52 protein-coding genes and 3 tRNA genes are annotated in these 56,874 nt (G+C 71.1%); 40 read left to right on the forward strand and 15 right to left on the reverse strand.

Annotation, left to right across the window (positions count from 1 at the left end; genetic code table 11):
- The 3 genes from RR3_RS07525 to RR3_RS07535 form a co-directional block, all read left to right on the forward strand.
- Positions 1-569 (forward strand): cbb3-type cytochrome c oxidase subunit I (locus RR3_RS07525; RefSeq protein ID WP_174557557.1); only part of this gene is annotated, 569 nt, incomplete at its 5' end.
- A 174-nt stretch (positions 570-743) separates the two neighbouring features.
- Positions 744-1,958 (forward strand): phosphoserine phosphatase SerB, encoded by a 1,215-nt coding sequence (gene serB, locus RR3_RS07530; protein WP_017680837.1) that lies wholly within the window; start codon positions 744-746, stop codon positions 1,956-1,958.
- Entirely contained in the window at positions 1,951-2,736 is a 786-nt protein-coding gene (locus tag RR3_RS07535) for a peptidyl-tRNA hydrolase (protein ID WP_174557558.1), read from the forward strand. The genes serB and RR3_RS07535 overlap by 8 nt, the downstream gene beginning before the upstream one ends.
- Here the strand turns inward: RR3_RS07535 and glgX are convergent, their stop codons facing one another.
- Positions 2,737-4,905 (reverse strand): glycogen debranching protein GlgX, encoded by a 2,169-nt coding sequence (glgX, locus tag RR3_RS07540; protein ID WP_371851029.1) that lies wholly within the window; start codon positions 4,903-4,905, stop codon positions 2,737-2,739.
- 42 nt (positions 4,906-4,947) lie between these two features.
- On the opposite strand from glgX, the gene RR3_RS07545 reads away from it, so the two are divergent.
- The 7 genes from RR3_RS07545 (at position 4,948) to RR3_RS07575 (ending at position 10,487) form a co-directional block, all read left to right on the forward strand.
- Positions 4,948-5,781, forward strand: coding sequence for an ABC transporter ATP-binding protein (locus RR3_RS07545; protein WP_026137783.1), 834 nt, complete (start codon positions 4,948-4,950; stop codon positions 5,779-5,781).
- 174 nt (positions 5,782-5,955) lie between these two features.
- A complete protein-coding gene (locus RR3_RS07550; protein WP_010596607.1) occupies positions 5,956-6,783 on the forward strand; it encodes an NUDIX hydrolase in 828 nt (275 codons plus the stop codon).
- A 10-nt stretch (positions 6,784-6,793) separates the two neighbouring features.
- Complete coding sequence (locus tag RR3_RS07555; protein WP_010596606.1) at positions 6,794-7,573, forward strand: enoyl-CoA hydratase/isomerase family protein; 780 nt, start codon at positions 6,794-6,796, stop codon at positions 7,571-7,573.
- A gap of 53 nt (positions 7,574-7,626) precedes the next feature.
- Positions 7,627-8,598 (forward strand): class I SAM-dependent methyltransferase, encoded by a 972-nt coding sequence (locus RR3_RS07560; protein ID WP_026137782.1) that lies wholly within the window; start codon positions 7,627-7,629, stop codon positions 8,596-8,598.
- Between the two features lies 1 nt (position 8,599).
- Positions 8,600-9,757, forward strand: a complete 1,158-nt coding sequence (locus tag RR3_RS07565) for a THUMP-like domain-containing protein (RefSeq protein ID WP_064066108.1) — start codon at positions 8,600-8,602, stop codon at positions 9,755-9,757.
- Between the two features lie 56 nt (positions 9,758-9,813).
- On the forward strand, positions 9,814-10,110 hold the full coding sequence (locus tag RR3_RS07570) for an ArsR/SmtB family transcription factor (RefSeq protein ID WP_017680832.1): 297 nt from the start codon (positions 9,814-9,816) through the stop codon (positions 10,108-10,110).
- Positions 10,107-10,487, forward strand: a complete 381-nt coding sequence (locus RR3_RS07575) for a VOC family protein (RefSeq protein ID WP_010596602.1) — start codon at positions 10,107-10,109, stop codon at positions 10,485-10,487. The genes RR3_RS07570 and RR3_RS07575 overlap by 4 nt, the downstream gene beginning before the upstream one ends.
- 28 nt (positions 10,488-10,515) lie before the next feature.
- Here RR3_RS07575 and RR3_RS07580 read toward each other — a convergent pair whose 3' ends face one another.
- Positions 10,516-11,817, reverse strand: a complete 1,302-nt coding sequence (locus RR3_RS07580; RefSeq protein ID WP_010596601.1) for an outer membrane protein assembly factor BamB family protein — start codon at positions 11,815-11,817, stop codon at positions 10,516-10,518.
- Between the two features lie 97 nt (positions 11,818-11,914).
- Between RR3_RS07580 and RR3_RS07585 the strand changes: the two genes are divergently transcribed.
- Together RR3_RS07585 and RR3_RS07590 are read left to right on the forward strand one after the other, a co-directional pair.
- Complete coding sequence (locus RR3_RS07585; protein ID WP_010596600.1) at positions 11,915-12,676, forward strand: acyltransferase; 762 nt, start codon at positions 11,915-11,917, stop codon at positions 12,674-12,676.
- Between the two features lie 14 nt (positions 12,677-12,690).
- Entirely contained in the window at positions 12,691-14,181 is a 1,491-nt protein-coding gene (locus RR3_RS07590; RefSeq protein WP_040275056.1) for an amidase, read from the forward strand.
- A gap of 12 nt (positions 14,182-14,193) precedes the next feature.
- Here the strand turns inward: RR3_RS07590 and RR3_RS07595 are convergent, their stop codons facing one another.
- Genes RR3_RS07595 through RR3_RS07605 form a run of 3 tightly spaced genes read right to left on the reverse strand, consistent with a single transcriptional unit; the run spans position 14,194 to position 17,761 of the window.
- Entirely contained in the window at positions 14,194-15,438 is a 1,245-nt protein-coding gene (locus RR3_RS07595; RefSeq protein WP_010596598.1) for a glycosyltransferase family 4 protein, read from the reverse strand.
- A complete protein-coding gene (locus RR3_RS07600) occupies positions 15,435-16,985 on the reverse strand; it encodes a 1,4-alpha-glucan branching protein domain-containing protein (protein WP_064066651.1) in 1,551 nt (516 codons plus the stop codon). Before RR3_RS07600 ends, RR3_RS07595 begins: the two co-directional genes overlap by 4 nt.
- Complete coding sequence (locus RR3_RS07605; protein ID WP_228287200.1) at positions 16,982-17,761, reverse strand: class I SAM-dependent methyltransferase; 780 nt, start codon at positions 17,759-17,761, stop codon at positions 16,982-16,984. The genes RR3_RS07600 and RR3_RS07605 overlap by 4 nt, the downstream gene beginning before the upstream one ends.
- 230 nt (positions 17,762-17,991) lie before the next feature.
- Here RR3_RS07605 and RR3_RS07610 point away from each other — a divergent pair, with 230 nt between their 5' ends.
- The 9 genes from RR3_RS07610 (at position 17,992) to RR3_RS07650 (ending at position 27,772) form a co-directional block, all read left to right on the forward strand.
- The gene (locus RR3_RS07610; protein WP_010596595.1) at positions 17,992-18,777 is read left to right on the forward strand and encodes an electron transfer flavoprotein subunit beta/FixA family protein; all 786 of its coding nucleotides are present in this window, start codon (positions 17,992-17,994) and stop codon (positions 18,775-18,777) included.
- A gap of 46 nt (positions 18,778-18,823) precedes the next feature.
- Complete coding sequence (locus RR3_RS07615; RefSeq protein WP_010596594.1) at positions 18,824-19,780, forward strand: electron transfer flavoprotein subunit alpha/FixB family protein; 957 nt, start codon at positions 18,824-18,826, stop codon at positions 19,778-19,780.
- Between the two features lie 137 nt (positions 19,781-19,917).
- Positions 19,918-20,757: a GNAT family N-acetyltransferase gene (locus RR3_RS07620; RefSeq protein ID WP_010596593.1), complete on the forward strand. Its 840-nt coding sequence runs from the start codon at positions 19,918-19,920 to the stop codon at positions 20,755-20,757.
- 43 nt (positions 20,758-20,800) lie between these two features.
- Positions 20,801-21,655, forward strand: coding sequence for a lysophospholipid acyltransferase family protein (locus RR3_RS07625; protein ID WP_234420209.1), 855 nt, complete (start codon positions 20,801-20,803; stop codon positions 21,653-21,655).
- Positions 21,656-21,697: 42 nt separating this feature from the next.
- A complete protein-coding gene (locus RR3_RS07630; protein ID WP_064066650.1) occupies positions 21,698-22,924 on the forward strand; it encodes a cysteine desulfurase family protein in 1,227 nt (408 codons plus the stop codon).
- Between the two features lie 5 nt (positions 22,925-22,929).
- Entirely contained in the window at positions 22,930-24,021 is a 1,092-nt protein-coding gene (gene mnmA, locus RR3_RS07635; RefSeq protein WP_064066649.1) for a tRNA 2-thiouridine(34) synthase MnmA, read from the forward strand.
- Positions 24,018-25,070, forward strand: coding sequence for a methionine synthase (locus tag RR3_RS07640; protein WP_010596589.1), 1,053 nt, complete (start codon positions 24,018-24,020; stop codon positions 25,068-25,070). The genes mnmA and RR3_RS07640 overlap by 4 nt, the downstream gene beginning before the upstream one ends.
- Positions 25,071-25,080: 10 nt before the next feature.
- The gene (ligA, locus tag RR3_RS07645) at positions 25,081-27,204 is read left to right on the forward strand and encodes an NAD-dependent DNA ligase LigA (RefSeq protein WP_026137779.1); all 2,124 of its coding nucleotides are present in this window, start codon (positions 25,081-25,083) and stop codon (positions 27,202-27,204) included.
- A 79-nt stretch (positions 27,205-27,283) separates the two neighbouring features.
- Complete coding sequence (locus RR3_RS07650) at positions 27,284-27,772, forward strand: GNAT family N-acetyltransferase (protein ID WP_010596586.1); 489 nt, start codon at positions 27,284-27,286, stop codon at positions 27,770-27,772.
- A gap of 9 nt (positions 27,773-27,781) precedes the next feature.
- Here the strand turns inward: RR3_RS07650 and RR3_RS07655 are convergent, their stop codons facing one another.
- On the reverse strand, positions 27,782-28,432 hold the full coding sequence (locus RR3_RS07655) for an ACT domain-containing protein (protein WP_010596585.1): 651 nt from the start codon (positions 28,430-28,432) through the stop codon (positions 27,782-27,784).
- A gap of 290 nt (positions 28,433-28,722) precedes the next feature.
- On the opposite strand from RR3_RS07655, the gene gatC reads away from it, so the two are divergent.
- Both gatC and gatA read left to right on the forward strand, forming a co-directional pair.
- The gene (gene gatC, locus RR3_RS07660) at positions 28,723-29,022 is read left to right on the forward strand and encodes an Asp-tRNA(Asn)/Glu-tRNA(Gln) amidotransferase subunit GatC (RefSeq protein ID WP_003936975.1); all 300 of its coding nucleotides are present in this window, start codon (positions 28,723-28,725) and stop codon (positions 29,020-29,022) included.
- On the forward strand, positions 29,019-30,494 hold the full coding sequence (gatA, locus tag RR3_RS07665) for an Asp-tRNA(Asn)/Glu-tRNA(Gln) amidotransferase subunit GatA (protein WP_017680823.1): 1,476 nt from the start codon (positions 29,019-29,021) through the stop codon (positions 30,492-30,494). Before gatC ends, gatA begins: the two co-directional genes overlap by 4 nt.
- 28 nt (positions 30,495-30,522) lie before the next feature.
- On the opposite strand, the gene RR3_RS07670 is transcribed toward gatA, so the two are convergent.
- A complete protein-coding gene (locus tag RR3_RS07670; RefSeq protein WP_010596582.1) occupies positions 30,523-31,848 on the reverse strand; it encodes an alpha/beta-hydrolase family protein in 1,326 nt (441 codons plus the stop codon).
- Positions 31,833-32,411 carry a hypothetical protein gene (locus tag RR3_RS07675; protein ID WP_225222834.1) on the reverse strand — a complete coding sequence of 193 codons (579 nt, stop codon included), beginning with the start codon at positions 32,409-32,411 and terminating at the stop codon, positions 31,833-31,835. The genes RR3_RS07670 and RR3_RS07675 overlap by 16 nt, the downstream gene beginning before the upstream one ends.
- A gap of 104 nt (positions 32,412-32,515) precedes the next feature.
- Here RR3_RS07675 and RR3_RS07680 point away from each other — a divergent pair, with 104 nt between their 5' ends.
- The 4 genes from RR3_RS07680 (at position 32,516) to gatB (ending at position 37,102) form a co-directional block, all read left to right on the forward strand.
- The gene (locus tag RR3_RS07680; RefSeq protein WP_072786368.1) at positions 32,516-33,730 is read left to right on the forward strand and encodes a sensor histidine kinase; all 1,215 of its coding nucleotides are present in this window, start codon (positions 32,516-32,518) and stop codon (positions 33,728-33,730) included.
- A gap of 9 nt (positions 33,731-33,739) precedes the next feature.
- Complete coding sequence (locus tag RR3_RS07685; RefSeq protein ID WP_010596579.1) at positions 33,740-34,414, forward strand: response regulator; 675 nt, start codon at positions 33,740-33,742, stop codon at positions 34,412-34,414.
- A gap of 85 nt (positions 34,415-34,499) precedes the next feature.
- A complete protein-coding gene (locus RR3_RS07690) occupies positions 34,500-35,531 on the forward strand; it encodes a 6-phosphofructokinase (protein WP_010596578.1) in 1,032 nt (343 codons plus the stop codon).
- A gap of 59 nt (positions 35,532-35,590) precedes the next feature.
- A complete protein-coding gene (gene gatB / locus RR3_RS07695) occupies positions 35,591-37,102 on the forward strand; it encodes an Asp-tRNA(Asn)/Glu-tRNA(Gln) amidotransferase subunit GatB (protein ID WP_017682349.1) in 1,512 nt (503 codons plus the stop codon).
- Positions 37,103-37,174: 72 nt separating this feature from the next.
- Here the strand turns inward: gatB and RR3_RS07700 are convergent, their stop codons facing one another.
- Entirely contained in the window at positions 37,175-37,591 is a 417-nt protein-coding gene (locus RR3_RS07700) for a VOC family protein (protein WP_010596576.1), read from the reverse strand.
- Positions 37,592-37,868: 277 nt separating this feature from the next.
- Between RR3_RS07700 and RR3_RS07705 the strand changes: the two genes are divergently transcribed.
- Positions 37,869-38,819, forward strand: coding sequence for a linear amide C-N hydrolase (locus tag RR3_RS07705; protein ID WP_059174574.1), 951 nt, complete (start codon positions 37,869-37,871; stop codon positions 38,817-38,819).
- A 24-nt stretch (positions 38,820-38,843) separates the two neighbouring features.
- Here RR3_RS07705 and RR3_RS07710 read toward each other — a convergent pair whose 3' ends face one another.
- Positions 38,844-39,956, reverse strand: coding sequence for a PQQ-dependent sugar dehydrogenase (locus RR3_RS07710; RefSeq protein WP_082900326.1), 1,113 nt, complete (start codon positions 39,954-39,956; stop codon positions 38,844-38,846).
- A 112-nt stretch (positions 39,957-40,068) separates the two neighbouring features.
- Between RR3_RS07710 and RR3_RS07715 the strand changes: the two genes are divergently transcribed.
- Positions 40,069-40,860 (forward strand): DoxX family protein, encoded by a 792-nt coding sequence (locus RR3_RS07715; protein ID WP_064066647.1) that lies wholly within the window; start codon positions 40,069-40,071, stop codon positions 40,858-40,860.
- A 54-nt stretch (positions 40,861-40,914) separates the two neighbouring features.
- On the opposite strand, the gene ilvD is transcribed toward RR3_RS07715, so the two are convergent.
- Entirely contained in the window at positions 40,915-42,756 is a 1,842-nt protein-coding gene (gene ilvD / locus RR3_RS07720) for a dihydroxy-acid dehydratase (protein ID WP_010596572.1), read from the reverse strand.
- A gap of 121 nt (positions 42,757-42,877) precedes the next feature.
- Positions 42,878-43,351 carry a PH domain-containing protein gene (locus tag RR3_RS07725; RefSeq protein WP_040275068.1) on the reverse strand — a complete coding sequence of 158 codons (474 nt, stop codon included), beginning with the start codon at positions 43,349-43,351 and terminating at the stop codon, positions 42,878-42,880.
- A gap of 266 nt (positions 43,352-43,617) precedes the next feature.
- On the opposite strand from RR3_RS07725, the gene RR3_RS07730 reads away from it, so the two are divergent.
- From RR3_RS07730 to RR3_RS07755, 6 genes are all read left to right on the forward strand, one after another.
- A complete protein-coding gene (locus tag RR3_RS07730; RefSeq protein WP_026137646.1) occupies positions 43,618-45,564 on the forward strand; it encodes an acetolactate synthase large subunit in 1,947 nt (648 codons plus the stop codon).
- A complete protein-coding gene (gene ilvN, locus RR3_RS07735; protein WP_010596569.1) occupies positions 45,561-46,064 on the forward strand; it encodes an acetolactate synthase small subunit in 504 nt (167 codons plus the stop codon). The genes RR3_RS07730 and ilvN overlap by 4 nt, the downstream gene beginning before the upstream one ends.
- A 50-nt stretch (positions 46,065-46,114) precedes the next feature.
- Positions 46,115-47,116 carry a ketol-acid reductoisomerase gene (gene ilvC / locus RR3_RS07740; protein WP_029540232.1) on the forward strand — a complete coding sequence of 334 codons (1,002 nt, stop codon included), beginning with the start codon at positions 46,115-46,117 and terminating at the stop codon, positions 47,114-47,116.
- Between the two features lie 76 nt (positions 47,117-47,192).
- Entirely contained in the window at positions 47,193-48,971 is a 1,779-nt protein-coding gene (locus RR3_RS07745; RefSeq protein ID WP_064066646.1) for a SulP family inorganic anion transporter, read from the forward strand.
- 213 nt (positions 48,972-49,184) lie between these two features.
- Positions 49,185-50,777, forward strand: a complete 1,593-nt coding sequence (gene serA / locus RR3_RS07750; protein WP_010596566.1) for a phosphoglycerate dehydrogenase — start codon at positions 49,185-49,187, stop codon at positions 50,775-50,777.
- Between the two features lie 78 nt (positions 50,778-50,855).
- Positions 50,856-51,866: a 3-isopropylmalate dehydrogenase gene (locus RR3_RS07755; RefSeq protein WP_010596565.1), complete on the forward strand. Its 1,011-nt coding sequence runs from the start codon at positions 50,856-50,858 to the stop codon at positions 51,864-51,866.
- A gap of 45 nt (positions 51,867-51,911) precedes the next feature.
- Here RR3_RS07755 and RR3_RS07760 read toward each other — a convergent pair whose 3' ends face one another.
- Positions 51,912-53,084: an MFS transporter gene (locus RR3_RS07760; RefSeq protein WP_064066645.1), complete on the reverse strand. Its 1,173-nt coding sequence runs from the start codon at positions 53,082-53,084 to the stop codon at positions 51,912-51,914.
- 114 nt (positions 53,085-53,198) lie between these two features.
- Here RR3_RS07760 and RR3_RS07765 point away from each other — a divergent pair, with 114 nt between their 5' ends.
- The 5 genes from RR3_RS07765 (at position 53,199) to RR3_RS07785 (ending at position 56,053) form a co-directional block, all read left to right on the forward strand.
- Positions 53,199-53,975 (forward strand): fumarylacetoacetate hydrolase family protein, encoded by a 777-nt coding sequence (locus RR3_RS07765; protein ID WP_017680301.1) that lies wholly within the window; start codon positions 53,199-53,201, stop codon positions 53,973-53,975.
- A gap of 68 nt (positions 53,976-54,043) precedes the next feature.
- Positions 54,044-55,516 (forward strand): glutamate--tRNA ligase, encoded by a 1,473-nt coding sequence (gene gltX / locus RR3_RS07770; RefSeq protein ID WP_010596560.1) that lies wholly within the window; start codon positions 54,044-54,046, stop codon positions 55,514-55,516.
- A 162-nt stretch (positions 55,517-55,678) separates the two neighbouring features.
- A tRNA-Gln gene (locus RR3_RS07775) sits at positions 55,679-55,750 on the forward strand.
- Positions 55,751-55,842: 92 nt separating this feature from the next.
- Positions 55,843-55,918 (forward strand) — tRNA-Glu (locus tag RR3_RS07780).
- 59 nt (positions 55,919-55,977) lie between these two features.
- A tRNA-Glu gene (locus RR3_RS07785) sits at positions 55,978-56,053 on the forward strand.
- A 56-nt stretch (positions 56,054-56,109) separates the two neighbouring features.
- Here RR3_RS07785 and RR3_RS24855 read toward each other — a convergent pair.
- Both RR3_RS24855 and RR3_RS07790 read right to left on the reverse strand, forming a co-directional pair.
- The gene (locus RR3_RS24855; RefSeq protein WP_010596559.1) at positions 56,110-56,277 is read right to left on the reverse strand and encodes a DUF5302 domain-containing protein; all 168 of its coding nucleotides are present in this window, start codon (positions 56,275-56,277) and stop codon (positions 56,110-56,112) included.
- A gap of 46 nt (positions 56,278-56,323) precedes the next feature.
- The gene (locus RR3_RS07790) at positions 56,324-56,866 is read right to left on the reverse strand and encodes a pyridoxamine 5'-phosphate oxidase family protein (protein ID WP_010596558.1); all 543 of its coding nucleotides are present in this window, start codon (positions 56,864-56,866) and stop codon (positions 56,324-56,326) included.
- Positions 56,867-56,874 lie beyond the last annotated feature (8 nt).

Consider the following 56,874-nt stretch of genomic DNA (forward strand, 5'->3'; position numbering starts at 1 on the left):
TCGCGCACTTCCACTACGTGCTCTTCGGCACCATCGTGTTCGCCACCTACGCCGGCATCTACTTCTGGTTCCCGAAGATGACCGGGCGCATGCTCGACGAGCGCCTCGCCAAGTGGCACTTCTGGCTGACCTTCCTCGGCTTCCACACCACGTTCCTGGTGCAGCACTGGCTGGGCAACGAGGGCATGCCGCGCCGCTACGCCGACTACCTGCCCTCGGACGGGTTCACCACCTTGAACATCGTCTCGACCATCGGTGCCTTCGTCCTCGGCGCCTCGACCCTGCCGTTCCTGTGGAACGTGTTCAAGAGCTACCGGTACGGGCAGGTCGTCACGGTCGACGACCCGTGGGGCTACGGCAACTCCCTCGAGTGGGCGACCACCTGCCCGCCGCCGCGGCACAACTTCTACGAGCTGCCGCGCATCCGCTCCGAGCGCCCCGCGTTCGAGCTGCACTACCCGCACATGGTGGACCGCATGCGTGCCGAGGCCCATGTCGGCCCGGGCAGCAACAAGCACAACCATGTGGCGCTGAGCGAGGGTGCCGAAAGGACCCCCGCCGACCGCTGATCCGTACCCCGGATCGACGCCTCCCGAGGCCCCGCCCGTCCCCGACGGGCGGGGCCTCGCGCGTTCTGCCGAGGGGACCCCTGCTCACTCGGCACCCCGTTCACCTGCCACAATGAGTGGGCAAGTGCCGCGACTGACGAAGGATCGGAGACGTAGGTGGCGTCTGACACCGCGATGCTGGTGACTGTGACGGGGCCGGACCATCCCGGCGTGACCTCGGTGCTCTTCGCGGCGCTCACCCGGCACGACGTCGATCTGCTCGACGTCGAGCAGGTCGTGATCCGCGGCCGGCTCACCCTCGGGGTGCTCGTCTCCTGCCCCGCAGATCCCGACGCGCTGCAGGACGAGATCGAGGCCGCCATGGCGACCATCGGCATGCACGCCCAGGTCCAGACCGGTGTCGAGCCGGGTATCGGCTCGTCCGTGTCCACACACGCCCTCGTGGTCCTCGGCAGCCCCGTCAGCGCCCGGGCCCTGCGCTCGGTGGGCCGCGAACTTGCACGGCAGGGCGCCAACATCGACTCCATCCGGGGAATCGCCGACTACCCGGTGACCGGACTCGAACTCATGGTCACCGCCGCCGACCCCGGTTCCGAGGCCGACGCCCGACTGCGGGCCGGGCTCGCCGAGCTGGCCGCCGGCCTCGAGGTCGACATCGCCGTGGAACGCGCCGGTCTCGCCCGTCGCTCGAAGCGGCTGATCGTGTTCGATGTCGACTCCACCCTCGTCCAGGGCGAGGTGATCGAGATGCTTGCCGCACACGCCGGCGTGGAGGACAAGGTCCGCGCTGTCACCGAGGCAGCCATGCGCGGCGAGATCGACTTCACCGAGTCGCTGAACCAGCGGGTCGCCACCCTTGCCGGCTTGCCCGCATCGGTCATCGACGAGGTCGCCGAGAACCTCGAACTCACCCCCGGTGCCCGGACCACCATCCGCACACTGCGGCGTCTCGGGTTCCGCTGCGGCGTCGTCTCCGGGGGCTTCCGCCAGGTCATCGACGGTCTCGCCCACGAACTCGAACTGGATTTCGTCCGGGCCAACACCCTCGAGATCGTCGACGGCAAGCTCACCGGCCGCGTCGTCGGTGAGGTGGTGGACCGGGCCGCCAAGGCGCGCGCCCTGCGGGAGTTCGCCGCCGAGGCCGGCGTGCCGATCGAGCAGACCGTCGCCGTCGGCGACGGCGCCAACGACATCGACATGCTCGGAGCGGCCGGACTCGGCATCGCGTTCAACGCCAAGCCGGCGCTGCGTGAGGTCGCAGACACGGCTCTGTCCCACCCGTACCTGGACGCGGTGCTGTTCGTCCTCGGCGTCACCCGCGACGAGGTCGAGGCCGCAGACCGGGTCGACGGCACCCTGCGCCGCGTGCCCCTCGACACCGGTGCCTGAAACCACCGCACCGCACGGTGCCGATGTCGTGGCTCGCCACGGTGCCGATTTCGTGGCTCGCCACGGTGTCCTCGCCCGGGGCTACGGGCATCGACCCGACCCGGACGACCCGGGGGCGGTGCTCGCGATGCCGATCGTGCTGCACATCCCCAAGCAGGACCCGCCTGCCCGCAGCGCACTCCTCGAGGCCGCTGCGATGGCGACGGTCGCGTTGTGCCTGGATCCGCGCGTCGGGACCGGACCGGAAGGCGAACCGGGACCGTGGCGCGAGCCCTATCTCGCGTGGACCGACGCGCGAATCCGCAAGGTCAGCCGCCGCGCCCGCGGCGCTCAGTGGCGCGCCGCGCAGGAGGTCGACGGAATCACCGTCGAACACCGCGGTGCGCAGGCCCGGGCGCTGGTCCCCGGACCCGTGGGACACCTGGATCCGCGCATCTCGCGGTTGCAGATCGGGGGCACGGACCTGCCACACGACACTCCGGACGATCCGCCCGCCGGCGTTCCGGTGCTGTGGATCGATGCCGCGCTCGACATGACGGTCGGGAAGGCCGCGGCGCAGGTCGGCCACGCCGCGATGCTGTTCGCCGGCGCCCTCGACGCCGAGCATGCCGGCGCCTGGGCCGAATCCGGTTTCGTGTGTGCCGTGCGTGATGCCGACCCCGTCCGGTGGCGGCACCTGACGAAGCGGGTCGCGGACGGCACGGCCGTGGCGGTGCGCGACGCCGGATTCACCGAAGTGGCTCCGGGGTCGGTGACGGTGATCGCCGTCCCGGGCTGATCACTTCGTGATCCGGAACACGAGCAGGGTCGGCCCCGTCAGGGGCAGCGTCGTGCCGGCGGGCAGCGGTGTGAGCTCCGCCGGTTCGCCGTCGACGGAGCTCGAGTCGAAGACACACACCATGTCGCCGCGATACCACTCGGCCCGGCCGAGTGTGACGGCGGCGGGTCCGCCCGCGTGGAGCACGAGCAGACCGCTGCTGTCCGCCAGCGGAACGCCCGCGCGGGTGACCGTGCCCAGCTGCGAGCCGTCCACCCACGCCTGCAGCGTCCGCCGGTCTTCGTCGAGCCAGTCCGCGTCCTGCAGTTCTCGCCCGTCCGCGCCGAACCACACCAGATCGGGGTAACCGACCTGACGGGCCCGACCGTCGAAGAAGCGGCCCTGCCGCAGCACCGGGACCACCTTGCGCAGACGCAGCGCCTGCCGCACGAACTCCACCAGGTCCCGGTCCGCGTGCTCCCAGTCGAGGGGCCAGGCGTCGCGGACCGGGACGTCGGCAGGCACACAGTAGGCATTGTTGTTGCCACCCTGGGAGTGCCCGAACTCGTCCCCGGCGAGCAGCATCGGGGTACCGGTCGACAGCAGCAGAGTCGCGAGGAGCGCACGCACGTGCCGGGCGCGAGCAGCCACGACGAGGGGGTCGTCCGTGGGTCCTTCGACGCCGTGGTCGACGGATTCGTTGTTGTCACTCCCGTCACGGCCCTGCTCGCCGTTGGCCTCGTTGTGCTTGCGGCGATAGCTGACGAGGTCGGACATCGTGAAGCCGTCGTGCGCCGTGACGAAGTTGATCGACATCCACGGTCGGCGGGTGTGCCGGCCGTAGAGGTCCTCCGAGCCCGCGAGCCGGGAGGCGACCTCCCGAATTCCCGCCCCGCGTGCCCAGAAGCGCCGTACCGAGTCGCGGTAGCGGTCGTTCCACTCCGACCACTGGGGACCGATGTTGCCGAGCTGGTAGCCGGGCAGGGTCGCGTCCCAGGGTTCGGCGATCAGCTTGAGCCGGGTGAGGACAGGGTCGGTGGTGATCGCGGTGAACACTGCCGCGCGCGCGTCGAAGTCGCCGCCCCGAGGGCGGGCCAGTGCACTGGCGAGGTCGAACCGGAAGCCGTCCACGCCCATTTCCGTCGCCCAGTACCGCAGGCTGTCGCAGATCATCCGCACCGCCACCGGGGAACTGCCGTCGACGGTGTTGCCGCAGCCCGTCAGATCGATGTCGTGGCCGGTGGCATCGAGGAGGTAGTAGCCGGGTGCGTCGAAGCCCCGCCAGGACACGTGCGGGCCGTCCACCGACCATTCGCAGGTGTGGTTGTAGACCACGTCGAGGATCACTTCCAGTCCCGCCTCGTGCAGCGTGTCGACCATCGTCCGGAACTCCGCGATCTCGTTGCCGGGAGTGGTCGCGTAGCCGGGGTGCGGTGCGAAGTACGACGCGGTGGAGTAACCCCAGTGGTTGCGCATGCCGCGGACCCGTACTGGTGGCTCGGTGAGGAAGGCGTGCACGGGCAGCAGTTCGACGGCGGTGACACCGAGGCCGACCAGGTGGTCGAGGACGGCGGGCGCCGTCAGCCCCAGATAGGTGCCACGCCACTGTTCGGGGACGTCGGGATGGCGGGCGGTGTAGGAGCCGACGTGCAGTTCGTAGATCACCGTCTGCTCCCACGGCGTGCCCGGCCGGTGGTGCCGGGACCCGGCGGGGGTGTCGGTCACCACCGACAGCGGTGTGTGGCCCAGCGAGTCCACGGTCGACGCCTCACCGAACGGGGTGCGTTCGTAGCCGAGGAGGCGGCTCATGTCGCCGATGTCGCCGGTCAGCTGCCGACCCCACGGGTCGAGCAGCAGCTTGTGCGGGTTGGCGCGGAGCCCGGTCCGGGGCTGCCACGCGCCGTGCACGCGGTATCCGTAGCGCTGGCCCGGGCGGACTCCCGGCACCTCACCGTGCCAGACGCCGTACGTCTTGTCCGGCAGGTCGATGCGGTCCTCGCGACCCGTGTCGTCGATCAGGCAGAGCTGGACGCGGCTGCCGTGGGGTGCGTGCACCGCGAACCGGGTCCCGTCGTCGCCGGGGAAGGCGCCCAGAGGAAAAGGACCGGCGCCGGACCGGGCGACGGCAGGACCCGCCGGCGGCTCGCCGGGTACCGGTGAAGGGTGCGGAGGGGGCGAGGGGTACGACACGGAAGTGATCCTGCCGTGAACCGGGCTCGCGCGTACGCAAAGATGGTCGGCGTGGCCAAACCTGATCCCGATCTGCTCATCGAATTCGACGACGTGCTCGTACGGCGGGGCGGCAACGTCCTCGTCGGTCCCGTGTCCTGGAAGGTGGAACTCGACGAACGTTGGGTGATCCTCGGGCCGAACGGAGCGGGCAAGACGTCGCTGCTGAGGATCGCTGCGGCTGAGACGTTCCCCACATCGGGGACGGCGCACGTGCTGGCGGAGACGTTCGGGAAGACCGACCTGTCCGAGCTGCGACCGCGGATCGGGATGTCGTCGTCGGCGCTGGCGAACCGTGTCCCGTCCGACGAGAAGGTCGTGGACCTGGTGATCTCCGCGGGGTACGGCGTGCTCGGGCGCTGGCGCGAGCGGTACGACGAGGTGGACAGTGCGCGTGCCGTGGAGATGCTCGAGAGCCTCGGCGCCGAGCATCTGGCCGACCGCACCTACGGCACCCTCTCCGAGGGGGAGCGCAAGCGTGTCCTCATTGCCCGCGCGTTGATGACAGACCCGGAACTGCTGTTGCTCGACGAGCCTGCGGCCGGCCTGGATCTCGGGGGGCGTGAGGAACTCGTGGCTCGGCTCGGAGTACTGGCGGCCGATCCGGACGCTCCGGCCATTGTGCTGATCACCCATCACGTGGAGGAGATCCCGCCGGGCTTCACCCACGCGATGCTCCTCAAGGAGGGGCAGGTGGTCGCGCAGGGCCTTCTCGACGACGTGATCACGGGCGAGAACCTCAGCGAGGCGTTCAGTCAGGCGATCGCCCTGGACAAGGTGGACGGCCGGTTCTTCGCCCGCCGCAGGTACCAGCCCGGGCGGCACCGCCGCGCGTAGCGGAGCGGAGCCGTGGCCAGGCGGCACAGCCGCGCGTAGCGGGGCGGAGCCGTGGCCAGGCGGCACAGCCGCGCGTAGCGGGGCGGAGCCGCGGCCGAAAGCACGGCCGCGCGTCGTGGGGTGGCGCCGGCAGGTGGATGAGTCGTGGGTCACGTCATGCCGTAACTTGTGCGTATGGCTATCGAACGTTCGGGAGAACTCGCGGCGGCGGTGCCGCTCAAGGATGCCTCGACGGTGATCCTCGTCCGGGACGGCGACCGTGGCGTCGAGGTGTTCCTGCTGCAGCGCGTGCGCGGCATGGCGTTCGCGGGCGGGATGACGGTGTTCCCCGGAGGCGGCGTCGATCCGTCGGACAGCGCTGCAGCGGTGGCGTGGGCCGGCCCGCCCGTGCAGTGGTGGTCGGAGCGGTTCGGCACATCCGAGAACCTGGCGCAGGCGCTCGTTCTCGCGGCGGTGCGCGAGACGTTCGAGGAGTGCGGTGTCCTTCTCGCCGGGCCGACGCCGGACACCGTGGTGGCGGACACGACCGCGTTCGCTCCGGCACGCAGGCAGCTCGAGGCCCGGGAGTTCACCTTCGGTGAGTTCCTCGAGCGCGAGGGTCTGGTGCTGCGGGCGGACCTGCTGCGGCCGTGGTCGAACTGGATCACGCCGGTCGGGGAGGGCCGTCGTTACGACACCAGGTTCTTCGTGGCGGCGGCCCCGGAGGGGCAGATTGCCGACGGTGACACGAGCGAGGCCGACGCGGTGCGGTGGCAGACTCCACAGGAGGCGATCGCGCACTGGCAGGAGGGTGGAAGTGTGCTGCTGCCCCCGACCTGGAGCCAGTTGACGGCATTGTCGCGGTTCGGTTCGGTCGCGGAGATCCTCGCTGCGGAGCCGCAGATCACGCCGATTCTGCCGACCCTGATCACGGGAGACGAGGAGCTTCGGGTGGAGTTCCCCGAGCAGGACGGCTACTACGAGGCGGGGCCGCATCCGTGGGCCGCCCGGGGTGCCAACTAGCCTGTGCCTCATGGCTGAATTCGTGACGCTCGAGGTCTCCGACGGTATCGGCACCATCCGGCTCGACCGGCCGCCGATGAACGCACTCAACCGGCAGGTTCAGGAGGAGATCCGGGCCGCTGCTCGCGAGGCGACCGTGAACTCCGACGTCAAGGCCGTGATCGTCTACGGCGGGGAGAAGGTGTTCGCTGCCGGCGCGGACATCAAGGAGATGGCGGAGCTGAGCTACGTGCAGATGAGCGAGATCATCGCGGACCTGCAGTCGGCGCTCGGGTCGGTGGCGGACATACCGAAGCCCACGGTCGCTGCGATCACCGGCTATGCGCTGGGCGGCGGTCTCGAGCTCGCGCTGGGTGCGGATCGGCGGATCGCCGGCGACAACGCGAAGGTCGGAGTGCCGGAGATCCTGCTCGGCATCATCCCGGGCGGCGGCGGAACCCAGCGCCTGGCTCGCCTGATCGGCCCGTCGAAGGCCAAGGATCTCGTGTTCACGGGCCGTTTCGTCGCGGCAGACGAGGCTCTGCAGATGGGGCTGGTCGACGAGGTCGTCGCCCCGGACGAGGTATATGCCGCGGCGCGCACGTGGGCATCGCAGTTCACCCGGGGCGCCACCCGCGCGCTGGCGGCGGCGAAGGCAGCGATCGATCAGGGGCTCGATACCGACCTGGACACGGGCCTGAAGATCGAGCAGCACGTCTTCGCGGGCCTGTTCGCCACGAAGGACCGCACGATCGGCATGGAGTCGTTCGTGGCCAACGGTCCGGGAAAGGCGGAGTTCGTGGGGGAGTAGGCACCCCGGAACTGGAACTTGTTCACAGCTTACCGATGGGTAGGATGCCCTTCATGACTGCAAGCAGGACCGACGGGGTCGACCCCGCGCCGAACCCGCACGCCACTGCCGAGGAGGTTGCGGCCGCCCTTCAGGACACCAAGCTCGCGCAGGTGCTCTACCACGACTGGGAGGCCGAGACCTACGACGAGAAGTGGTCGATCTCCTACGACGAGCGCTGCATCGACTACGCGAAGGGCCGTTTCGATGCGGCCGCGGGCGAGCAGCCCCTCCCGTACGGGCGGGCCCTCGAACTCGGTTGCGGCACCGGTTTCTTCCTGCTGAACCTCATGCAGGCCGGAGTCGCGCGGACCGGCTCGGTCACCGACCTGTCGCCCGGCATGGTCAAGGTGGCGCTGCGCAACGCCGAACATCTCGGTCTCGAGGTGGACGGCCGGGTGGCCGACGCCGAGACGATCCCGTACGACGACGACACCTTCGACCTCGTCGTCGGGCACGCGGTGCTGCACCACATCCCGGACGTCGAGCAGTCGTTGCGCGAAGTGCTGCGGGTGCTGAAGCCGGGTGGCCGGTTCGTGTTCGCCGGTGAGCCCAGCACGGTCGGAAACTTCTACGCGCGCTGGCTCGGCCGGCTCACGTGGGAGGCCACCACCACCGTCACCAAGCTGCCGTTCCTGCGGGACTGGCGGCGGCCGCAGGCCGAACTCGACGAATCCTCGCGCGCCGCGGCGCTCGAGGCAGTCGTCGATCTGCACACCTTCGACCCGTCGGACCTGGAACGGATGGCGGCCTCGGCCGGCGCGGTGCAGGTGAAGGCCAGCAGCGAGGAGTTCGCGGCCGCGCTGCTGGGCTGGCCGGTCCGCACCTTCGAGGCCGCGGTGCCCGCGGAGAAGCTGGGCTGGGGCTGGGCGCGCTTCGCGTTCGGTGGGTGGCGGACGCTCAGCTGGGTGGACGAGAAGGTCCTCCGGCACGTCGTCCCGCGCAGCTTCTTCTACAACGTCATGATCACCGGCGTGAAGCCGTAGGGTGGGTTACGCGTTCACCCTCGCCGACGTCGCGTACCTGCGTTCGGCGCAGGGGGCGGCCGATCTCGCGGAGGTGGCCGCCCGGGAGCTGTCCACGCGCACGCGCCTGGTCGACATCGGCTGGGCGCGTACGCGTTTCGGCGACCGGGCCGCTCCGCTGATCGAGACGGTGCTGGTGCGCCGCAAGGCGGTCGCGAAGCTGCCCGCCGCGGGCGGTTGGCTGTCGACCGACGACGCTCTGCAACAGGCGACGCCGGCGCCCGTCGCCGCGCACCGGGCACGCCGGCTCTCCGGTCGGCGGGTCCACGACGTGACGTGCTCGATCGGGGCGGAACTCGCGGCCCTGACCGGGGTCGCCGAGATGGTGGTCGGCAGCGACCTCGACCCGGTTCGTCTCGCGATGGCCGAGCACAACGTTCCCGGAGTGGCGCTGGTCCGTGCCGACGCGCTGCGGCCGGTCACCCGTGGTACCACCGTGATCGCCGATCCGGCCCGTCGTTCCGAGGGCCGGCGCACCCACGATCCGGCAGCACTGATGCCGCCACTGCCCGACCTGCTCGACGCCTATGCCGGGCGCGACCTGGCCGTCAAGTGTGCCCCGGGGCTGGATTTCGATGCGCTGGACTGGCCGGGGGAGGTCGAGGTCGTCTCGCTCGACGGGGGTGTCCGTGAGGCGTGCCTGTACTCCCCGGGTCTCGCGGCGCCGGGTGTGCGGCGACGGGCGAGCGTGTTGCGTTCGGACGGTGCCGGGTTCGAGATCACCGACGCGCAGCCGGACGAGCTGCCCGAGCGGGAACCGGGGAAGTGGATCGTCGATCCGGACGGGGCGATCGTGCGTGCGGGACTGGTGCGGCACTACGCGGCGGCACACGGTCTGTGGCAACTCGATCCGCGCATCGCGTATCTCACCGGCGACGCACTCCCCGCGGGACTGCGTGGATTTCGCATCCTCGACCGGTTGAAGTACTCGGAAAAGTCTCTGCGGCAAACTCTTTCGTCGATGGACTGCGGGGCGGCGGAGATCCTCGTGCGGGGGGTCGACGTCGATCCGGCGGTGCTCCGGCCGCGGCTCAAGCTCCGCGGTTCGCGGTCGCTGAGCGTCGTGCTGACGCGGATCGGCCGCACCCCGACGGCATTCGTCTGCGAGCCCAGTCGCTGAGCGTGCCGGGCCCGATCCCGTGCGACCATTGATATGCAAGCAAACACTTGCGTATCATGGGTGGTGTGGTCGACGTCTTCAAAGCGCTGGCGGATCCGACCCGCCGGGCCATCCTCGACGAGCTCGTCGAGCGGGACGGCCAGACGCTGTTCGAGCTGTGCACCCGGCTGATCTCGCGGCACGGCCTGGGTTCGTCCCGGCAGGCGATCTCGCAGCACCTGGCAATCCTCGAGGAGGCCGGTCTGGTCCGGACCCGCCGCGAGGGGCGGTCGAAGTTCCACCACGTGGACGTTGCACCACTGCACGGCCTCGCCGACCGATGGACGGTCGCGCAGCGAAAGGAGTCGCAGTGAAGGTCACCCTCACCAGTGTGTTGGTCGACGACCAGGACAAGGCGCTCGCCTTCTACACCGAAGTCCTGGGCTTCGTGAAGAAGACCGAGGTCCCCCTGGGCGAGGCGCGGTGGCTCACCGTCGTCTCGCCGCAGCAACCGGACGGGCCGGAGGTGGTGCTCGAACCCGACGGGCATCCCGCCGTCCGCCCCTTCAAGGAGGCCCTCGTCGCCGACGGCATCCCGTTCACCTCGTTCGCGGTCGACGACGTGCACGCCGAGTACGAGCGGCTGCGCGGCCTCGGGGTGCGGTTCACCCAGGAGCCCCTCGAGATGGGCGGTGTCACCACCGCCGTATTCGACGACACCTGCGGCAATCTCATCCAGATCGCCGGCTGACCCGAATCGCCGCGCGCGGCGATTCGGGTCAGCGGAGCACGTACACCTCGCCCGGCAGGGTCGTCGTGACGAACTCACCGGACGGCCCGACCGCGGTGCCGACCGAGAAGCCGGCCGCGCCGGGCAGGGTTTCCGCGTCGAGCGTCTCCCCGCTCGCGGCGTCGAACACGAGCGCGGCCAACCCGTCGTCGGCGCGGGCCACCGTGTACCCGAGGCCGTCGGCGGTCAGGGCCGGCACCCCCAACTGGCGCACGTCGTCGCGGCGCCACACGATTTCGGCGGCCTCGCCGGTGTCGCGCAGCGCGACCAGGTCCCCGGTCCGGCCCCCCGGCGCGAGGACCAGCAGTCCCTCGGCGGACACCGCGGGGCCGGCGGAGGCCACGTACCCGAGGCCGTGACTCCACCGGGGTGCCCCGGTCCCGGCGTCGAGTGCCCACAGGGCCCCCTCGCCGTCGTGCACGTACACCGTTGCGCCGTCCGCGGACAGCACGGGACTGGTGGCCGCGCCGCCCGGCAGTTCCGTCTGCGACCATTCCTCGACCACGCGCGCATCGTCGCCGCCGGTGTAGCGCATCGACACGACGGCGGCCCGATCGGCGCCGGGCCGCCACAGGGTCACCAGAATCCGGCCGGTACCGAGATCGACCGCCGGGGTGGTGGCCACCGGGCAGTCCTCCGATCCGCCGAAGCAGGCGACCAGACCGTGGTCGTTCGGCAATCGAGGCACGTTCGTCCCGTCCGTCGCCGCGGGCGTGGGCACGAGGTCGAAGATCGGCGCCGCGTGCTTGCCGGTCTGTGGGTCGAGAACGTTGACCTGCCCGAAATGTGTGACGAACAACAGGTTTCCGTCACCGGTGAACTGTGCGGTTCCCGGCGTGCCGCTCACCGGAATGCGCCAGCGCCGCTGGCCGTGCTCGTTGAACGACACCATCGCGCCCTCTTCGCCGACGTAGATGTTGGCCATACCGTCGACGGCGGGAGTCACCCCGGCGACCCCCGGCGCAAGGCGGGTGCACCACCGCTTGCGGCCGGTGTCGATCTGGAACGAGACGAGGTTGCAGCCCACGGTGGTCGCGCCCGTGACGAAGATCTGCCCGTTGGCGGCGACGCTCGCAGGGGAGGTGACGGCGCCGCCGAGCGGGCGCGACCACGCGGGCGCGACGTCGCGCAGCCCGTCGGCCTGCGCGGTGCTGCTGTTGCGGGCGTCGGCGTACCGCCCCGGCCACGCCCCGGCGGCGAAGACGTCGACCGGGCCGCTGCTGCTGCCGCATCCGGTCAGCACCAATGCCGCCGAGGTCGTCAGCATCACCGTCCGCAGGGCAGCCCGCATCACTCATCTCCTCGCCGTGGCTCGAATGACCCGATGTGCCACACTATCGGGCCGGGTGGCGCACTCCGCGCACGAGGCGGACCGTACGCTGGCAACCATGACGAGCATGTGGGGCGCACCGTTGCGCACGAGGTGGCGCGGTTCCCGGCGGCGGGACCCGGACCAGGCCCGATTCCTCACCGTCGCCTCGCTGCGATGGGTGCTGGCGCACAAGGCGTACACGCCGTGGTACCTGGTGCGATACTACCGTCTGGCCAAGTTCAGGCTCGCGAACCCGCACGTCGTCCTGCGGGGCATGGTGTTCCTCGGCAAGAACGTCGAGATCCACTCCACCCCGGAGCTGTCCAGGCTCGAGATCGGGCGGTGGGTGCACATCGGCGACGGCAACGCCATCCGCTGCCACGAGGGGTCGCTCCGCATCGGAGACAAGGTGGTCTTCGGCAAGGACAACGTCGTCAACACCTACCTCGACATCGAGATCGGCGCCTCGACGCTCGTCGCCGACTGGTGTTACATCTGCGACTTCGACCATCGCACCGAGGACATCACCTATCCGATCAAGGACCAGGGGATCGTCAAGGGCCCGGTGCGGATCGGACCCGACACCTGGATCGCGACGAAGGTCACGGTACTGCGCGGCACCCGCACCGGACGCGGCTGCGTCCTCGGTGCGCACGCGGTGGTCAAGGGCGACATCCCGGACTACAGCATCGCGGTCGGAGCGCCGGCCAAGGTGGTCAGGAACCGTCGCACGGACTGGGAGTCCGGGGCCGCCGACCGCGCCGCCTACGTCGCCGCGCTCGAGGACATCGCGCGCAAGAAGGCCGGCCGCGAACCGGCAGCGGAACCCGGATCCTGATCAGGGGTCCTGCGATGGACTACGCCGACTACCGCCACTACGACGCCGTGGGGCTCGCCGAGCTCGTCGCCGGTCGTGAGGTCACGCCACGCGAACTGCTCGACGCGGCCCTCGCCCGCCTCGAGGCAGTGGAACCGACGCTGAACACCGTCGTACGCCGGCTCGACGAGCAGGCGCGCCGCCGGGCCGACGAGCCGCTCGAGGGCCCGTTCGCGGGTGTTCCGTTCCTGGTCAAGGATCTGCTCCAGGACATCGCCGGGTTACCGACCGGCAGTGGGAGCCGGTCCCTGGCGACCCTGCCCGCCGCGCGCAACGCGGTGGTGGTCGATCGTTGGCTGAGTGCGGGACTCGTCGTGTTCGGTAAGACGAACACCCCGGAGTTCGGGACGAAGGGGGTCACCGAGCCCGTGGCGAACGGCCCGACCCGTAATCCGTGGAATCCCGCGCACACCCCGGGTGGGTCCTCCGGCGGATCGGCGGCGGCAGTCGCCGCCGGCGTGGTCCCGGCGGCCGGCGCGAACGACGGTGGCGGCTCGATCCGCATCCCTGCTGCCTGTTGCGGTCTGGTCGGCCTGAAGCCGGGCCGGGGCCTGGTGCCGAGCGGTCCCGCGGTGGACGAGGACCGGCACGGGGCGGTCAGCAACGGAGTCGTCACCCGGACGGTGCGCGACGCGGCGGTCATGCTCGACGTGCTGGCCGGCGCCGACCCGAACGGACCCTATCTCCCGGCGGTATCGCCGGAGTCGTATGCCTCCGCGGCGAGCGTCCCCCCGCGGGCGCTGCGCATCGGATTCGCGACGGAGTCCCCGATCGGCACGGGGGTCGATCCGGAGGCCGTCGCGGCGGTCGAAGACGCCGCGACGCTGCTCGACGAGCTGGGCCACGTCGTCGAGCCCGCCGCGACGGGAATCGACGAGCGACGGCTGTCCACCGACTGGCTGACGATGTGGTTCGCCTGGCTCGCCGCCGACGTCCGGCAGGCGCGCCGGAGCACCGGGTGTGGGCCCGAGGCGTTCGAGCCGGACACGCGGTTCCTCGCCGCGCTCGGCGACTCCGTCCGGCCGTCGGACTATCTTGCGTCGCTGCGCCGGTGGAACGGGTACACGCAGCAGCTCGGCGCGTTCCACGAGCGGTACGACCTGCTGCTCACTCCGACCCTGGCGTATCCGCCGGCGCGCGTGGGGGAACTGGCCACACCGCCCGCGCTGCAGCGCGCCGCGCGCCTGATCGTGACGGCTCGGCTCGGCCGTGCGGCGCGGTGGGCGGGGTTGATGGACCGCATCGTCGACGAGAACCTGGCCCGGACGCCGTACACCCAGCTCGCGAACATCACCGGGCGCCCGGCGATTTCGGTGCCACTGCACTGGACCGCGGCGGGATTGCCGCTGGGCGTGCAGTTTCTCGGGCCCTTGGGCTCGGAGGGACTGCTGCTCTCGCTCGCGGGTCAGCTCGAACAGGCCCGCCCCTGGGCGCACCGCGAACCCCCGCTGCTGCCGGCCCGGTGAGACGGGCCGGCGCTACCGGTCGGGGAGGGGGCGCTGGGGAATCGTCGGCCGTGAAAGCGGTTGGCGCACACGTCGTTTCGCTTCCGCGTACACCTGGGCGGTCTCGGCGGCCACCAACCGCCAGTCGAAGTCCTCCGTGAGACGCTCGCGCGCCGCCCGCGCCCGCATCTGGGCGGCCGCGGGATCGTCGAGGGTCCGCCGGACCGCCGATGCCAGCCCGGCGACGTCACCGGGGGCGAACGCGAGTCCGGTCTCGCCGTCGACCACCGCCTCCCCGAGGCCGCCCGCGGTCGATGCGACGAGCGGTGTCCCGGCGGCCGCGGCCTCGAGCGCGATGATCCCGAACGGCTCGTAGCGACTCGGCAGCACGATCGCGTCGGCGCGGTGCAGCCGGCCGAGCAACTCGGTGCGGTCGAGGTTGCCGACGAACGTCACCGACCGCGCGACGCGGTGCACACGCGCCTGCTCGCGCAGCCACTCGAACTGGGTGCCCTCCCCGGCGACGACGAGCGTGGTTCCGGGGTGCGTGCGCCGGATCCGGGGCAGGGCGGCGATCGCATCCTGCACCCCCTTCTCGTACTCGAGCCGGCCGACGAACAGCAGTTGCGGCGGCCCGGAGCGCGGCGCCCGCTCCCGGTAGGACCAGGCGGTGACGTCGATTCCGTTGCGGATCACCGTCGCCGGCGGCAGCTCCGGTCCGTAGAGCGCGACGACCTCCTCGTTCATCGAGGCCGAACACGTGATGAGCCGATCGGACTCGTTGGCGAGCCACCATTCGATCGAGTGCACCTGCCGGTTCATGCGGCTCGACAGCCAGCCGCTGTGCCGGCCCGCTTCGCTCGCATGCAGGGTGGACACGAGCGGCACGTCGAAGTACTCGGCGAGCGCCACGGCCGGGTGTGCGACGAGCCAGTCGTGCGCGTGCACCACATCCGGGTACCAGCCGTCGCCGATTCCGCCCTTGGTCAGATTCAGGCCCGCCCGCACCATGGCATGGCCCATCGCGAGCGTCCAGGGCAGCATGTCCTCGCCGAACTCGAAGTGCGGCGGATCCTCGGCGACGGCCACGACGAGCACCCCCTCGGCGATGTGGCCGATCGTGGGATGGGTACCGGCATCCGTGCCGGACGGCCGGCGCGAGAGCACGACCACCTCGTGCCCGGCGGCGGCGAGTTCGGTGGCGAGGTGGTGCACGTGCCGGCCCAGGCCGCCCACGACGACCGGCGGGTACTCCCAGGAGACGATCAGTACCTTCACGACGGGGCTCCCATCCGATCGGGCAGGCGGCGGGCATCGAGCCCGGGAAACAGATTGTCCGCTCGGTTCCAGCCGGCGGCCAGCCGCGCCGCCGTCTCGTCGCGGCCGGCGGCGACCGCCGCGGCGATCTCCCGCAACGCGTGGGCATGCTTGTGGGCCCGGTCCCGCGCGTAGCCGGCGGCGGTGTCCTTGCTGACCATGAACGCCCAGTCGCTCGACACCGTCAGCAGCGCCTCGCGCAGCATCTGGTCGTGGACCCGGTTGCGCAGCGCGAGGCCCCGGGACCCGGCGCGGACCTTGTCGAGGGTGTCGAGGGTGGTGCGCACGACCTCCTCGTCGAGCTGGACGAGATCGCGTACCTGCTCGCCGGCCCACACCCGCCAGTCCTTCCCGGATCCCCAGGAGCTGTCGGGCAGTTCGACGGGGGCGCCCACGTACCCGCGGTCGCGTGCGTCGGCCAGGGTGCCCACCTCGATGCCCGCCGCCGGCAGTGCCCGCAGCAGTCGTTCCAGGAACAGGGGGCCCTCGTGCCACCAGTGGCCGAACAGTTCGGTGTCGAACGCGGCAACCACCAGGGCGTCGCGCCCGAGGCGCTCGGACTCGCGGCGCAGTCGCCGGCGGATCGTGTCGACGAAGTCGGCCACGTGCCGGTCGACGGCCGCGGACGCCAGGTCGGGGTCGTAGGGTGCCTTGTCCTGGGGGGCGACGGTCCGCCCGGTGACCCGGGCGGGCTTGAGCCCGGTGTCGTGGCAGTAGGTGTGGAAGTCGCGGTAGGCGGCATGGCCCGGATAACCGGACTTCGGCGACCACACCCGGTAGGACACCTGCAGGTCCCGGCCGAAGGCGACGACGTCGGAGTCCCACACGGTCCGCCCGAGAGACGTGTCACCGCGCAGCGCGGGACCGTCCACCATGAAGTGCCCGACCCCGGCGGCGGCGTATCCGGTCTCCATGCCGGGGGTGAAGGCGCACTCGGGAGCCCAGATTCCCGGCGGCGTGTGCGCCCAGCGTGCGTGCGCGTCGGCCAGGCCCTCGACGAGGGAGAATGCCCGCAGCCGAGGGTCGAGCAGCGGCTGGAACGGGTGGGCCAGAGGCCCGCCGAGCAACTCGACCGCGTCGGCGTCGAGGAGTTCGCGGAACACCGGCGATCCGCCGTGGCGCCAACGGGTTTCGAACTGTTCGAGGGCGGCGGTCGCCTGCCGGTGCTCACGGGCCCCGAGCGCGCGGTAGGACGGCTCCCGCATGCCCGCGGCCTCGTGGGCCCGCAACTGCCAGTTGCCCAGCCAGTGGTGCATGCCGGTCAGGCAGTGTGGATCGTCGAGCTGCGCGGCCAGCACGGGTGTCACCCCGAGGGTGACCAGGTGTGTGCGGCCCTCGGCGGCGAGCCGGCGCAGAACATCGGTCACCGGGAGATACGTTGCGGCCCAAGACTGGTAGAGCCATTCCTCGCCGACCGGCCAGCGACCGTGGTGGGCGAGCCACGGCAGGTGCGAGTGCAGCACGAGCGCGAACAGTCCCGGTTCCCGCCGGGGGGCGGGAGTGGTCACCGCGCCGGATCCTTCACCGCGATCGCGACGAGATCGAGACTGGCGTCGATGTTCTCGGGCGCGAGAAGGAAGTCGTCGACTGTCACCGCGGCGACGTCCGCGGTCAGGTCCGCGGGCCAGGGCTCGCCGGCGAGAGCGCGCTCGATCTGGGCGTCGATGAAGGAGCCGCCGTGCTTGGCGTCGAGGGCGCGCAGCACGGGCCCGTGGTGCACCCCGGTGGTGAGCGCGACGCGGAAGCCGGCTCCCTCGAGGAGTTCGTTGAGTTCGGCGGCGTTCAGTTCCCGGGTGTGGAACGGGTTGAGCGGGGTGTCGCGGCCGGGGGAGAACGTGATGCGGTTGGGGGTGCTGATGAGCAGTTCGCCGCCGTCCCGGAGCACCCGGTGGCATTCGCGCAGGAACCCGGACTGGTCCCACAGGTGCTCGATGACCTGGAAGTTGACCACGACGTCCACGGACGCGTCGGCGAGCGGCAGCTCGACGAGGTTGGCGTGCCGCATGTCCACGCGCGGGTACCGGGCACGCACGTGCGCGACGGCACTCTCGTCGTAGTCGAGCCCGACGACGGCGGTCGCGACATCCGCGATCATGTCGGCGCCGTAGCCCTCGCCGGCGCCCGCCTCGAGCACGGTGCGGCCCGCACACCGGGGGAGCAGGTCGCGGTAGACCACCTCGTGGCGGCGGAACCAGTAGTTCTCCTCCGCGATGCCGGGAACGGTGCGTTCACCGGTGAGGGGCAGTCGAGGGGCGTCGCCGGCGGGGACGGTGGATTCGCTCACCGCCCAGACATTAGCCCCACCTTTGTCGACCTCGTCGTCGGTGGTCCAGATCACAGCCGTGCGGCTCCCTTCGTGTGGTTATGGTGAACGAGGTTCCCATCCAAGTTACCAGCGGGTAACTTAGCGTAAGGTAATCTATCGCACACCCCCGTGCGAAGCACGAGAGCTCGGTCAAGGCGTTGCGCCTCGCCGATCCAAGGAAGTCATACACAGGAGGTCGACGTAGACCCATGACGAACATCGTCGTTTTGATCAAGCAGGTCCCCGACACGTGGTCCGAGCGCAAGCTCAGCGACGGCGACTTCACGCTCGATCGCGAGGCCGCCGACGCGGTGCTCGACGAGATCAACGAGCGCGCCGTCGAGGAAGCCCTGCTCATCAAGGAGCGCGACGGCGGGGAGGTCACCGTGCTCACCGCCGGTCCGGACCGCGCCACCGACGCGATCCGCAAGGCGCTGTCCATGGGTGCCGACAAGGCAATCCACCTCAACGACCCGGCCATCCACGGCTCGGACTCGATCCAGACCGCGTACGCGCTCGCGGCGGCTCTCGGCCAGATCGAGGGCGTCGACCTGGTCATCGCCGGCAACGAGGCCACCGACGGCCGGATGGGTGCCGTGCCGGCGATCATCGCCGAGTACCTCGGCCTGCCGCAGCTGACCCACATGCGCAAGCTCAACGTCGCCGACGGCAAGGTCAGCGGCGAGCGCGAGACCGACGAGGGTGTCTTCACCCTCGAGGCCACGCTCCCGGCCATCGTCTCGGTCACCGAGAAGATCAACGAGCCCCGCTTCCCGTCCTTCAAGGGCATCATGGCTGCGAAGAAGAAGGAAGTTCAGGCCCTCACTCTCGCCGACATCGGGCTCGATCCCGAGATCTTCGGCGTGTCCAACGCCGGCAGCACCGTCACCGGTGTCAGCCCGAAGCCCCCGCGTACCGCTGGTGAGCGCGTCGCGGACGAGGGTGACGGCGGCAGCAAGATCGCCGCGTACCTCGTCGGCCAGAAGATCATCTGATCGCACCCACGCGACACAGCAGACATACCAAGGGAGAGAAAGAGCAATGGCAGAAGTACTCGTGCTCGTCGAGCACGCCGAGGGTGCGCTGAAGAAGGTCAGCACCGAGCTGATCACCGCCGCCCGTGCACTGGGTGAGCCCGCCGCGGTCGTGACCGGCCCGGCCGGCACCGCCGACAAGCTGCAGGACGCGCTCGCTGCCGCCGGCGCCGCCAAGGTCTACGCCGCCGAGTCCGACGACATCGACGGCTACCTGGTGACCCCGAAGGTCGACGTGCTGGCCTCGCTCGTGGAGTCCGCCAGCCCCGCCGCGGTGATCACCGCCGCCAGCGTCGAGGGCAAGGAGGTGTCGGGCCGCCTCGCCGCACGCATCGGTTCCGGCCTGCTCTGCGACGTCATCGACGTCAAGTCCGACGGTTCGGCCGTGCACTCGATCTTCGGTGGCGCGTACACCGTCGACGCCAAGGCCAACGGTGAGGTGCCGGTCGTCTCCGTGCGCCCCGGTGCCGTCGAGGCCCAGCCGCAGGCCGGTGCCGCCGAGCGGGTGGACGTCGAGGTTCCGGCGCAGGAGGAGAACGCGGTCAAGGTCACCGCGCGCAACCCGATCGTGGGTGGCGACCGTCCGGAGCTGACCGAGGCGTCGATCGTCGTCTCCGGCGGCCGCGGCGTCGGCAGCGCCGACAAGTTCACCGTCGTCGAGGAGCTTGCCGACTCGCTCGGTGCGGCCGTCGGTGCCTCCCGCGCCGCCGTCGACTCCGGCTACTACCCGGGCCAGTTCCAGGTCGGTCAGACCGGCAAGACCGTCTCGCCGCAGCTGTACGTGGCGCTGGGCATCTCCGGCGCCATCCAGCACCGGGCCGGCATGCAGACGTCGAAGACGATCGTCGCGGTCAACAAGGACGAAGAGGCCCCGATCTTCGAGATCGCGGACTACGGCGTCGTGGGCGATCTGTTCAACGTCGCTCCGCAGCTGACCGAGGAGATCAAGAAGCACAAGGGCTGATTCCCGAGGTCCTGCCACGGCCCCGCACCCGTCCGGGTGCGGGGCCGCGTGCGTGCCGGGGCATGTTCACCGGACGTGCACGGAGGCGACACCGTGCCGCCCCTGCCGCGACGTACCGGCTCGATACACATTGCGCCATGACCACTTTGCTGGCGCCGGCCCGGGACCCGCGGCCGGAGGCGATGCTGTCGGGGCCGCGCTATTCCCTTCTCGTGTCCGCCGACCGGGAACACCGCGAGGCCGCCCAGCGGCTGCGTTACCGGGTCTTCGCCGCAGAACCCGGGTTCCGTCTTCCCGCAGGCATGGCGCCGGGCATCGACGCCGACCGTTTCGACGAGTACTGCGACCACCTGCTGGTGCGCGAGAACCACACCGGCGCGGTGGTGGGCTGCTACCGGATGCTGCCGCCGGACGCCGCCCGCGCCGCCGGGGGCTACTACACCGCCACCGAATTCGATCTCACCGCCCTCGATCCCGACGGTCTGCGGGCGGTGGAGATGGGACGCGCCTGCGTCGACCCCGCCCACCGTTCCGGCTCGGTCCTGTCGCTGATGTGGGCCGGGATCCTGCGCTACCTGCAACTCACCGGGCACAACTGGGTGATGGGGTGCGTGTCGGTGCCGATACGCACCCACCCCGCCGACGTGCCCGGCGCCAACGTACGGGCGGTGCGCGACGTGCTGCTGGCCCGGCACGCGGTCGAAGCGGACCGGCGGGTGCTCCCCCGGAAACCCGTCGTCGTCGACGGCCGCGCCCTCGAGGACATCCCCCCGCCCGCCCGGCCGGTGCTGCCGCCGCTGCTGCGCGGATATCTGCGGCTCGGTGCCCGCATCTGTGGCGAGCCCGCCCACGACCCCGACTTCGGCGTGGCCGACTTCGTGGCGCTGCAGAGCCTCGCCGGTGCCGACGCGCGCTACCTCGACCGGCTGCGGACCGCCGCCGAGAACGCCGAGGCGGCCGCGGGAGCACGGGCGTGAACGCCGCCGGAGGGCGGCCGTGAACACGCGCGCCCACGCCTGGATGCCGGCCAGTCCCTGCGGCGCGGGCTGCCTCCCGGCCGATGCGGGACGCGTGAATTTCGTCACGGCCGCGGGCCGGTGGATGCTCGTCGTGGCGGTGCTGACGACCGCCCCGTTCCTGACGGCCGGCCGGCTCCTGCCCCGCTCCGGGCGCCTCGCCGCCCAGCGGGCGTTCGCCCACGTGCTGCTGCGGTGTGCCGGGCTGCGGCTGACGGTGACCGACCTGCGGGGCCGGGACGAGGAGGGCGGGGGCGTGCTCGTCGTCGCCCCGCACGTGTCCTGGACCGACGTGCTCGTCCTCACCGCCGTCGCGCCCGCGGGGTTCGTCGCCCGCAGCGACCTGCTGGAGTGGGGACTGCTCGGCGCGCTGGCCCGGCGGATGCGGGTCATTCCCATCGCGCGCGAACGCCTGCGCGAGCTACCCGTCGTGGTCGCACGAATCCGCGACCGACTCGCGGCGGGGGAGACGGTCGCGGCGTTCCCGGAGGGCACCACGTGGTGCGGCAGGGCGTACGGCGGATTCCGTCCGGCGCTGTTCCAGGCCGCGATCGACGCCCAGCGCCCGGTGCAACCGGTCGGGCTCCGGTACGCCGACGCCGCCGGGACGATCGCCACCAGCCCGGCGTTCGTCGGCGACGAGACGATCGGCGCCTCGTTGCGGCGGCTGCTGCGGCACCGGGGCGTCGTGGTGGAAGTGGTGCTCGCCCCGCTCGAGCGGCCCGGCTCCGATCGCCGCGACCTCGCCGCGCGGTGCGAACGGTCCGTGCGGCGGAACGACGACGGAGCCGAACTCGCCAGGCTCGGCCGCGCCGTCCACGACACCGCCGGCCGGGAGGAACTCCGGGCCGGACGGTGAGGGCGGCGGGCGCGGAGCCCGACCCGCTATCCTGGTCCGGTCATGACCTCGAACCCCGCCGGAGCCTCCGGCACCTCGAAGACCGTCTACCTCGATCACGCCGCGACCACGCCGATGCTGCCCGCGGCCGTGTCGGCGATGACGGAGGTCTTCGCGACGGTCGGCAACGCGTCCTCCCTGCACGGGTCGGGACGCGCGGCGCGCCGCCGCGTCGAGGAGGCCCGGGAGTCCGTCGCCGCGGACCTCGGCGCCCGTCCCTCGGAGGTCGTCTTCACCTCGGGGGGCACGGAGGGCGACAACCTCGCGGTCAAGGGCATCTACTGGGCGCGCCGCGACGCCGATCCGCGCCGTCGCCGGGTGATCGCGAGCGCCGTCGAGCATCACGCGGTGCTCGATGCCGTCGAATGGCTCGTCGCCCACGAGGATGCCGAGGTCACCTGGCTGCCCGTCGAGGCCGACGGGCGGGTCGAGCCGGATGCGCTGCGCCGGGCCCTGGCCGAGCACTCCGACGAGACGGCCCTCGTGTCGGTGATGTGGGCCAACAACGAGGTGGGCACCGTGATGCCCGTCGCCGAACTCGCCGCCGTCGCCGCCGAGTACGGGGTGCCGATGCACAGCGACGCCGTGCAGGCGGTGGGTCATCTGCCGGTGGACTTCGCCGCGAGCGGGCTCGCCGCCATGACGATCGCCGCGCACAAGTTCGGTGGTCCCCAAGGGGTCGGTGCCCTGCTGCTGGGCCGCCAGGTGCCGTGCGTGCCGCTGACGCACGGCGGAGGGCACGAGCGCGACGTCCGGTCGGGAACGCACGACACGGCCGGGATCGCCGGCATGGCCGCGGCGCTGCGCGAGGCGACGGCCCAACTCGGCGAACGCGCCGCCGTCCTCACGGCGCTGCGTGACGAGCTGATCGCCGGCGTGACGGGCGTGGTACCGGACGCGATCCTCAACGGCCCGCGCGGTGCGGACCGCCTGCCCGGCAACGCACACTTCACCTTCCCCGGCTGCGAGGGCGATTCGCTGCTCATGCTGCTGGATGCGGCCGGGATCGAGTGCTCGACCGGTTCGGCCTGCACCGCCGGCGTGGCCAGGCCCAGCCACGTGCTCGTCGCGATGGGTGCGGACCCCCGCACGGCCCGTGGGTCGTTGCGATTCTCCTTGGGCCACACGTCGGCTCGCGCCGACGTGGAGGCCGTCGTGGCGGCGCTGCCGCAGGTGGTGGGACGGGCGCGGGCCGCCGGACTGGCCGGCGCCGGTAGTCGAGAGAGGTGACATCGATGAGGGTGCTCGCGGCAATGAGCGGTGGCGTGGACTCGGCGGTGGCCGCGGCCCGCGCGGTCGATGCCGGCCACGACGTCGTCGGCGTGCACCTGGCGCTGTCCACGGCGCCGGGGACTCTGCGGACCGGGTCGCGGGGCTGCTGCTCGAAGGAGGATGCGGGCGATGCCCGCCGGGCCGCCGACGTGCTCGGAATCCCGTTCTACGTCTGGGATTTCGCCGACCGGTTCAAGGAAGAGGTCATCGACGACTTCGTCGAGTCCTACGCCGCCGGCCACACCCCGAATCCGTGCCTGCGCTGCAACGAGAAGATCAAGTTCGCGGCCCTCGCCGACCGGGCCGTGGCCCTCGGCTTCGACGCGGTCGCCACCGGCCACTATGCCCGGCTCGAGGACGGCGTCCTGCGACGCGCGGTCGACGCCGGCAAGGACCAGTCGTACGTGCTCGGCGTGCTGACGGCGGATCAGCTCGCGCGTGCGATGTTCCCCGTCGGGAACACCCCCAAGGAACGGATCCGCGCCGAAGCGGCCGAGCGGGGTCTCGCGGTGGCGGACAAGCCCGACAGCCACGACATCTGCTTCATCCCCTCCGGTGACACCCGCGCCTTCCTCGGCGCCCGCATCGGGGTCCGTCCCGGCCGGGTCGTCGACGCACGGTCCGGCGCCGTGCTCGCCGAACACGAAGGGGTGCACGGTTTCACGGTCGGGCAGCGCAAGGGGCTGGGCATCGCCGGCCCGGGCGCGGACGGCCGCCCCCGCTACGTCACCGCGATCGAGCCGGACACCGGCACCGTGAAGGTGGGCTCCGCGGAGGATCTGAAGGTGTGGACGATCCGCGCCGAGCGCGCGGTGTGGTCCAGTGGCACCGCGCCGGCCGGACCGCTCGAGTGCGTCGTGCAGGTGCGCGCCCACGGCGGTGTCGCGGCGGCCGTCGCCGAGACCGTCGGCACCGGTCTCGAGGTGACCCTGCGCGAACCCCTCACCGGCGTGGCCACCGGACAGGCCGTGGTGCTGTACCGGCCGGACGCGGCCGGCGACGTCGTCCTCGGCAGCGGCACCATCGCCGGCACCGGTACGGCGACGACCCGGTGAGCGCGGAGTCCTGGTCCGGTGTCGCTACCGGCATCGGCTCGTGGCCCGGCGTCGACGCCCGGGAGTCGGCGGCGACCGTGCTCGGCGAGCTCGAGGCGCTGCCGCACCTGGTCGAGCTGCCGGCCCGGGGCCTCGGGGCCGATCTCGTCGGCCGTACCGGCGCGCTGCTGGTCGACCTGCATCTCGACACGTCCACCACCGGATATCGGCTCGGCGGTCGTCGCGGCGTGGTCGCGGCCCGCGCCGGCGATCTGCTGCGCCGAGACCTTGATGCACTCGAAGAAGCTTGGGAGACAGCGGGACTCGGACCGGGTCGGACTCTGAAGGTGCAGGCGGCCGGACCCTTCACCCTCGCCGCGCACACCGAGCTGGCCGGCGGCCGGCGCGTGCTCACCGACGCCGGTGCCGTGCGTGACCTCGCCGAGTCCCTCGGCGAGGGGCTGGCGCGGCACGCCGCGGAACTGACCCGTCGCCTCGGCGCCGACGTGGTGGTCCAGCTGGACGAGCCCGCGCTGCCCGCCGTCCTGGCCGGGACCCTGACCGGGCGCACGTCCCTCGAGTCGGTGCCCGCGCTCCCCGAGCCGGAGGCGCAGCACCTCCTCGAGACCGCACTGGCGGCGATCGGCCGGCCCGTCGCGGTGCACTGCTGCGCCCCGGGCGTGCCGACGGGGATGCTGCGTCGCAGCGGTGTCGACGCCGTCGCGCTCGACGTCGCGCAGCTCACCGCCGCCGACCTCGACGGAGTCGGTGAGCTGATCGACGCCGGAACGACCCTCCTGCTCGGGCTGGTCCCCTCCACCGCGCCCGACGCCGCCGTCCCCACCTGGCGTGAGCTCGCCGGCCCCGCGACCGCGCTGATCGATCGGCTGGGCTTTCCCCGTGCCACCTTGCGTTCGGTCGGGGTCACCCCGCGTTGCGGCCTGGCCGGCGCCGATCCCGCGTGGGCGCGCCGGGCACTGCGCCTCGCCCGCGACATCGCCGCCGCGTTCACGGACGATCCCGACTCGCTCGGGTCCGCAGCGGCCGGGAACGTCGTATCGCTCGACTAGTCTTTCCGGCGTGAGTGAATCGACGGACGCGCCCACCCAAGCTCCGCCCGACGTGCGTGAGCGCTGGCAGCAACTCGCGGAGGAGGTGCGCGAGCACCAGTTCCGTTACTACGTGCGCGATGCGCCGATCATCTCCGACGGTGCCTTCGACCAGTTGCTCGGCGCGCTGAAGCAGCTCGAGGACGACTACCCGGACCTGCGCGTCCCCGATTCCCCCACCCAGCTCGTCGGGGGCGGCTTCGCCACCGACTTCACCGCCGTCGACCACCTCGAACGGATGCTCAGCCTCGACAACGTCTTCACCGAGGACGAGTTGCGGGCCTGGGTCTCCCGCGTGGAAGCCGAGACCGGCCCGGACCTGCACTACCTCTGCGAGGTGAAGATCGACGGCGTCGCGCTGAGCCTGGTGTACGAGGACGGCCGGCTGCGCCGGGCCGCCACCCGCGGCGACGGCCGCACCGGCGAGGAGGTCACGCTCAACGCTCTCACGATCGACGACATCCCCGAAAGACTCACCGCGACCGAGGAATTCCCGATTCCCCGCGTGCTCGAGGTGCGGGGCGAAGTGTACTTCCGGCTCGAGGACTTCCACGCGCTCAACGCCGCCCTCGTCGCCGAGGGCAAGGCCCCGTTCGCCAATCCGCGCAACACGGCGGCCGGATCGCTGCGGCAGAAGAACCCTGCGGTGACCGCGCGACGGCGCCTCGGGATGATCTGCCACGGGCTCGGCCACGTCGAGGGATTCGAGCCGGTGTCGCTGTCGCAGTCCTACGCCGCCCTCGCCGCCTGGGGGCTGCCCGTCTCCGGGCACACCGCCCGTGTCGTCGGCGTCGACGAGGTCCTCACCCGGATGCGGTACTGGGGTGAACACCGCCACGACGTCGAACACGAGATCGACGGGCTCGTGGTCAAGATCGACGAGGTGTCCCTGCAGCGGCGGCTCGGCAGCACCTCGCGCGCGCCCCGGTGGGCGATCGCCTACAAGTACCCGCCGGAGGAGGTGACCACGAAGTTGCTCGACATCCGCGTCAGCGTCGGCCGCACCGGCCGGGTCACCCCGTTCGCCTACATGGAACCGGTCACGGTCGCCGGATCGACCGTCTCCCTCGCCACGTTGCACAACGCGTCGGAGGTCGCACGCAAGGGGGTGCTGATCGGCGACACCGTGGTGCTCCGCAAGGCCGGTGACGTCATCCCCGAGGTGCTCGGACCGGTCGTGGACCTGCGTGACGGCACCGAACGCGAGTTCGTCATGCCCGCCGAATGCCCCGAGTGCGGGACACCGCTCGCCCCCGCCAAGGAGGGCGACGTGGACCTGCGCTGCCCCAACCAGCGGTACTGCCCGGCGCAGCTGCGCGAGCGGGTCTTCCACGTCGCGGGCCGCGGCGCGTTCGACATCGAGGCGCTCGGGTACGAGGCGGCCACCGCGCTGCTCGAGGCCGGGGTCATCGCCGACGAGGGCGACCTGTTCGACCTGACCGCCGACGACCTGCTGCGCACCTCGCTCTTCCGCACGAAGGCAGGGGCACTGTCCGCCAACGGCGCCCGCCTGCTCGCGAATCTTCGCGCGGCCAAGGACAAGCCGCTGTGGCGGGTGCTGGTCGCGCTGTCGATCCGGCACGTCGGCCCGACCGCCGCGCGGGCACTGGCCACCGAGTTCGGCAGCCTCGACCGGATCCGGGAGGCGTCCGTCGACGAGCTCGCCGCAGTGGAGGGGGTCGGACCGACCATCGCAGCGGCGCTGGGCGAATGGTTCGCGGTCGACTGGCACGTCGCGATCGTCGAGAAGTGGCGCGCGGCCGGGGTGCGCATGCTCGACGAGCGCGACGAATCCGTCGAACGCACACTCGAGGGTCTGTCGATCGTCGTCACCGGCTCGCTCGAGGGGTTCTCACGGGATCAGGCCAAGGAGGCGATCCTGCTCCGCGGTGGCAAGGCGGCCGGCTCGGTGTCGAAGAAGACCGCGTTCGTCGTCGTCGGGGACGCGCCGGGAACGAAGGCCGACAAGGCGGCCGAGCTGGGCGTCCCTGTCCTCGACGAGGAGGGGTTCCGCCGCCTGCTCGAGCTTGGCCCGGCCGGCGTCTCGGGTGGCACGGACGCGATCGAGGAGGAGTTCGGCGAGCTCGAGAGCTGACCGGCGGCCGGTGCCGGTGTGACGAGGATCGCGCGGGAACCGTTTGGGCGGAGGGGGTGGGCACTGCGATAGTCCTCGAGTGATCGAGATCAGACGCGTGAGCCCGGACGAGTACGACGCCGTCGGCGCCCTCACCGTCGACGTGTACGTCGGCGGCGGATTCGTCGAGCCCGACGACCCGTACGCCGAGCGTCTGCGCGACACCGCCACCCGCGACGAACACGCCGAGGTGGTGATCGCACTGGCCGACGGCGAGATCGTCGGGTCGGTGACGCTGGCCGAACCGGCATCACGCTTCGCGAACATCGCCGAGAAGGGCGAACTCGAGTTCCGGATGCTGGCCGTCGCGGCGTCGGCACGCGGGCGCGGGGTCGGGTCGGCGCTGGTGCGGCACGTCCTCGACACCGCGTACGACCGCGGTGATCGCGCGGTGGTGCTGTCCACCCAGCCGGACATGGTCGAGGCGCGCCGCATCTACGACCGCAACGGATTCGTCCCGGTCACCGAGCGGGACTGGGCGCCGGTCCCCGGCGTGGAGCTGACCACCCTGGTGCGCGAACTGGTCTGAGCCGTCCGCTCAGCCGAGGACGGTGCCGATGATGCCGGCCAGGTAGCCGAGCCGGGCCACCTCGGACGGGCGGAACTCCGGGCCGCCGGGCCGGCCGAGCATCAGTACCCGCCCGTGGGTGCCCAGCGGCGCCGCCGCCAGGGTCGTGTTCATCGTCCGCCACAGGTCGGGCACCCACTCGCCCTCGTGGTCGAGCAGCATCGGCTTCTCGAGCGGCATCCACGGCACGTCCGCCGGCCGGGTCTCGGGGGCACCGGAACTGCCCACCACCCGGTACGCGCCGTGCGGGCCGGTGTCCACGACGGTCGCCCAGCCGACGCGCAGCACCCGGGGTGCACCGTCGACGAGCACCTGCAACCGGTCGTGGCGGGCGGTGGCGACCTGGTCGATCAGCTCGAGTTCGCGGTGGGTGTCGAGGATTCCCGCATAGGGCCGGATCGAGTCCACCGTGACGCCCTCGAGGCGTTCGGCGGCCGTGATGAGCGTGTCCGGCAGCGAACCGGCATCGACGTCGACGACGAGATCGTCGATCGCGAAGCCGGCACCGCGCTCGACGACGTCGAGCGAGAGGATGTCCGCACCGACCGACCCGAGCGCAACGGCGAGTGAGCCGAGGCTGCCGGGACGATCGGGAAGCTGGACGCGTAACAGGTACGACACGAGCGTCCTTTCCCGGTTCCGAAGTCACGGCCGAGGCGGGCGGCCGGCGACGGACACCATCTTTTCACTCCCGCACCCCCGCCGGACGCCGGTCCCGCACGGCGGCACCGAGGCGAGCCGGGAAACCGCCGGTCACGCGCGCGTTGTCACACGAACGACACAGGTGTTTCTCCGAACTGCAACACGGCGGGCGGCCGGCGACGGTCCGGGGAACCGGCGAAACCGTGCCGTTCGGCACGCACTACCCTGGACGGCACGTTCGTTTCTTCATCGGAAAGGGGTCACCGAAGGTGCCTGCCATCTCCCGTGACGAGGTCGCGCACCTCGCCCGGTTGTCCCGGCTCGCGCTGACCGACGCCGAACTCGACGAGTTCGCCGGCCAGCTGGATACGATCCTCAGCCACGTCAAGGCTGTGTCGGAGGTGGCCGCGGACGATGTGGCGCCGATGGCCAACCCGAACGCGGTGACCAACGTGACCCGCCCCGACGAGGTGCACCCGGGTCTGACTCCGGAACAGGCGCTCGCCGCCGCCCCGCTGGTCGAGGACGGCCGCTTCTCCGTCCCGCAGATCCTGGGGGAGGGCGAATGAGCACCGATCTCACCCGGCTGTCCGCGGCCGATCTCGCCGAACGCATCCACTCCGGCGACCTGTCGTCGGTCGAGGTGACTCGTGCGCACCTCGACCGCATCGCCGAGGTCGACGGCGAGTACCACGCGTTCCTGCACGTGGCGAGCGACCAGGCGCTGGCCGCGGCGGCCGAGGTGGACCGCGCGGTCGCGGCGGGGGAGAGCCCGGCCTCGCCGCTCGCCGGTGTCCCGATCGCCCTCAAGGACGTGTTCACCACGACCGACATGCCCACCACGTGTGCCTCGAAGATCCTCGAGGGCTGGATGTCGCCGTACGACGCGACCCTGACGACGAAGCTGCGGCAGGCGGGCATCCCGATCCTGGGCAAGACCAACATGGACGAGTTCGCCATGGGCTCGTCCACCGAGAACTCGGCGTACGGACCCACCCGCAACCCGTGGGACACCACCCGTATCCCCGGTGGGTCCGGTGGCGGTTCGGCAGCCGCGCTGGCCTCCTATCAGGCACCGCTGGCCATCGGCACCGACACCGGCGGGTCGATCCGCCAGCCTGCCGCCGTCACCGCCACGGTCGGCACCAAGCCCACCTACGGCACGGTCTCCCGGTTCGGTCTCGTCGCCTGCGCCTCGTCGCTCGACCAGGGCGGCCCGTGCGGCCGCACCGTGCTCGACACGGCGTTGCTGCACGAGGTGATCGCCGGACACGACCCGCGCGACTCCACGTCGGTGGACGCACCCGTCCGGCCCGTCGTCGAGGCCGCCCGCCAGGGCGCGCAGGGCGACCTGAAGGGTCTGCGCATCGGGGTCGTCAAGGAACTGCACTCGGACAGCTACCAGCCGGGCGTGCTGGCGTCGTTCGACGCGGCCGTGGCCGAACTCACCGCGCTCGGCGCCGAGGTCGTCGAGGTCTCCTGCCCGCACTTCGAATACGCGCTCGCCTCGTACTACCTGATCCTGCCGTCCGAGGTCTCGTCCAATCTGGCCCGCTTCGACGCCATGCGCTACGGCCTGCGCGTCGACGACGGCACGATGAGCGCCGAGCAGGTCATGGCCGCCACCCGGGCCGCCGGGTTCGGCAAGGAGGTCAAGCGCCGCATCATGATCGGCACCTACGCGTTGTCCTCCGGCTACTACGAGGCCTACTACGGGCAGGCGCTCAAGGTCCGCACCCTCATCGCGCGGGACTTCGAGAAGGCGTACGAGCAGGTCGACGTCCTCGTCTCGCCGACCAGCCCGTTCACCCCGTGGAAGATCGGCGAGAAGGTCGACGACCCGCTGGCGATGTACCTGTCGGATCTGTGCACGCTCCCGACCAACCTCGCCGGACACTGCGCGATGTCCGTTCCGTCCGGGCTGTCCGCCGACGACGGGCTGCCCGTCGGTCTGCAGATCATGGCCCCGGCGCTCGCCGACGAACGGCTCTACCGCGTCGGCGCCGCGTTCGAGGCCGCCCGCGGCCCGATCGTCGCCTGAGCCCGGGTCCCCGGTGCGACTGCCGCCGTCAGGGGCGGTCGCACCGGGCCTGGTCCGGGCCGTAGCGGTGCCCGTGACCCGGGGGCGCGTCCAGCGCCACCGGCAGATCCAGCGTCGCCTGCACGAAGCTGACCACCGGCAGCCACCGCGGCACGGGCGCGTCGCGTCGCGCACGGGACAGATCGGGCGGTGACCACAGCAGCGAGGGTCGCCACCACACCACCGGATCCGACGTGTTCGCGGTGACGGCCGCCCCGTCCGTGCGCACCGCGCCCGCCGGTGGGCCGGCCCAGATCGCCGCGCACGGACCCGTCGCCGTCGACGCCAGGGCGGCGCTGCCCCCGACCGCGCCGAGGCTCTGCCCGTACACGTGCACCTGCGGACGCCGGACCGGGTCCAGGGCATCGATGCGGGAACGCACCGACGTGAGCAGGGCGCGGGCCGACTCCGCGGCCGCGTCCCGGTCGAACAGGAACGTCACCCAGCTGGGTGCGGACGAGTACTGCTGCGCGACGAGCGCGACGTCGCCGCCGAACAGCGCGGCGAACCCCCGCACCGCGCCGGGGTCGACCCACCCCGAACCGGTGGGCACCACCACTACGACGTGGGCGCGTGCGAACCCGCCCGCGCGCTCGAGCTCGCGGACGGCCAGCGCTGCGCGCGACCGGACGTCCGGGGCGGATCCGAGCCCCACGTACGTGCGGATCGCTCGAGCGTCGGCGCTCACGAAACGGCGGCCCTCGTCGCCCAGTGACTGCCATGCCACCAGCGACGACGGGCTCCCGGCCGCGGTGGCGGCGACGGGCGCCGTGTCCGGGTACGCCGGCCCGGCCCCGACGGGAGCAACCGCGACGACCGCTCCCAGCGTCACCGCGGCGGCCGTGGCGACGCCCGCGCGGACGTCCGCCCGCCGCCGCCACGCCTCCGGAACCCGGCCGAGCACCCGTGTCGCGCCGAGTATGCACGAGGAGCACACGCACACGACGATCCAGTGCCCCGTCCCCGTCGGGGGCCGCCCCATCGCGGCCCGCAACCCGTCCTGCCACTGCGCCGCCGCGAGAACCGTCCACCCCAGCGCGACGGCCGCGGCGAGCAGCGCCACCGCCCGCGCCACCGGGCGCGCGGATCCCGCGTTCCGCCGGCGGCACAGGCCGGCGGCTCCCGCCGCGGCTGCGGCGGCGCATCCCGAGACCGCGGCCTGCGCCAGGGCCGGACGGGGCAGCAGCGACGGCGCGAGCGAGACCCACACCGCCACCGTCACCGCCACGGTCGCCGCCACCCGCGGGCAGCGCCGTGCGAGGACGTCGAACCCCGCGCCGGGGGACGTCGCGCGCCCGCTCATCGGGGCGTCCATCGCGCCGCCGCAACCAGCGCCCACACCGCGGCCGCGTACGGAAGCGGTGACTCGGGGACCGGGGCCCCGTCGCCTTGCCGCCACGAATTCACCCGCACTGCAAACGAAGCCACAGTCGCAGTGACGCCGCACCAGTCGTCGCCGGGCGCCGTCGCGCGGCACGCCTCGTGCAGCTGCCGGCTCAGCCGGGCGTCCAGGCCGCGCCGCGCCTGCGGACCCGGTTCGTGTCCCGACGACCGCGCGTACCGCAACAGGTCGTATCCGAGATCGTGCTCCCGGCAGGGCGTTTCGAAGAAGTCCGGCAGGGGGACGGGGGAGGAGCAGCCGCCGAGCGGGTCCACCAGGATCCCGTCCTCGGTGACCGGTCGATAGTGCATCGCCGGCTCGAAGCCGTCCGGGAAGGCGTCGAGCGCCGCCCCGGTGTCGCCCTCGGACAGTGCCGCCACTGTCGCAATCACGGCGCCCGGATCCGGCTGCGCGGGCGGAGCGGGCTGTGCCCACGCGGTTCCCAGACACAGCGCTGCGGCCGTGCCCAGAAGTGCTGTCATCGGTGGTCTGCGCATGTGGCGGACGTTAGGGACGGCGGGGACTGCCGGAGATCCCGCGACGGAGCGGTCCGGCCACGAGCGTCTACCGCCACGGGGCCAGGCGGCTCTCACTCCCCGGTATGACGACAGTGCCCACGCCCCGGACCTACCGTGGTGCCGTGCGCTGGACGAGAGAACACGGCCGCGGCCGTCGGTGGACGATCGCGATCGTGGCGGTGACCCTGATCCTGTATGCGGTCGCGTGGCCCACCCTGCACCTCACCCACGAGGTGCCCGTCGCGCTGATGCCCGTCGTCGCGGCGCTCGCGGCCTGGCCGTTCGTGGCGATCCGGACCGATCCCGCCCTCGGCTGGGCGGTTTCGGCCGGGGCCGCGCTGGCGATCCCCCGCGCCTTCGACCTCGCCCCCGGCTACGACTACCCCTGGCAGGTGGTGCACATCCTCGTGCTGTGCGCGCTTCTCGTCGCGGTGAGCATGCGCGCTCCCCTGCAGGTCGCCGGGCTCGTGTGGGCGGCCACCGTGGTGCTGTTCTTCACCCACGTGCCGGGGCAGAACGGCTGGGGGTGGGCACTCGGCCTGAGCGCGATGGCGGTGTTCGGCCTGCTCGTGCGGTGGCTCGTGCTGTCCCGCCGCCAGCTTGCCCGGCAGGAGGAGCTCAGCGAACTCGAACGGGCCCGCCGGGCGATCCTCGAGGAGAAGGCCCGCATCGCCCGAGACCTGCACGACATCGTCGCGCACCACATGTCCCTCCTCGTGGTCCAGGCGCAGAGCGCCCCGTACCGTCTGCCGGACGTTTCCGAGCCGGTGCGCGCCGAATTCGACTCCATCGGGGCGACCGCGCGCGAGGCGCTGAACGAGGTGCGCGGCATGCTCGGGGTGCTCCGGAGCGAGAACCTCCCCGACGACAGGGCCGCCGGCGACGAACGGGCGCAGGACCCGCAGCCCGGCCTGGACCGGCTCGGGGACCTGTTCGAGGGGGCGCGCCGCGCCGGCATGGTCCTGTCCACCGCGGAGAACGGTGACCCGTCCGGCGTCTCGGACGCCACGGCCCTGACGGTGTACCGCATCCTGCAGGAATCGCTCGCCAATGCCGCCCGCCACGCCTCCGGTGCGCCGGTGCGGGTCCGCGTGGGCTACGGGCCGGACGAGGTGAGCGTGACCGTGTGCAACGGCCCCGGGCGGGCGGGGCCCGGGTCGGGGGACCGCAGCGGCGGGAACGGCATCCGCGGCATGGTCGACCGGGCCCTGGCGGTCGGAGGCCACCTCGTCGCCCATCCCGCCCCGGGCGGTGGTTTCGAGGTGCGCGCGCAGCTGCCGCGCGTCCAGGCCGCCTAGGCTGAGGCCGTGACGGACCCGACCCCCATCACCGTGTTGATCGCCGACGACCAGGCCATGGTTCGGCAGGGCTTCGGCGCGCTGCTCGCTGCCCAACCCGACATCAGCGTGGTCGGCGACGCTCCGGACGGCCGGCGGGCCGTCGCAGAGGCGGCCCGCCTGCGACCCGACGTGGTCCTGATGGACGTCCGGATGCCGGAGATGAACGGACTCGACGCGGCCCGGCACATCCTCGCCGGGCGGATCGATCCGCCGACGCGGGTCCTGATGCTCACCACGTTCGACATCGACGACTACGTCTACGAGGCACTGAGCCTCGGCGCCAGCGGGTTCCTGCTCAAGGACGCGCCCGCCGAGGAACTGATCCGGGCGGTCCGCGTCGTCGCCGACGGCCAGGCGCTACTCGCCCCGACCGTCACCCGCCGCCTCATCGCGGACGTCACCCGCCGGCGATCGCCGCGCCGCGGCCGCGAGCGGGCACTCGACGCGCTCACCCCGCGCGAACGTGAGGTGCTCGAGCTGATCGCGCGTGGACTGTCGAACCAGGAGATCGCCGCTCACCTGTTCGTCGCCGAGCAGACGGTCAAGACGCACGTGGGGAAGGTGTTCGGGAAGTTGCACCTGCGGGACCGGGCACAGGCGGTGGTGCTGGCATACGAGTCCGGACTGGTCGTGCCCGGGTGAGCGACGCCCGCGATCGGGATGCCGCGGGCGCCGGGCCGGGGCAGTATTGCCGGGAGGACCACCGACAACCTGCACGGAGGAACGAATGACGCGCATCGGCATTCTCACCAGCGGCGGGGACTGCCCCGGCCTGAACGCGGTGATCCGCGGAGCGGTCCTCAAGGGGAGGACCGTCTACGACCAGGAGTTCGTCGGGTTCCTCGACGGCTGGCGCGGATTGGTGGAAGGCGATGCGATCCCCTTGGACCGCAGCAAGGTCCGCGGATTGTCGCATCAGGGTGGCACCATCCTGGGCACCAGCCGGTTCGGCCCCTACCAGGGGCCGGACGGCGGCGCCGAGAACATCGCCCGCACACTCGAGCGCATGGGCGTCGACGCCGTGATCGCCATCGGCGGCGAGGGCACGGCCGCCGCCTCCAAGCGGTTGTTCGAGGAGGGCATCCGGATCGTCGGGGTGCCCAAGACGATCGACAACGATCTCGGCCAGACGGACTACACCTTCGGCTTCGACACCGCCGTCGAGATCGCCACCGAGGCGATCGACCGGCTGCGCACCACCGGCAACTCGCACAAGCGCTGCATGGTCCTCGAGGTGATGGGCCGGGAGGCAGGATGGATCGCGCTGCACTCCGGCACGGCCGGGGGCGCCCACGCCATCCTCATCCCCGAACAACCCGAGAGCATCGAGCAGATCTGCGAGTGGGTCACCAGCGTCCGGGACCGCGGCCGCGCCCCGATGGTGGTGGTCGCGGAGGGATTCACCCTGCCGGACATGGCCGAGGCGTACTCCGACAAGGGACGCGACGAGTTCGACCGGCCGCGGCTCGGCGGCATCGCCGACGTCCTCGCCCCGATGATCGAGGAACGGACAGGCATCCAGACCCGTGCCACGATCCTCGGCTACATCCAGCGGGGCGGCGTGCCCACGGCCTTCGATCGGGTACTCGCCACCCGCCTGGGTATGGCGGTCACCGATCTCGTCGCCGACGAGGAGTGGGGCCACATGGTGGCGCTGCACGGAACCGACATCGTCCGGGTCGGTTTCGACGAGGCGCTCGCCAACCACAAGCGGGTGCCGAAGGACCGCTACGAGGAGATGCGCATCATCTTCGGGTGAGCTCACGCCGGGCGTGAGCGCCGGATCGCCGGATGTCGGCACCGTCTAAAATCGAGCCCATGACTGCCGCCATGTCCGATGATCTGCTCGCCTACGACGAGGTGCTCGCGAAGTTCGAGCCCGTGATGGGCATGGAGGTGCACGTCGAGCTGCACACCGCCACCAAGATGTTCTGCCCGTGCCCGACCACGTTCGGAGCCGAACCGAACACCCAGGTGTGCCCGGTGTGCCTCGGTCTGCCCGGTTCGCTGCCCGTGGTCAACCAGGCGGCGGTGGAGTCGGCGATCCGCATCGGGCTGGCGCTGAACTGCTCGATCACGCCGTGGGGCCGGTTCGCGCGGAAGAACTACTTCTACCCGGACCAGCCGAAGAACTACCAGATCTCGCAGTACGACGAGCCGATCGCCACGGACGGCCACCTGGACGTGGTCCTCGACGACGGCACCACGTGGCGCGTGGACATCGAGCGCGCGCACATGGAGGAGGACACCGGCAAGTCGCTGCACGTGGGTGGCGCCACGGGCCGCATCCACGGGGCGAGCCACTCGCTGCTCGACTACAACCGGGCCGGGGTGCCGCTCATCGAGATCGTCACCAAGCCGATCGTCGGTGCCGGCGAGCGCGCCCCCGAGGTCGCCCGCGCCTACGTCACCGCGCTGCGGGACCTGCTGAAGGCCCTCGACGTGTCCGACGTGCGCATGGACCAGGGCTCGATGCGGTGCGATGCCAACGTCTCGCTCAATCCGATCGGAGCGGCGGAGTTCGGCACGCGGACCGAGACGAAGAACGTCAACTCCCTGAAGTCGGTCGAGGTCGCCGTGCGGTACGAGATGCGCCGCCAGGCCGCGGTTCTGACCGCGGGCGGCACCGTGGTGCAGGAGACCCGGCACTTCCAGGAGGCGGACGGCACCACCTCCCCGGGCCGGCGCAAGGAGACGGCGGAGGACTACCGCTACTTCCCGGAACCGGACCTCGAACCGATCGCTCCGAGCACGGAGTGGGTCGAGGAACTGCGCGCCACCCTGCCCGAGCTGCCGTGGCTGCGGCGCGCCCGGATCCAGGCCGAGTGGGGCATCTCCGACGAGGAGATGCGTGACCTCGTCAACGCCGGCGCCCTGGACCTGATCATCGCCACCACCGAGGCCGGTGCCCCGGCCTCGGAGTCGCGGTCCTGGTGGGTCGCCTACCTTGCGCAGCAGGCCAACAGCCGCGGCGTCGAACTCGTCGAGCTGCCCATCACCCCGGTGCAGGTCGCAGAGGTGATCGCCCTCGTCGCCGACGGCACGCTCACCAACAAGCTCGCCCGCAAGGTCGTCGACTACGTGCTCGCCGGAGAGGGCGACCCGAAGCAGATCCTCGCTGCCCACCCCGAGTTGGTGGTCGTGCGCGACGACTCGCTGATCAAGTCGGAGGTGGAGAAGGCGCTGGCCGCCAACCCCGACATCGCCGACAAGATCCGCAGTGGCAAGGTCCAGGCGGCCGGCAAGATCGTCGGCGACGTGATGAAGGCTACCCGTGGTCAGGCCGACCCGGCCCTGGTCAAGGAGCTCGTGCTCGCCGCCTGCAGCTGAGTTCTTTCAGGACATGTTCTTCCACGAGAGAGGATGGCCCGCCGGGACGGCAGGCCACCCTCTCTCGTGTGTCTACTGCGATTCGCCGGCGATGTTCACCATCCACTGGATGCCGAACCTGTCGGTGCACATGCCGAACTGGTCGCCCCACGGTGCTCGCTCGAGCGGCATGGCAACGGTTCCGCCGTCGCTCAGCTTGTCCCAGTAGCCACGCAGCTCGGCCTCGTCGTCGCCGCTGAGCGAGATCGAGATGTTGTCTCCCGGGTTGTGGCTCATCTGGTTGGGGGTGTCCGCCGCCATCAGGACGAGACCGTTCGGGCTCGCCAGCATCGAATGCATGATCTTGTCCTGTTCGGACGGGTCGTCGCTCGCGTGCATCTCCGCGAACGTGCTCAGGTCCAGTTCTCCGCCGAACACGGATCGGTAGAACTCCATGGCCTGGCGGGCATTGTCGCGAAAGCTGATGTACGGATTCAGGCGTGTGGTCATGCGGGCCCCTCCCTCGGGCGTGCCACTGCTTCGGACCGATCGGCGACATTGTTGCACCGTCGCGGGCTGAGCGGGGAAGTGTGACGGAAGCAGTTGCCACACAGTGGAAGTCGAGTGATTCGGATCGTCGGGGGTGCGGGTCCTCCGCGAAAGTGCTGAGATTCGACCGAAACGTCCGTATCGTCACTGTCGTCGCGGGGAGCGGGTCGACGCTCGCGGCGCACGGGCGGCCGGATTTCCCGTCGGACATCGTGGAGGATCAATGTGCACTCGGGCAATGTGGACCGGAAGCGGGCACGGCGTTCTCGTCGGCCGGAACATGGACTGGCGCGAGGAGATGGACACGAACCTGTGGTCGCTGCCGCGCGGGGCCGACCGGATCGGGCACGACCGTGATCCCGACCCCATGGCCTGGACGGCCCGCTACGGCAGCCTGGTGGCCACCGTCTGGGACAACGCCACGAGCGACGGGATCAACGAGGCCGGTCTGGCCGCCCACGTGCTGTGGCTCGCGGAAGCCGATTTCGGGGAACGGAACCCGGATGTTCCCGCGCTCGCGGTGTCCCTGTGGCCGCAGATCTTCCTGGACCTGTGCGGGACCGTCGACGAGTGTCTCGCGCTGATGGCCGACCGGCCCTTCCAGGTCCGTCCGCTGATCGAACCGCGGTCCCAGCGTCCCGCAACCGTGCATCTCGCCCTCGAGGACGCGAACGGCGACTCCCTGATCCTCGAGCACATCGGGGGAACGCTGCGGGTACACCACGACCGCGCACACACCGTGATGACGAACTCGCCGCCGTACGACGAGCAGATCGAACTCCGGAAGAACTTCACCGGCTTCGGGGGATCCGAGCCGCTGCCGGGTACGACGGAAGCGTCCGACCGCTTCGTCCGGGCAAGCTACTATCTCGGCCGGCTGCCCGCCGTGGCGACGCCGACCCGTGCGTATGCGGCGCTGCTGAGCGTCATGCGCAACGTCGCGCAACCGTTCGGCGAGCCCGATCCGCAACGGCCGAACATCTCGATGACGATCTGGCGCACGCTGACGGACCTGACCGAGGGACTGTACATGTTCGAGTCGTCGTTCAGCCCGAACATCGTGTGGACCCGGTCGGCCGACCTGGACTTCTCGACCTGCCGCAGGCTCGACCTGTCGAAACCGGGTCTGCTGGGCAACGTGAGCGGCGCGTTCACCGACGCGGCCGAGCCGCCCTTCACGCTGTCGTGAAGGACCCGTGCCGAACGGTTCCGGCTAGTCGAAGCCGCCGCCCCCCGCGGGGAACTGGATCAGCACGACCCGATCGTCGTTCGGGCCCGGTTCGCCGCCGGACTTGTTGACGGTGGACACCCACAGCTGCCCGTCGCCACCCACCGCCGCGCCGCCGAGCCGGCCGTAGCGGTCCTGCACGGCCGTCACGGGCGCGGCCGTCACCGCCCCGGTTCCCGGGTCGACGGCAACGACCGCCACCGCCTTGCCGTCCGTCAGCGACACCGCGACGGCGTCCGCGCCGGCCGCGCATCCGGCCACGCCCGGACGCTCGGGCCACGTCCACGCCGGGGATGCACTCACCGCGCCGTCCACGTCGACACGCTGCAGCCGGTCCTCGAGGACGGTGCGGTCGGTGATCCACAGGTTTCCGGCGGGGTCCCGGCACACGTCACCCGCCGTCCCGATCCCGGACAGCACGACCGACGGCGTGGCAGCCGTACCCGGCGCCGGCACGGGCATGCGCAGCAGCTTCCCGGCGAGCGACCCCGGATCGGCCGCCGCGGCCGCATCTCCGGCGTTGCCGGTCAGCACCACCAGGTCGGTGGGGGAGGTGAACTCGAGCGCGCCCGCGTTCCCGCTCGCCCCCCGCGGGATCCCGGTGAACACGGGCTTGGGGACGTCGCCCGCGGCGAGCCGCACGACGCGGTTGTCGGTCGGGGTGGTGATGTAGGCGTAGAGCAGCCGATCCTCGTCGTAGGTCGGCGACAGCGCGAGATCGAGCAGCCCGCCGTCGCCGGATCCGTCGACCGGCACGGTCGCCACCTCCACCGGCTCCGTCTGCGGCGCCACCCGCAGGATCCGGCCCGTGCGCCGCTCCGCGACGAGAGCGGAACCGCCGTCGGGCAGGGTGACCAGTCCGCCGGTGGTATCGAGACAGGTGGCGACCACCGCGGGATCGGGGTCCTGACACGGGCCCGGCGGTGTGGGCGGTGCGCCCGTCGTCGTGGTTGCCGTCGGGGGTTCGAGCGGTTCGAGTTCGGCGCCCGCGTCGAAACTCGGTTCCGGGGTGAACGGCGTGGTGGTTGCGTCGTCGAACCGGGCGCACGACGTGGTGAGGGCGAGCAGACCCACGATCGACGCGACCGTCGTTCGCATCCGTCGCGACCCACCGACTCTCGCGCGCCTCGTCATGTCCATGACGTTACCGGGGCGGCGCGCCCCGCCTCGGTTCCCGGGTCGGCCCACCCGGTCGACCTACCCTGGTTCGGTGACCGACAAGGCGAAAGACCACATCCCGGAGCCGACGCCGCAGGATGCCGCGGAGCCGGTGTCGAGTCCCTACGACGAACCCACGCTGGAGTTGCGGCGCCCTCGTTCGTCGATGCTCGAATCCGACGACGACCTCGACCTCGACAACTCCGCCTTCGACCGGCCGGCGCAGTACGGCTACGAGGACTCCGGCGTCGCGCCGACCGAGCAGCTGTACCGGTACGAGCCCGGCGGCGCGACCGCGGCCGCCGTCGACGCGGAGGCGGGGGTGTCGACCGGTCCGGCCGAGGCGCGGCGCGGCACCCTGGACCTGGGGCTGCTCGTGCTGCGGCTCGTCGTCGGCGGCACGATGGTGGTGCACGGGCTGCAGAAGCTGACCGGTTTGTGGGGCGGTCCCGGCATGGACGGGTTCGAGGCGATGCTCGCCGACGCCGGCTACCAGCGTCCGGCCCTGCTCGCGGTGCTCGGCGCGGTGGGGGAGGTCGCGGCCGGAGCGCTGCTGATCCTCGGGCTGCTCACCCCGCTGGCCGCCGCCGCAGTGCTGGCGATCATGATCAACGCGTGGCTGTTCCGGCAGTCCGCCGAGCCGGGACTGCAGTACTTCGCGCCCGCCGGGGTCGAGTACGAGACCCTGCTCGCGGCCACTGCGGCCGTGATCGTCCTGACCGGTCCGGGCCGCATCGCGATCGACGGCACCCGCGGCTGGGCGACCCGGCCGTTCATCGGCTCCTTCGTCGCACTGCTGCTCGGCGTCGCCGCCGGGGTCTGCCTCTGGCTGTTCGGCCGCTGACGCGGCCGGTGTGTCCTTCGGGCGGCCAGGGCAGCCCGAAGGACACACCGGTGCCTACGGCACCTTCCGGACGGCCCCCTTGTCGGCCGAGGTGGCCAACGCGGCGTAGGCGCGCAGGGCGGTGGTGACCGTGCGCTGCCGGTCGACCGGCTGCCACGGCCGCTCCGACGCCTCCATCTTGGCGCGCCGCTCGGCGAGAACGGCGTCGTCGACGAGGACCTCGAGGGTGCGCGAGGGAACGTCGATCCGGATCCGGTCGCCGTTCTCGAGCAGACCGATGACCCCACCGGACGCAGCTTCGGGCGAGATGTGCCCGATCGACAGCCCGGAGGTGCCACCGGAGAAGCGGCCGTCGGTGATCAGGGCGCACTGCTTGCCCAGGCCCGCGCCCTTGAGGAACGCGGTGGGGTGCAGCATCTCCTGCATGCCGGGGCCGCCCGCGGGTCCCTCGTAGCGGACCACCACCACGTCACCGGGCTGCACCTTCTTGCCGAGGATCATCGAGACGGCCTCCTCCTGCGACTCGACGACGAGCGCCGGGCCCTCGAAGGTGAACAGATCCTCGTCGATGCCGGCGGTCTTGAGGATCGCACCGTCCGGGGCGAGGTTGCCGCGCAGGACGACGAGTCCGCCCTCGACGGTGTAGGCGTGCTCGACGTCCCGGATGCAGCCGCCTGCGGCGTCGGTGTCCAGCGACGACCAGCGGTTGTCGGTGGAGAAGGGCTCGGTGGTGCGGACGCCGCCGGGAGCCGCGTGGAACAGCTCGACGGCCTCGTCGGAGGCCTTGCCGGAACGGATGTCCCACGTGTCGAGCCACTCGTCGAAGCTCGCGGTGTGGACGGTGGTCACGTCCGTCTCGAGCAGGCCGCCCCGGCGCAGCTCACCGAGGATCGCCGGGATGCCGCCGGCCCGGTGGACGTCCTCCATGTGGTAGTCCGAGTTGGGGGAGACCTTCGACAGGCACGGCACCTTGCGGCTGATCGCGTCGATCGTGGTGAGGTCGAAGTCGACCTCGCCCTCCTGCGCGGCGGCGAGCGTGTGCAGCACGGTGTTGGTCGAGCCGCCCATCGCGACGTCGAGCGCCATGGCGTTCCGGAACGCGGCGGGGGAGGCGATGTTGCGCGGCAGGACCGACTCGTCCTCGTCCCGGTACCAGCGCAGCGCCGCCTCGACGACCGTGGTCCCGGCCCGCTCGAACAGCGCGCGGCGTGCGGAGTGCGTGGCCAGCGTCGAGCCGTTGCCGGGCAGTGCCAGTCCGAGCGCCTCGGTCAGGCAGTTCATCGAGTTCGCGGTGAACATGCCCGAGCACGACCCGCACGTCGGGCAGGCGCTGCGCTCGACCTCGTCGAGGCCCTCGTCGGTGACGGCGTCGTTGGCCGACGCCGAGATCGCCGTGATCAGGTCGGTGGGGGCCTGTGCGACACCGCCGACGACCACCGCCTTGCCCGCCTCCATCGGACCGCCCGAGACGAACACCGTCGGGATGTTCAGGCGCATCGCAGCGTTGAGCATGCCCGGGGTGATCTTGTCGCAGTTGGAGATGCACACCAGCGCGTCGGCGGTGTGCGCGTTGACCATGTATTCCACCGAATCGGCGATGATCTCGCGGCTGGGCAGGGAGTACAGCATGCCGCCGTGACCCATGGCGATGCCGTCGTCGACGGCGATGGTGTGGAACTCTCGCGGTACACCGCCCGCGGCCCGGACCGCCTCGGCGACGATGTCGCCGACGTCCTTGAGGTGGACATGGCCGGGCACGAACTGCGTGTAGGAGTTCGCAATCGCGACGATCGGTTTGCCGAAGTCGGAGTCGGTCATGCCGGTGGCGCGCCACAGGGCGCGGGCCCCGGCGGCATTGCGTCCGGCGGTGGTGGTGCGTGACCTCAACGGGGGCATCGGATTCCTCGGGGGCTAGGGCTCTTCGGGCTGCATGCTGCGCGGGCGCGGCGACACCGGGGGCCGGGCTCCCCCGGGCGGGGCGGGAGCGGGCCTGGGCGACGTCGAATCTACCCGTGTGCTATTTCGACTCGACGTCCGCGTCCGGCTCGGTGTCCGCGGCCTGTTCCCGTGCCTGCGCGTCGTGCGCGGCGGCGTACGGGTCGGTGATGCGCCCGCCGCTGCCCGCGGCGAGCTGGGGGAGGCGGCCGAACGTGACGACCGGGAGGGGTACCTCGGTGCCGTCGGTGCGGCGCGCGCGTGCCCAGCCCCGCTTGGGGAACCGCAGCCCGTCGAGCTCGTCCCACGCGAGCGTCCGGGTGGAGAACGCGGATCGGGCCGTGATGCCCTCGGGGCCGACGACGGTGCGCACCCGCAGCACCCACGCGGCGACGAGGAACGGGATCACCACCATCCAGCCGAACGCGGCGGGCCAGGCCAGCGCCGGAGAGGCCACTCCGAGCAGCACGAACCCGCACGCGAGCAGGGCGAGCCGGGAAATCTGGATGACCTGCGGCTGCTGTTCCGCCGTATGGGATGATGGGCGTGGTGGCACGGGCTGCTGTGGAGATGACACCTCACCATCTTCCCATTGCAGCCGAGGCATCTCACATTCTGGGACAGGTGACCGAACCAAGTTGACTGTCGGACGTTCGCGCGCCTACCGTCGAGCGCGTGAATCAGAATGGGTTGCTCGTAATCGGCCGGCGCGTCGTCGCCTGAGCCGCTTCTCGCAACTCGCCCACGACGCGCCACCCTCGTACAGCAGATGCTGCTGACGGGGGTTTTTTGTTGCCCGGAGCCAGAACCAGAGGAATCGCAGTGAGCGCACCAACCGCAAGGCCTCAACCGTCGCCGCGTAAGCCCGGGGCCGCGGCCCCGTCGCCCGCGGCCGCGGCCGCCCAGCCCGGTACCCGACGCCAGGTCGCCCCCGAGCGGGTCACCGGCGCCCAGTCGGTGGTCCGAGCCCTCGAGGAGCTCGACGTCGACACGGTCTTCGGCATTCCGGGCGGTGCGATCCTTCCCGTCTACGATCCGCTGTTCGACTCGCAGAAGGTCCGGCACGTGCTGGTCCGCCACGAGCAGGGCGCGGGCCACGCCGCGACCGGATACGCCCAGGCCTCCGGCAAGGTCGGCGTGTGCATGGCCACCTCCGGCCCCGGCGCCACGAACCTCGTCACCCCGCTCGCCGACGCGCAGATGGACTCCGTTCCCGTCGTGGCGATCACGGGTCAGGTCGGCCGCGGTCTGATCGGCACCGACGCCTTCCAGGAGGCCGACATCTCGGGCATCACCATGCCCGTCACCAAGCACAACTTCCTCGTGACCGACGGAGCCGAGATCCCCCGCGTCCTCGCCGAGGCGTTCTACCTCGCCGCATCCGGCCGTCCGGGGGCCGTCCTGGTGGACATCCCGAAGGACATCCTGCAGGCCCAGACCACCTTCAGCTGGCCGCCGGAGATGCACCTGCCCGGCTACCGTCCCGTCACCAAGCCGCACGGCAAGCAGGTCCGTGAGGCCGCACGCCTGATCGCCGAGGCGAAGTCGCCCGTGCTGTACATCGGCGGCGGCGTGATCAAGGCGGAGGCCTCTCCGGAGCTGCTCGAGCTGGCCGAGCTCACCGGTATCCCGGTCGTCACGACTCTCATGGCCCGCGGCGCCTTCCCCGACACCCATCAGCTCAACTGCGGCATGCCCGGCATGCACGGCACCGTCGCGGCGGTCGCCGCCCTCCAGAAGTCCGATCTGCTGATCACGCTCGGTGCACGGTTCGACGACCGCGTCACCGGTCAGCTCGACTCGTTCGCGCCCGACGCGAAGGTCATCCACGCGGACATCGACCCGGCCGAGATCGGCAAGAACCGGCACGCCGACGTGCCGATCGTGGGTGACTGCAAGGAGGTGATCGTCGAGCTGATCGAGGCGATCCGGGCGGATCTCGCGACGGGTACCACGCTCGACTACGCCCAGTGGTGGGAGTACCTCGACGGGATCCGGCGCACCTACCCGCTCAGCTACGACCGGCCGGCCGACGGCATGCTCTCGCCGGAGTACGTGATCCAGATGGTCGGCAAGCTCGCCGGACCGGACGCGATCTACTGCGCCGGCGTCGGGCAGCACCAGATGTGGGCTGCGCAGTTCATCGACTACGAGAAGCCGCGCACCTGGCTCAACTCCGGTGGGCTGGGCACCATGGGCTACGCCGTGCCGGCGGCCATGGGCGCCAAGATGGGTGTGCCCGACGCCGAGGTGTGGGCCATCGACGGTGACGGCTGCTTCCAGATGACGAACCAGGAGCTGGCGACCTGCGCGGTCGAGGGTGTGCCGATCAAGGTCGCACTCATCAACAACGGCAACCTCGGCATGGTCCGGCAGTGGCAGACGCTGTTCTACGAGGAGCGGTACTCGAACACCGATCTGTCCACCCACACCCTGCGCATCCCCGACTTCGTCAAGCTGGCCGAGGCTCTCGGCTGTGTCGGCATCCGGGTCGAGCGCGAGGAGGACGTCGAGGAGGCGATCCGCCGGGCGCAGTCCATCGACGACCGTCCGGTCGTCATCGACTTCATCGTCGGTCAGGACGCCCAGGTGTGGCCGATGGTCGCCGCCGGCACCAGCAACGACGAGATCATGGCGGCGCGGGGCATCCGTCCGCTCTTCGACGAGGACGAGGCGGCCGCGGAGCCGGCCGTCATCCACGAGGCACTCGAGCACGAGCGGCACCCGGAACAGCGCGGTGCCGCAGCACCAGGAGAGGATCGTCAGTGAGCACCAGTCACACCCTCAGCGTTCTCGTCGAGGACAAGCCGGGCGTGCTGGCCCGCGTGGCGAGCCTGTTCTCCCGCCGCGGGTTCAACATCGAGTCCCTCGCGGTGGGCGGCACCGAGATCCCGGAGATCTCCCGGATGACGATCGTCGTGACCGTCGACGAGTTTCCGCTCGAGCAGGTGACCAAGCAGCTCAACAAGCTCGTCAACGTCATCAAGATCGTCGAGCAGGAAGAGGATGCCTCGGTCGCCCGCGAGCTGCTGCTGATCAAGGTGCGGGCGGACGCGAGCGTGCGCACTCAGGTCATCGAGACGGTGAATCTGTTCCGCGCCAAGGTGATCGACGTCTCGCCCGAATCGCTCACCATCGAGGCCACCGGTACCCGCTCCAAGCTCGACGCCCTGCTGCGGATGCTCGAGCCCTACGGCATCCGCGAGATCGTGCAGTCCGGGGTCGTCGCGGTCGGACGCGGTCCGAAGTCGATCACGGCCACCCGTTAGCCTGAACACACCCTTATTTGCTGAGAGAGGTAACAACTGTGGCAGTCGAGATGTTCTACGACGACGACGCCGATCTGTCGATCATCCAGGGCCGCAAGGTCGCGGTGATCGGCTACGGCAGCCAGGGACACGCGCACTCGCTGAGCCTGCGTGACTCGGGCGTCGAGGTGCGCATCGGCCTGAAGGAGGGCTCGAAGTCGCGGGCCAAGGCGGAGGAGGCGGGCCTGGCGGTCGGCACCCCGGCCGAGGTCTCCGAGTGGGCCGACGTCATCATGGTGCTGGCGCCCGACACCGCGCAGGCGTCGATCTTCACCGAGGACATCGCGCCGAATCTGAAGGACGGCGACGCGCTGTTCTTCGGCCACGGCCTGAACATCCACTTCGGTCTCATCGAGGCACCGGAGTTCGTCACGGTCGCGATGGTCGCCCCGAAGGGCCCCGGCCACCTGGTGCGCCGGCAGTTCGTCGACGGCAAGGGCGTGCCCGCGCTCATCGCCGTCCACCAGGACCCGAAGGGGGAGGGCCAGGCGCTGGCGCTGTCCTACGCCAAGGGTATCGGCGGCACCCGCGCCGGCGTCATCAAGACCACCTTCAAGGAAGAGACCGAGACCGACCTGTTCGGTGAGCAGGCCGTGCTCTGCGGTGGCACCGAGGAACTGGTCAAGACCGGTTTCGACGTCATGGTCGAGGCGGGCTACGCCCCGGAGATGGCGTACTTCGAGGTGCTGCACGAGCTCAAGCTCATCGTCGACCTCATGTACGAGGGTGGCATCGCCCGCATGAACTACTCGGTGTCCGACACCGCGGAGTTCGGTGGCTACCTCTCCGGCCCGCGTGTCATCGACGCCGGCACGAAGGAGCGCATGAAGGAGATCCTGAAGGACATCCAGGACGGCACCTTCGTCAAGCGTCTCGTCGCGAACGTCGAGGGCGGCAACAAGGAGCTCGAGGGCCTGCGTAAGCAGAACGCCGAGCACGGCATCGAGGTCGTCGGCAAGCAGCTGCGCGACCTGATGAGCTGGGTGGACCGGCCGATCACCGAGACCGCCTGATCGGATCCCGCCGCTTCGACGGCCCGGCACCGCTGTGGTGCCGGGCCGTCGGCGTTCCCGGGTGGATAATGCCCTGATGTCCTGGGGTCTGGGAAAGCTGCCGGGGGTCGCCGTTGCCCGCACCTACCGGCGGGAGTGGCTGCGCCCCGACCTCACCGCCGGTCTGGCGCTCACCGCGCTGCTCGTCCCCGCGGGCATGGGCTACGCGACGGCGGCCGGCCTGCCCGCCTACGCCGGGTTGTACGCCACGATCGTCCCGCTGCTGGTGTATGCCCTGCTGGGGCCGTCGAAAGTGCTTGTGCTCGGTCCCGATTCGGCCCTCGCGCCGCTCATCGCCGCGGCGGTGCTCCCGCTCGCCGCGACCGGCGATCCACAGGAGGCCCTGGCCCTCGCGGGAGTCCTGGCCCTGCTCGTGGGTGTGATCCTCGTCGCCGCCGGTTTCCTGCGGCTCGGCTTCGTCACCGAACTGCTGTCCAAACCGATCAGGCTCGGCTACCTCAACGGCATCGCGCTGGTCGTCGTGGTGGGGCAGCTGCCGACACTGTTCGGCTTCGCGATCGACGAACCGGGTCTGCCCCAGGACCTCGCCGCGATCGTCCGCGCGGTCGCCGCGGGTGACGTCGACCCCGTCGCCACCGCCGTCGGGGTGACGTCCCTGGTGGTGATCGTGGCGTTCCGCCTCCTGCGGGCGCGCATCCCGGGTGTCCTGGTCGCCGTGGCCGGAGCGTGTGGGGTGTCCGCGCTGCTGGGCCTGACGGAGCGGATCGCCATGGTCGGGGCGCTGCCCTCCGGGTTGCCGGCACCGTCCGTGGCCGCGGTGAGCTGGGCCGACGTGCTCGCGCTGCTCGGCCCGGCAGCCGGCATCGCGCTCATCGCGTTCGCGGACACGGGGGTGCTCTCGCGGACCTTCGCGGCCCGCCGCGGCGACGACGTGGACGGCAGTACCGAGATGAAGGCCATCGGCGCCGCCAATGTCGCGACCGGTCTGTTCGGGGGATTCCCCATCTCGGCCAGCTCGTCCCGCACGCCCGTCGCCGAGCAGAACGGCGCCCGCACCCAGCTCGTCGGGGTGGTCGGCGCCGTCGCTGTCCTGCTGTTCGTGCTGCTCGCCCCCGGCGTGACCGCCTATCTGCCCGAGGCGACGCTCGCAGCGGTCGTCCTGGTCGCGGCCTCGGCGCTCATCGACGTGCGCGGGGTGGTCCGCATGTGGCGGATGAGCCGGATCGAGGCCGGCCTCGCGGCGGCGGCCTTCCTCGGGGTGGCGCTCGTCGGAGTTCTGGAGGGGATCCTCGTCGCCATCGGCCTCTCGTTCGTCGCCGTCGTGGGGCACGCATGGTCGCCGTACCGCACCGAGCTCGTCGAGCTCACCCGTGTCGCGGGCTTCCACGACATCAACCGTCACCCCGAAGGGCATCGCATCCCCGGTCTGCTGCTGGTGCGGTTCGACGCCCCCCTGTTCTTCGCCAACGGTTCGATCTTCGACGACTACGTCCGCTCGCTGGTCGCGCAGTCGCCCGAGCCGGTCGAATGGGTCGTGATCGCTGCCGAACCGATCACCGGTCTCGACACCACCGCCGTCGACGAACTCGTCGACCTGGACCGATACCTCGCAGGCAGGAAGATCCGCCTGGCCTTCGCCGCCATGAAGGGGCCCATCAAGGACCGGCTCGTACAGTTCGAGGTGGGGGACCGGTTCACCCCCGACCGCTTCTATCCCACTGTGCGGACAGCGGTCGTCGCGTTCCGGCACCGCGCGGCGTCGTCGTCCCCGGAACCCGCGCCGCGCGGTAACCCCGATCACACCGCGGGTCGCGTGCCGAAGTCGCTGCCGCGCAAGAGAAATCGTCGGCGCTGAGCTCCCGCACCCGGTACCGGCCGGCGCGTGCCGCCGACCGGGCGCTGCCCCGGCCGGCACGCCCGTCGCGAAATCCACTGCGCCCTCGCAGGGTGGCGGTCCGGAAGAGACACGTACGCACTAAACTGAGCCGGGTCACGGCTGCTTCGCGCACCTCGGGGTGCGGCGCCGTCGACGACCCGTCAGACAAACCAACCACAGGGGAGTTCGCACGTGAGCCAGAATGGCCGTCCCGTTGTCCTGATCGCCGACAAGCTGGCGCAGTCGACCGTCGATGCGCTCGGTGACGGCGTCGAGGTGCGCTGGGTCGACGGCCCGGACCGTCCCGCGCTGCTCGCGGCGGTGCCCGAGGCGGACGCCCTGCTGGTCCGTTCGGCGACCACGGTCGACGCCGAGGTCCTCGCCGCCGCCACGAAGCTGAAGATCGTCGGTCGCGCCGGCGTCGGCCTCGACAACGTCGACATCCCGGCCGCCACCGAACGCGGTGTGATGGTCGTCAACGCTCCGACGTCCAACATCCATTCGGCCGCCGAGCACGCCGTGGCGCTGTTGATGGCCACGGCCCGGCAGATCCCCGCCGCCGACCGCACGCTGCGTGAGCGCACCTGGAAGCGGTCGAGCTTCAACGGCACCGAGATCCTGGGCAAGACCGTCGGCGTGGTCGGCCTGGGCCGGATCGGACAGCTGTTCGCCCAGCGCCTCGCCGCCTTCGAGACCCACGTCATCGCCTACGACCCCTACCTGCCGCCGGCCCGTGCCGCCCAGCTGGGGATCGAACTGGTCGACATCGACGAGCTGATCGAGCGCGCCGACTTCATCTCCGTGCACCTGCCCAAGACCAAGGAGACGGCGGGGCTGATCAACGCCGAGCGGCTCGCGCGGGCCAAGGACGGCGTCATCATCGTCAACGCCGCCCGCGGTGGTCTCATCGACGAGGACGCCCTCCACGACGCCCTCGTCTCCGGCAAGGTTCGGGCCGCCGGCCTCGACGTCTTCCACTCCGAACCCTGCACGGACTCGAAGCTGTTCGACCTCGACAACACCGTCGTCACCCCGCACCTGGGCGCCTCCACGACCGAGGCCCAGGACCGCGCCGGCACCGACGTCGCCAAGAGCGTGCTGCTGGCTCTGGCCGGCGAGTTCGTCCCGGACGCCGTGAACGTCTCCGGCGGTCCGGTCGGCGAGGAGGTCGCACCGTGGCTCGAGCTCGTGCGCAAGCTCGGTCTCATCGCCGGCACGCTGTCGCCGGAGGCGGTGCAGAACGTGCAGGTCGTCGCCAGCGGTGAGCTGTCCGCGGAGAATGTCGAGATCCTGGGCCTCGCGGCACTGCGCGGTCTGTTCTCCGCCAGCAGCGACGAGCCGGTCACCTTCGTCAACGCCCCGGCCCTCGCCGAGCAGCGCGGCGTCAGTGTGGAGGTCGACAAGCACAGCGAGGCCTCCACGCACCGCAGCGCGGTGGAGGTCCGCGCCGTGGCCGCCGACGGACTCGTCACCACAGTCACCGGCGCGCTGACCGGCCTGCAGCAGATCGAGAAGATCGTCAACATCAACGGCCGCAGCTTCGATCTGCGCGCCGAGGGCCACAACCTCGTCGTCCACTACGAGGACCGGCCGGGCGTGCTCGGGGTCCTCGGCACGGTCCTCGGCAACGCCGGGATCGACATCCAGGCGGCGGCGCTGAGCCAGGACGTCGAAGGACCCGGCGCCACGGTGATCCTGCGGGTCGACCGGGTCGTCGGCGACGCCGAGGTCGCCCAGATCGTGGAGCAGCTCGACGCCCGCGTCGCGCAGGTCGACCTGTCCTGAACCACCCCGCTGTACCCGATGGCCGCGATCGTCGAACACGGTCGCGGCCGTCGTCGCGAAGAGGAAGAGAGTGTGTCCATGAAGCTAGCGGTCATTCCCGGTGACGGCATCGGTGTCGAGGTCACGGCAGAGGCCCTCAAGGTGCTCGGGACGCTCGTCCCCGACCTCGAGACCACCGAGTACGACCTCGGCGCCCGGCGGTACAACGCCACCGGGGAACTGCTCCCGGACGCCGACCTGGCGGCGATCCGCGCGCACGATGCGATCCTGCTCGGCGCGATCGGCGACCCCTCCGTCACCCCGGGCGTGCTCGAGCGGGGTCTGCTGCTGAACATGCGGTTCGCGCTCGATCACCATGTCAATCTGCGGCCGTCGCGGTTGTACCCCGGGGCGAGGTCCCCGCTCGCGGCCCAGCCGGAGATCGACTTCGTCGTGGTGCGGGAGGGCACCGAGGGCCCCTACACCGGCAACGGCGGTGCCATCCGCGTCGGAACCCCCCACGAGATCGCCACCGAGGTCTCGATCAACACCTGGTTCGGAGCCGAACGCGTCGTGCGGTACGCCTTCGAGCTCGCGCAGAGCCGCCGCAAGCACCTCACCCTGATCCACAAGACCAACGTGCTCTCCAACGCCGGTGCCATCTGGACGCGTGCGGTCGAGACGGTGGGCGCGCAGTACCCGGACGTCGAGACGGCCTACTGCCACATCGACGCCGCCACCATCTACATGGTCGACGACCCGGGCCGGTTCGACGTGATCGTGACCGACAACCTGTTCGGCGACATCGTCACCGATCTCGCCGGTGCGGTCACCGGGGGCATCGGCCTGGCAGCCAGCGGCAACATCGATGCCTCCGGCACCAACCCGTCGATGTTCGAGCCGGTCCACGGCAGCGCCCCGGACATCGCGGGCAAGGGTATCGCCGACCCGACCGCGGCGATCCTGTCGGTCGCCCTGCTGCTACGCCACCTCGGCCGGCCGGACGAGGCGGCCCGGGTCGAGCGTGCGGTCGAGGCGGACCTCGCCGCCCGCGGCGCGGGTCCGATCGTGACCACGGAGGTCGGCGACCGCATCGCGGCCGCCCTCTGACCCCGTCCCGGTGCGGCCTCCCGGCGTCCGGGAGGCCGCACCGGCTCATTTGCGGGGGACCAGGGGCACCGCGGCGGCCGGGATCAGCGCGGCGAGCGCGAACGCCGCGGGAAAGCCGGCCAGTGCGATGAGCCCGCCGAACGCGGGACCCACGCACGCCGCGGCGACGAACTGGCCGGTGTTCTGGATGCCCAGCGCGCGGCCACCCCAGAACGGTCCCGCGATCTCGGCGACCGCGGTGAAGGCCAGGCCGTTCGGGGCCACCGTCGTCACCGAGGCCACGATCAGGAGCGCGACGGCGACGGCCGAGTCGGTGAGCGCGGCGGCCGCGAGCGCGGCCATGGACAGCACCACCGAGAGCGCCACGAGCCGCAGCGGCCGCAGGCGGCTGCCGACCCGGTCGGACCACCCGCCGGCGGCGACGCGACCCAGCGCACCGAGGAACTGCGCGGCGGTGATGACCAGGCCCGCGGCGGACTCGGTCCAGCCGCGCTCGGAGATCAGCCACACCAGCGCATAGGTCCACACCACGTACTGCGGCACCACCAGCAGGACCGACGCCGCGTGGATCCGTTGCAGCGACCGCCCGGCGCGGTAGGGGTTGTCGAGCAGGCCGAGTTCGGCGGCCCGGGCGCGTTCCGGCCGCGGTGGATCGACGATGCCGATCGCGCACGCTACCGCGGCGACGGCACACACCGCGGCGGCGAAGGCCAGGGCCGAGCCGATTCCGTGGTCGCGCGCGAGCGGAGGAATGGTCAGTGCGGCGACGGCGACGCCGAGCGGCAGCGACATCTGCCGGATCCCCATGGCGAGACCGCGCTGATGCGGTGGGAACCAGCCGACGACGACGCGGCCGCTCGCGGCGTTGGCGCTCGCCGCGGCGGCGCCGCCGAGGGCCAGCATGAGCGCGAGCATCGGCGCTGTCCCGCTGGCGGCGGCCGCGGCCGCGGCCGCCGCGGCCAGTGCGAGTCCGACGGCCAGGACCCGCCGCTCGCCGTACCGATCGGCCAGGGCACCCCATGCGACGAGACTGAAGACGACTCCGAATAACGGTGCGGCGGAAAGTGTTCCGGCCTGTGCAAGCGTGAGGCCCCAGTCCTCGTGCAGCGTGGGGATGAGGAAGGCGGCGCCGTTGACGAGGACTGCCTGAGCCGCCTGCGCGAACACGCCGAGCGCCAGGATGACCCAGCGCCGCGCGCCGATGTCCCGAACCGTCATGTCATCTCACTATCTGAAACAAGAATCCCGTAGAGTGAACTTCTGTGTGGGAGCCTATACCTGGGCGACGTGGTCCGCAGGGCTGCGGGCGGCGGCACGGATAGACTCCCCGGCATGCGCCTTGGTCGAATTGCCAGCCCGGACGGTGTCGCCTTCGTCAGCATCGAGGGGGAGGGGGACGCCGCGATCGCGAAGGAGATCGCCGAACATCCTTTCGGCACCCCGACCTTCACCGGCCGCAGCTGGCCGCTCGCCGACGTCAGGCTCCTGGCGCCGATCCTGGCGAGCAAGGTGGTCTGCGTCGGCCGCAACTACGCTGCCCACGCGGCCGAGTCCGGCAACGAGGTCCCCGACGAGCCGGTGATCTTCCTCAAGCCGAACACCTCCATCGTCGGCCCGGGGGCGCCGATCGTGCTCCCGCCGAGCAGCAACCTCGTCCACCACGAGGCCGAACTCGCCGTCGTCATCGGCCGCCCCTGCAAGGACGTTCCGGCCGCGAAGGCGCTCGACGTCGTCCTCGGCTACACGGTGGCCAACGACGTCTCGGCGCGTGACCATCAGCAGCAGGACGGACAGTGGACGCGGGCCAAGGGGCACGACACGTTCTGCCCCCTCGGGCCCTGGATCGAGACGAACATCGATCCCACGGATCTCGAGATCACCGCGCAGGTCGACGGACAGACGCGTCAGCGGAGCCGAACGTCGTTGATGGTGCACGACATTCCGAAGCTGATCGAGTGGGTCTCGGCGGTGATGACCCTGTTGCCGGGCGATGTGATCCTCACCGGCACCCCGGAGGGCGTCGGACCGCTCGTCGACGGCGACACCGTCTCGATCACCGTCGAGGGCATCGGCACGCTGACCAACCCGGTGACCGCCAAGCGCAGGTAGGCCGCGGCTTCGCGATCGGCCGGGACTAGCCTGGAGGGGTCTTTTCGATCCCTCGACCCGAGTGAGCCATGACCAACAGCGAAGTACGCGTTCGTTTCTGTCCGTCCCCGACCGGAACCCCGCACGTGGGCCTCGTGCGCACCGCCCTGTTCAACTGGGCTTTCGCCCGTCACCACGGCGGCACCTTCGTGTTCCGCATCGAGGACACCGACGCCGCCCGCGACACCGAGGAGTCGTACCGGGCCATCCTCGACGCGCTCCGGTGGCTCGGGCTCGACTGGGACGAGGGCCCCGAGGTGGGCGGCCCGTACGAGCCGTACCGGCAGTCGCAGCGGCGAGACCTGCACCTCGACGTCGTCGCCCGGCTGCTCGACGCGGGCGAGGCGTACGAGTCGTTCTCCACGCCGGAAGAGGTCGAGGCGCGCCACCGCGCTGCCGGCCGCGACCCGAAGCTCGGCTACGACAACTACGACCGCGATCTGACCGCCGAGCAGCGGCAGGCGTACCGCGAGGAGGGGCGCAAGCCCGTCGTGCGCCTGCGCATGCCCGATCACGACCTGACCTGGAACGATCTGGTCCGCGGTGAGACCACGTTCAAGGCCGGCACCGTGCCCGATTTCGCACTGACCCGCGGCAACGGCATCCCGCTCTACACCCTGGTCAACCCCGTGGACGATGCCCTCATGCGGATCACCCACGTGCTGCGGGGCGAAGACCTGCTCTCGTCGACGCCGCGCCAGCTCGCTCTCTACGAGGCGCTGCAGCGCATCGGCGTGACCGATTTCACGCCCGAGTTCGGTCACCTGCCGTTCGTGATGGGTCAGGGCAACAAGAAGCTCTCCAAGCGCGACCCCGAGTCCAACCTGTTCATCCACCGCGACCGCGGCTTCATCGCCGAGGGCCTGCTCAACTACCTCGCGCTCCTCGGCTGGGGGCTGGCCGACGACCGTGACGTCTTCTCGCTCGACGAGATGGTGGCCGCGTTCGACATCGCCAAGGTGAACTCGAATCCGGCGCGGTTCGACCAGAAGAAGGCCGACGCCATCAACGCCGAGCACATCCGCCTGCTCGAGCCGGGCGACTTCACGGCACGGCTGAAGTCGTTCCTCGTGGAGCACGGCCGTATCACCGCGGACGTCGACGACGCCCGGTTCGCGGAGGCGGCCGAGCTGGTCCAGACCCGCATCGTGGTGCTGTCGGACGCGTGGGACCTGCTGAAGTTCCTCTACGTCGACGAGGCCGACTTCGTCCTCGACGAGGCGGCCGCAGCCAAGAACCTCGGTCCCGACGCCGCGCCCGTGCTCGATGCGACGATCGCTGCGGCCGGTGGCGTGGCCGAGTGGAAGGCGGCGTCCCTCGAGGAGGCCCTCAAGGCCGCGCTGATCGACGAGCTCGGCCTCAAGCCTCGCAAGGCCTTCGCGCCGGTGCGCGTGGCCCTCACGGGCTCGCACATCAGTCCGCCGCTGTACGAGTCCATGGAACTGCTCGGCCGGGACGTCTCGCTGGCGCGTCTGCGTGCCGCCCGCGCCCGCATCGCCTGAGCCGGTCCGGGCCCGGCGGCGGGATCGCCCGTGGCCGGGCCGGGCCGGATTTACCCGGCCTGACCAGGCGATTTGTAATTGGGGGCACCGATGGTGCTAACCTTCTTCTCGGTTCGGAACGGAGGCCGCACCGCCGCGAGGCGGGTCTCCGGAACAAGCCATTGGGGTATGGTGTAATTGGCAACACAGCTGATTCTGGTTCAGCCATTCTAGGTTCGAGTCCTGGTACCCCAGCGTCTGCCCGGTGATTTTGTCACCGAGCCTCGGCCGGTTAAGCTGGCTGAGCCTCCGCCGCAAGGTGGGGGAGTACCGGAGAAGAAGTTCCTGGCCCCGTCGTCTAGCGGCCTAGGACGCCGCCCTCTCAAGGCGGTAGCGCGGGTTCAAATCCCGTCGGGGCTACCACGGAAGGCCCTTCGATCGCGAGTTCGAAGGGTGTTCTTCTCCGAGCAGTGAAAGTTCCTGGCCCCGTCGTCTAGCGGCCTAGGACGCCGCCCTCTCAAGGCGGTAGCGCGGGTTCAAATCCCGTCGGGGCTACCAAACGAAGGTCCCTGCCGATCCACGGATCGGCAGGGACCTTCGTCGTTCTGCGCTCGTCAACCACTCTTGCGCCGGAAATTGCGGCGGTGGTCGGCGCTGCCGTGCGGCGCCTGCGCCTTGGCCCTCCCGTCGAGATGGTCCGTGCCGCGGCGGGCGTGCTGATTCTTGCGTTCGAGGGCTGCGCGGAACTGCTCCGCGATCCGCTCCTCGTTCGGCTCGTGCATCGCTGTCTCCCTTCCCCACCCGGTACTCGGCCGGGCCATCGGGAATCTAACCCGGCAGCCCTGCGTCTGTCGCGCGGTTTTCCAGCGATTCGAACAGGTACGGCGCGGTGCTGCCGCCGATCGGCATGGCCGCCAGTCCCAGCTTGCGGTGATCCCAGGACCGGGTTCGTTCCGCGACGACGCGCACCGCGACACGCTTGTGCATCATCTGCTCGATCGCGGGACGCACGTCCTCGGTGTACGGGCCCGTGTAGCGCTCCCACACGCTCCGGCACACGCGGAACAGCACGTCCCGGTCCTCGACCACCTCGGCATGCCCCTCCAGGGAGACTCCGCGCAGCGTGTCGTACGTGTGGCCGTCCTCGACGAGCGCGCTGATCCGGTTGTCGCGCCGCAGATTGACCGCCTTCTGCGACTTCAGCTTCGTCTCGAACCACATCTCGCCGTCGAGCACGGCGTACCACATCGCGACGAGGTGGGGGAGGCCGCCGGGGCCGACGGTGGCCATCGTCGCGACGCGGCTGCGGCCGAGGAAGTCGCCGATCTCGGCGTCGGACATCGTGATCTGTGCGCGCTGGTGGGTTCCCATCCGTGCAC

It is taken from the genome of Rhodococcus ruber NBRC 15591 (assembly GCF_001894945.1).
GTDB classification, from domain to species: domain Bacteria; phylum Actinomycetota; class Actinomycetes; order Mycobacteriales; family Mycobacteriaceae; genus Rhodococcus; species Rhodococcus ruber.

Coding starts and splice junctions, on each gene's coding strand:
- serB (WP_017680837.1), top strand. CDS start 744: ATGCTGGTGACTGTGACGGGGCCGGACCATCCCGGCGTGACCTCGGTG.
- RR3_RS07545 (WP_026137783.1), top strand. CDS start 4,948: ATGGTCGGCGTGGCCAAACCTGATCCCGATCTGCTCATCGAATTCGAC.
- RR3_RS07550 (WP_010596607.1), top strand. CDS start 5,956: ATGGCTATCGAACGTTCGGGAGAACTCGCGGCGGCGGTGCCGCTCAAG.
- RR3_RS07555 (WP_010596606.1), top strand. CDS start 6,794: ATGGCTGAATTCGTGACGCTCGAGGTCTCCGACGGTATCGGCACCATC.
- RR3_RS07560 (WP_026137782.1), top strand. CDS start 7,627: ATGACTGCAAGCAGGACCGACGGGGTCGACCCCGCGCCGAACCCGCAC.
- RR3_RS07570 (WP_017680832.1), top strand. CDS start 9,814: ATGGGTGGTGTGGTCGACGTCTTCAAAGCGCTGGCGGATCCGACCCGC.
- RR3_RS07580 (WP_010596601.1), bottom strand. CDS start 11,817: ATGCGGGCTGCCCTGCGGACGGTGATGCTGACGACCTCGGCGGCATTG.
- RR3_RS07585 (WP_010596600.1), top strand. CDS start 11,915: ATGACGAGCATGTGGGGCGCACCGTTGCGCACGAGGTGGCGCGGTTCC.
- RR3_RS07590 (WP_040275056.1), top strand. CDS start 12,691: ATGGACTACGCCGACTACCGCCACTACGACGCCGTGGGGCTCGCCGAG.
- RR3_RS07610 (WP_010596595.1), top strand. CDS start 17,992: ATGACGAACATCGTCGTTTTGATCAAGCAGGTCCCCGACACGTGGTCC.
- RR3_RS07615 (WP_010596594.1), top strand. CDS start 18,824: ATGGCAGAAGTACTCGTGCTCGTCGAGCACGCCGAGGGTGCGCTGAAG.
- RR3_RS07620 (WP_010596593.1), top strand. CDS start 19,918: ATGACCACTTTGCTGGCGCCGGCCCGGGACCCGCGGCCGGAGGCGATG.
- RR3_RS07625 (WP_234420209.1), top strand. CDS start 20,801: ATGCCGGCCAGTCCCTGCGGCGCGGGCTGCCTCCCGGCCGATGCGGGA.
- RR3_RS07630 (WP_064066650.1), top strand. CDS start 21,698: ATGACCTCGAACCCCGCCGGAGCCTCCGGCACCTCGAAGACCGTCTAC.
- mnmA (WP_064066649.1), top strand. CDS start 22,930: ATGAGGGTGCTCGCGGCAATGAGCGGTGGCGTGGACTCGGCGGTGGCC.
- gatA (WP_017680823.1), top strand. CDS start 29,019: ATGAGCACCGATCTCACCCGGCTGTCCGCGGCCGATCTCGCCGAACGC.
- RR3_RS07670 (WP_010596582.1), bottom strand. CDS start 31,848: ATGGACGCCCCGATGAGCGGGCGCGCGACGTCCCCCGGCGCGGGGTTC.
- RR3_RS07675 (WP_225222834.1), bottom strand. CDS start 32,411: ATGCGCAGACCACCGATGACAGCACTTCTGGGCACGGCCGCAGCGCTG.
- RR3_RS07680 (WP_072786368.1), top strand. CDS start 32,516: ATGACGACAGTGCCCACGCCCCGGACCTACCGTGGTGCCGTGCGCTGG.
- RR3_RS07690 (WP_010596578.1), top strand. CDS start 34,500: ATGACGCGCATCGGCATTCTCACCAGCGGCGGGGACTGCCCCGGCCTG.
- gatB (WP_017682349.1), top strand. CDS start 35,591: ATGACTGCCGCCATGTCCGATGATCTGCTCGCCTACGACGAGGTGCTC.
- RR3_RS07700 (WP_010596576.1), bottom strand. CDS start 37,591: ATGACCACACGCCTGAATCCGTACATCAGCTTTCGCGACAATGCCCGC.
- RR3_RS07705 (WP_059174574.1), top strand. CDS start 37,869: ATGTGGACCGGAAGCGGGCACGGCGTTCTCGTCGGCCGGAACATGGAC.
- RR3_RS07710 (WP_082900326.1), bottom strand. CDS start 39,956: ATGCGAACGACGGTCGCGTCGATCGTGGGTCTGCTCGCCCTCACCACG.
- ilvD (WP_010596572.1), bottom strand. CDS start 42,756: ATGCCCCCGTTGAGGTCACGCACCACCACCGCCGGACGCAATGCCGCC.
- ilvC (WP_029540232.1), top strand. CDS start 46,115: ATGTTCTACGACGACGACGCCGATCTGTCGATCATCCAGGGCCGCAAG.
- RR3_RS07745 (WP_064066646.1), top strand. CDS start 47,193: ATGTCCTGGGGTCTGGGAAAGCTGCCGGGGGTCGCCGTTGCCCGCACC.
- RR3_RS07755 (WP_010596565.1), top strand. CDS start 50,856: ATGAAGCTAGCGGTCATTCCCGGTGACGGCATCGGTGTCGAGGTCACG.
- RR3_RS07760 (WP_064066645.1), bottom strand. CDS start 53,084: ATGACGGTTCGGGACATCGGCGCGCGGCGCTGGGTCATCCTGGCGCTC.
- RR3_RS07765 (WP_017680301.1), top strand. CDS start 53,199: ATGCGCCTTGGTCGAATTGCCAGCCCGGACGGTGTCGCCTTCGTCAGC.
- gltX (WP_010596560.1), top strand. CDS start 54,044: ATGACCAACAGCGAAGTACGCGTTCGTTTCTGTCCGTCCCCGACCGGA.
- RR3_RS24855 (WP_010596559.1), bottom strand. CDS start 56,277: ATGCACGAGCCGAACGAGGAGCGGATCGCGGAGCAGTTCCGCGCAGCC.
- RR3_RS07790 (WP_010596558.1), bottom strand. CDS start 56,866: ATGGGAACCCACCAGCGCGCACAGATCACGATGTCCGACGCCGAGATC.